This is a genomic window from Spirosoma flavum, assembly GCF_042686045.1.
GTDB lineage: Bacteria > Bacteroidota > Bacteroidia > Cytophagales > Spirosomataceae > Spirosoma > Spirosoma flavum.
The window spans coordinates 1193540-1251210 of record NZ_JBHUOM010000001.1 but is presented as its reverse complement, the minus strand read 5'-3'; the positions used below and the strand labels follow the sequence as shown (position 1 = coordinate 1251210).

The 57671-nt window shown below is 46.4% G+C and carries 50 protein-coding genes (1 of these 50 cut by a window edge); 32 read left to right on the top strand and 18 right to left on the bottom strand.

Annotation, left to right across the window (positions count from 1 at the left end; translation table 11 throughout):
* From ACFS25_RS05100 to ACFS25_RS05090, 3 genes are all read right to left on the bottom strand, one after another.
* Nucleotides 1-904: the 5' portion of a hypothetical protein gene (locus tag ACFS25_RS05100; RefSeq protein WP_381497329.1), read on the bottom strand. 209 nt of this gene lie to the left of the window's left edge; 904 of the gene's 1113 nt are visible here — the first part of the coding sequence; its start codon is at nucleotides 902-904; the stop codon falls past the left edge of the window.
* Between the two features lie 116 nt (nucleotides 905-1020).
* Nucleotides 1021-1314: a Dabb family protein gene (locus tag ACFS25_RS05095; RefSeq protein WP_381497328.1), complete on the bottom strand. Its 294-nt coding sequence runs from the start codon at nucleotides 1312-1314 to the stop codon at nucleotides 1021-1023.
* 197 nt (nucleotides 1315-1511) lie between these two features.
* A complete protein-coding gene (locus ACFS25_RS05090; RefSeq protein ID WP_381497327.1) occupies nucleotides 1512-4142 on the bottom strand; it encodes an outer membrane beta-barrel protein in 2631 nt (876 codons plus the stop codon).
* A gap of 248 nt (nucleotides 4143-4390) precedes the next feature.
* Here ACFS25_RS05090 and ACFS25_RS05085 point away from each other — a divergent pair, with 248 nt between their 5' ends.
* The gene (locus ACFS25_RS05085) at nucleotides 4391-5458 is read left to right on the top strand and encodes a sensor histidine kinase (RefSeq protein WP_381497326.1); all 1068 of its coding nucleotides are present in this window, start codon (nucleotides 4391-4393) and stop codon (nucleotides 5456-5458) included.
* A complete protein-coding gene (locus ACFS25_RS05080) occupies nucleotides 5455-6216 on the top strand; it encodes a LytR/AlgR family response regulator transcription factor (RefSeq protein WP_381497325.1) in 762 nt (253 codons plus the stop codon). The genes ACFS25_RS05085 and ACFS25_RS05080 overlap by 4 nt, the downstream gene beginning before the upstream one ends.
* Before the next feature lie 169 nt (nucleotides 6217-6385).
* Here ACFS25_RS05080 and ACFS25_RS05075 read toward each other — a convergent pair whose 3' ends face one another.
* Complete coding sequence (locus ACFS25_RS05075; RefSeq protein WP_381497324.1) at nucleotides 6386-6748, bottom strand: hypothetical protein; 363 nt, start codon at nucleotides 6746-6748, stop codon at nucleotides 6386-6388.
* Nucleotides 6749-6928: 180 nt separating this feature from the next.
* Here ACFS25_RS05075 and dinB point away from each other — a divergent pair, with 180 nt between their 5' ends.
* The 4 genes from dinB to ACFS25_RS05055 all read left to right on the top strand — a co-directional run bounded on the left by dinB (nucleotide 6929) and on the right by ACFS25_RS05055 (nucleotide 10716).
* Nucleotides 6929-8008 (top strand): DNA polymerase IV, encoded by a 1080-nt coding sequence (gene dinB / locus ACFS25_RS05070; protein ID WP_381497323.1) that lies wholly within the window; start codon nucleotides 6929-6931, stop codon nucleotides 8006-8008.
* A 592-nt stretch (nucleotides 8009-8600) separates the two neighbouring features.
* Nucleotides 8601-8963 carry a hypothetical protein gene (locus ACFS25_RS05065; protein WP_381497322.1) on the top strand — a complete coding sequence of 121 codons (363 nt, stop codon included), beginning with the start codon at nucleotides 8601-8603 and terminating at the stop codon, nucleotides 8961-8963.
* Nucleotides 8964-9105: 142 nt separating this feature from the next.
* Nucleotides 9106-9720: a 2,3-bisphosphoglycerate-dependent phosphoglycerate mutase gene (locus ACFS25_RS05060; protein ID WP_381497321.1), complete on the top strand. Its 615-nt coding sequence runs from the start codon at nucleotides 9106-9108 to the stop codon at nucleotides 9718-9720.
* A gap of 63 nt (nucleotides 9721-9783) precedes the next feature.
* Nucleotides 9784-10716: an NADP-dependent oxidoreductase gene (locus ACFS25_RS05055; protein ID WP_381497320.1), complete on the top strand. Its 933-nt coding sequence runs from the start codon at nucleotides 9784-9786 to the stop codon at nucleotides 10714-10716.
* 89 nt (nucleotides 10717-10805) lie between these two features.
* Here ACFS25_RS05055 and ACFS25_RS05050 read toward each other — a convergent pair whose 3' ends face one another.
* On the bottom strand, nucleotides 10806-12074 hold the full coding sequence (locus ACFS25_RS05050) for an asparagine synthetase B (RefSeq protein ID WP_381497319.1): 1269 nt from the start codon (nucleotides 12072-12074) through the stop codon (nucleotides 10806-10808).
* Between the two features lie 55 nt (nucleotides 12075-12129).
* Here ACFS25_RS05050 and ACFS25_RS05045 point away from each other — a divergent pair, with 55 nt between their 5' ends.
* The 4 genes from ACFS25_RS05045 to ACFS25_RS05030 all read left to right on the top strand — a co-directional run bounded on the left by ACFS25_RS05045 (nucleotide 12130) and on the right by ACFS25_RS05030 (nucleotide 16540).
* Entirely contained in the window at nucleotides 12130-14724 is a 2595-nt protein-coding gene (locus tag ACFS25_RS05045) for a M1 family metallopeptidase (RefSeq protein WP_381497318.1), read from the top strand.
* Nucleotides 14721-15668, top strand: a complete 948-nt coding sequence (locus tag ACFS25_RS05040; RefSeq protein ID WP_381497317.1) for a helix-turn-helix domain-containing protein — start codon at nucleotides 14721-14723, stop codon at nucleotides 15666-15668. The genes ACFS25_RS05045 and ACFS25_RS05040 overlap by 4 nt, the downstream gene beginning before the upstream one ends.
* 68 nt (nucleotides 15669-15736) lie before the next feature.
* Nucleotides 15737-16204 carry a hypothetical protein gene (locus tag ACFS25_RS05035; RefSeq protein ID WP_381497316.1) on the top strand — a complete coding sequence of 156 codons (468 nt, stop codon included), beginning with the start codon at nucleotides 15737-15739 and terminating at the stop codon, nucleotides 16202-16204.
* 18 nt (nucleotides 16205-16222) lie between these two features.
* Nucleotides 16223-16540 carry a DUF3817 domain-containing protein gene (locus ACFS25_RS05030; RefSeq protein WP_381497315.1) on the top strand — a complete coding sequence of 106 codons (318 nt, stop codon included), beginning with the start codon at nucleotides 16223-16225 and terminating at the stop codon, nucleotides 16538-16540.
* Between the two features lie 144 nt (nucleotides 16541-16684).
* Here the strand turns inward: ACFS25_RS05030 and ACFS25_RS05025 are convergent, their stop codons facing one another.
* Nucleotides 16685-16987 (bottom strand): hypothetical protein, encoded by a 303-nt coding sequence (locus ACFS25_RS05025; RefSeq protein WP_381497314.1) that lies wholly within the window; start codon nucleotides 16985-16987, stop codon nucleotides 16685-16687.
* Nucleotides 16988-17781: 794 nt separating this feature from the next.
* Between ACFS25_RS05025 and ACFS25_RS05020 the strand changes: the two genes are divergently transcribed.
* The 3 genes from ACFS25_RS05020 (at nucleotide 17782) to ACFS25_RS05010 (ending at nucleotide 19930) form a co-directional block, all read left to right on the top strand.
* Complete coding sequence (locus ACFS25_RS05020; protein ID WP_381497313.1) at nucleotides 17782-18069, top strand: PqqD family peptide modification chaperone; 288 nt, start codon at nucleotides 17782-17784, stop codon at nucleotides 18067-18069.
* On the top strand, nucleotides 18041-18481 hold the full coding sequence (locus ACFS25_RS05015) for a lasso peptide biosynthesis B2 protein (protein WP_381497312.1): 441 nt from the start codon (nucleotides 18041-18043) through the stop codon (nucleotides 18479-18481). Before ACFS25_RS05020 ends, ACFS25_RS05015 begins: the two co-directional genes overlap by 29 nt.
* Nucleotides 18482-18757: 276 nt before the next feature.
* Nucleotides 18758-19930, top strand: a complete 1173-nt coding sequence (locus tag ACFS25_RS05010; protein WP_381497311.1) for a nucleotidyltransferase family protein — start codon at nucleotides 18758-18760, stop codon at nucleotides 19928-19930.
* Between the two features lie 59 nt (nucleotides 19931-19989).
* Here the strand turns inward: ACFS25_RS05010 and ACFS25_RS05005 are convergent, their stop codons facing one another.
* Complete coding sequence (locus ACFS25_RS05005) at nucleotides 19990-21909, bottom strand: asparagine synthetase B family protein (protein WP_381497310.1); 1920 nt, start codon at nucleotides 21907-21909, stop codon at nucleotides 19990-19992.
* 245 nt (nucleotides 21910-22154) lie between these two features.
* On the opposite strand from ACFS25_RS05005, the gene ACFS25_RS05000 reads away from it, so the two are divergent.
* Nucleotides 22155-22301 carry a hypothetical protein gene (locus tag ACFS25_RS05000; RefSeq protein ID WP_381497309.1) on the top strand — a complete coding sequence of 49 codons (147 nt, stop codon included), beginning with the start codon at nucleotides 22155-22157 and terminating at the stop codon, nucleotides 22299-22301.
* 149 nt (nucleotides 22302-22450) lie between these two features.
* A complete protein-coding gene (locus tag ACFS25_RS04995) occupies nucleotides 22451-23152 on the top strand; it encodes a hypothetical protein (protein WP_381497308.1) in 702 nt (233 codons plus the stop codon).
* On the opposite strand, the gene porU2 is transcribed toward ACFS25_RS04995, so the two are convergent.
* Nucleotides 23149-26409, bottom strand: a complete 3261-nt coding sequence (gene porU2 / locus ACFS25_RS04990) for a putative type IX secretion system sortase PorU2 (RefSeq protein ID WP_381497307.1) — start codon at nucleotides 26407-26409, stop codon at nucleotides 23149-23151. The genes ACFS25_RS04995 and porU2 overlap by 4 nt on opposite strands.
* A gap of 195 nt (nucleotides 26410-26604) precedes the next feature.
* Between porU2 and ACFS25_RS04985 the strand changes: the two genes are divergently transcribed.
* From ACFS25_RS04985 to ACFS25_RS04970, 4 genes are all read left to right on the top strand, one after another.
* Entirely contained in the window at nucleotides 26605-27471 is an 867-nt protein-coding gene (locus tag ACFS25_RS04985) for a methylated-DNA--[protein]-cysteine S-methyltransferase (RefSeq protein ID WP_381497306.1), read from the top strand.
* Nucleotides 27472-27516: 45 nt separating this feature from the next.
* Nucleotides 27517-28209 carry a 2OG-Fe(II) oxygenase gene (locus tag ACFS25_RS04980; protein WP_381497305.1) on the top strand — a complete coding sequence of 231 codons (693 nt, stop codon included), beginning with the start codon at nucleotides 27517-27519 and terminating at the stop codon, nucleotides 28207-28209.
* Nucleotides 28206-28469, top strand: a complete 264-nt coding sequence (locus tag ACFS25_RS04975) for an Ada metal-binding domain-containing protein (RefSeq protein WP_381497304.1) — start codon at nucleotides 28206-28208, stop codon at nucleotides 28467-28469. The genes ACFS25_RS04980 and ACFS25_RS04975 overlap by 4 nt, the downstream gene beginning before the upstream one ends.
* 78 nt (nucleotides 28470-28547) lie before the next feature.
* The gene (locus tag ACFS25_RS04970) at nucleotides 28548-29303 is read left to right on the top strand and encodes a hypothetical protein (protein ID WP_381497303.1); all 756 of its coding nucleotides are present in this window, start codon (nucleotides 28548-28550) and stop codon (nucleotides 29301-29303) included.
* A 5-nt stretch (nucleotides 29304-29308) separates the two neighbouring features.
* On the opposite strand, the gene ACFS25_RS04965 is transcribed toward ACFS25_RS04970, so the two are convergent.
* On the bottom strand, nucleotides 29309-30850 hold the full coding sequence (locus tag ACFS25_RS04965; protein WP_381497302.1) for an aminotransferase-like domain-containing protein: 1542 nt from the start codon (nucleotides 30848-30850) through the stop codon (nucleotides 29309-29311).
* A 31-nt stretch (nucleotides 30851-30881) separates the two neighbouring features.
* Here ACFS25_RS04965 and ACFS25_RS04960 point away from each other — a divergent pair, with 31 nt between their 5' ends.
* The 3 genes from ACFS25_RS04960 (at nucleotide 30882) to ACFS25_RS04950 (ending at nucleotide 32739) form a co-directional block, all read left to right on the top strand.
* The gene (locus ACFS25_RS04960) at nucleotides 30882-31502 is read left to right on the top strand and encodes a pyridoxamine 5'-phosphate oxidase family protein (protein WP_381497301.1); all 621 of its coding nucleotides are present in this window, start codon (nucleotides 30882-30884) and stop codon (nucleotides 31500-31502) included.
* A gap of 68 nt (nucleotides 31503-31570) precedes the next feature.
* Complete coding sequence (locus ACFS25_RS04955) at nucleotides 31571-32203, top strand: FMN-binding negative transcriptional regulator (protein WP_381497300.1); 633 nt, start codon at nucleotides 31571-31573, stop codon at nucleotides 32201-32203.
* Between the two features lie 56 nt (nucleotides 32204-32259).
* Nucleotides 32260-32739 carry an OsmC family protein gene (locus tag ACFS25_RS04950; RefSeq protein ID WP_381497417.1) on the top strand — a complete coding sequence of 160 codons (480 nt, stop codon included), beginning with the start codon at nucleotides 32260-32262 and terminating at the stop codon, nucleotides 32737-32739.
* Nucleotides 32740-32795: 56 nt separating this feature from the next.
* Here the strand turns inward: ACFS25_RS04950 and ACFS25_RS04945 are convergent, their stop codons facing one another.
* The 6 genes from ACFS25_RS04945 to ACFS25_RS04920 all read right to left on the bottom strand — a co-directional run bounded on the left by ACFS25_RS04945 (nucleotide 32796) and on the right by ACFS25_RS04920 (nucleotide 42447).
* Entirely contained in the window at nucleotides 32796-33524 is a 729-nt protein-coding gene (locus ACFS25_RS04945; protein WP_381497299.1) for a universal stress protein, read from the bottom strand.
* A 78-nt stretch (nucleotides 33525-33602) separates the two neighbouring features.
* Entirely contained in the window at nucleotides 33603-34568 is a 966-nt protein-coding gene (locus ACFS25_RS04940; RefSeq protein WP_381497298.1) for an SPFH domain-containing protein, read from the bottom strand.
* Nucleotides 34569-34660: 92 nt separating this feature from the next.
* Complete coding sequence (locus ACFS25_RS04935; RefSeq protein WP_381497297.1) at nucleotides 34661-35872, bottom strand: MFS transporter; 1212 nt, start codon at nucleotides 35870-35872, stop codon at nucleotides 34661-34663.
* A gap of 328 nt (nucleotides 35873-36200) precedes the next feature.
* On the bottom strand, nucleotides 36201-37961 hold the full coding sequence (locus ACFS25_RS04930; protein ID WP_381497296.1) for a serine hydrolase: 1761 nt from the start codon (nucleotides 37959-37961) through the stop codon (nucleotides 36201-36203).
* A gap of 172 nt (nucleotides 37962-38133) precedes the next feature.
* On the bottom strand, nucleotides 38134-41229 hold the full coding sequence (gene polA, locus ACFS25_RS04925; protein WP_381497295.1) for a DNA polymerase I: 3096 nt from the start codon (nucleotides 41227-41229) through the stop codon (nucleotides 38134-38136).
* 225 nt (nucleotides 41230-41454) lie between these two features.
* A complete protein-coding gene (locus tag ACFS25_RS04920) occupies nucleotides 41455-42447 on the bottom strand; it encodes a fasciclin domain-containing protein (RefSeq protein WP_381497294.1) in 993 nt (330 codons plus the stop codon).
* A gap of 172 nt (nucleotides 42448-42619) precedes the next feature.
* Here ACFS25_RS04920 and ACFS25_RS04915 point away from each other — a divergent pair, with 172 nt between their 5' ends.
* Nucleotides 42620-43099 (top strand): hypothetical protein, encoded by a 480-nt coding sequence (locus ACFS25_RS04915; protein WP_381497293.1) that lies wholly within the window; start codon nucleotides 42620-42622, stop codon nucleotides 43097-43099.
* Here ACFS25_RS04915 and ACFS25_RS04910 read toward each other — a convergent pair.
* Nucleotides 43091-43954: a sterol desaturase family protein gene (locus tag ACFS25_RS04910; protein WP_381497292.1), complete on the bottom strand. Its 864-nt coding sequence runs from the start codon at nucleotides 43952-43954 to the stop codon at nucleotides 43091-43093. The genes ACFS25_RS04915 and ACFS25_RS04910 overlap by 9 nt on opposite strands.
* Before the next feature lie 198 nt (nucleotides 43955-44152).
* Between ACFS25_RS04910 and ACFS25_RS04905 the strand changes: the two genes are divergently transcribed.
* A complete protein-coding gene (locus ACFS25_RS04905) occupies nucleotides 44153-44674 on the top strand; it encodes an acyl-CoA thioesterase (protein ID WP_381497291.1) in 522 nt (173 codons plus the stop codon).
* Nucleotides 44675-44870: 196 nt separating this feature from the next.
* On the opposite strand, the gene ACFS25_RS04900 is transcribed toward ACFS25_RS04905, so the two are convergent.
* Entirely contained in the window at nucleotides 44871-46184 is a 1314-nt protein-coding gene (locus tag ACFS25_RS04900; protein ID WP_381497290.1) for a serine hydrolase domain-containing protein, read from the bottom strand.
* A gap of 33 nt (nucleotides 46185-46217) precedes the next feature.
* Nucleotides 46218-46733: a hypothetical protein gene (locus tag ACFS25_RS04895; protein WP_381497289.1), complete on the bottom strand. Its 516-nt coding sequence runs from the start codon at nucleotides 46731-46733 to the stop codon at nucleotides 46218-46220.
* A 110-nt stretch (nucleotides 46734-46843) separates the two neighbouring features.
* Here ACFS25_RS04895 and ACFS25_RS04890 point away from each other — a divergent pair, with 110 nt between their 5' ends.
* The 8 genes from ACFS25_RS04890 (at nucleotide 46844) to trxA (ending at nucleotide 57659) form a co-directional block, all read left to right on the top strand.
* Nucleotides 46844-47368 (top strand): serine/threonine-protein kinase, encoded by a 525-nt coding sequence (locus tag ACFS25_RS04890; protein ID WP_381497288.1) that lies wholly within the window; start codon nucleotides 46844-46846, stop codon nucleotides 47366-47368.
* A gap of 39 nt (nucleotides 47369-47407) precedes the next feature.
* Nucleotides 47408-47554, top strand: coding sequence for a hypothetical protein (locus ACFS25_RS04885; protein WP_381497287.1), 147 nt, complete (start codon nucleotides 47408-47410; stop codon nucleotides 47552-47554).
* A gap of 156 nt (nucleotides 47555-47710) precedes the next feature.
* Nucleotides 47711-49351 carry a TldD/PmbA family protein gene (locus ACFS25_RS04880; protein ID WP_381497416.1) on the top strand — a complete coding sequence of 547 codons (1641 nt, stop codon included), beginning with the start codon at nucleotides 47711-47713 and terminating at the stop codon, nucleotides 49349-49351.
* A gap of 10 nt (nucleotides 49352-49361) precedes the next feature.
* The gene (locus ACFS25_RS04875; RefSeq protein WP_381497286.1) at nucleotides 49362-50702 is read left to right on the top strand and encodes a TldD/PmbA family protein; all 1341 of its coding nucleotides are present in this window, start codon (nucleotides 49362-49364) and stop codon (nucleotides 50700-50702) included.
* Between the two features lie 53 nt (nucleotides 50703-50755).
* Entirely contained in the window at nucleotides 50756-52054 is a 1299-nt protein-coding gene (locus ACFS25_RS04870) for an NAD(P)/FAD-dependent oxidoreductase (protein ID WP_381497285.1), read from the top strand.
* 153 nt (nucleotides 52055-52207) lie between these two features.
* Nucleotides 52208-53443, top strand: a complete 1236-nt coding sequence (locus ACFS25_RS04865; protein ID WP_381497284.1) for a Bcr/CflA family multidrug efflux MFS transporter — start codon at nucleotides 52208-52210, stop codon at nucleotides 53441-53443.
* A gap of 180 nt (nucleotides 53444-53623) precedes the next feature.
* Nucleotides 53624-57241, top strand: a complete 3618-nt coding sequence (gene dnaE, locus ACFS25_RS04860; protein ID WP_381497283.1) for a DNA polymerase III subunit alpha — start codon at nucleotides 53624-53626, stop codon at nucleotides 57239-57241.
* Nucleotides 57242-57314: 73 nt separating this feature from the next.
* Nucleotides 57315-57659: a thioredoxin gene (gene trxA, locus ACFS25_RS04855; RefSeq protein ID WP_381497282.1), complete on the top strand. Its 345-nt coding sequence runs from the start codon at nucleotides 57315-57317 to the stop codon at nucleotides 57657-57659.
* The last annotated feature ends 12 nt before the right edge of the window (nucleotides 57660-57671 follow it).

Genomic DNA, 57671 nt, shown 5'->3' with positions numbered 1-57671 from the left:
TAAAGACAGGACGGCTTGAATTGGCCATGATTAAAAAAGATTCATTGCCTTTTTTCAACGTGATAATATCCAGGGGCGAATTACCACTACCCATTTCAGCAACAGTTCTTCCTTTTACATGGCTTCCGGCCTTTAATTCGTCCAGCGGAAATAAGACTAGCGGAGTGCAGGTATAGCTGGCCAAAAGATATTTTCTACCCTTTATTTCGGTCGTTGTAAAGGTCTTGATGGGAGCCATTGTTTCGTACTTGCCATGCGCAGCGTGGTAAATTTCGAGAGACGCCTGATCCTGAGTGTTTGTAAAAGGAAATGGAATGCTACGGAACGTAGAGCCAAATTCCTGATTCGATAACCCACTGACCAGAACTTTGCCATCGGCATACCCCATGTCAGAAATAGAGGCAATGCGCATAGATTCACCGCGTTTGTCTTTGGCATCTTCGGCGGGGGCATTGGCCAGTGCCAGCGTTGAAAACGGAATTTCTTTCAGCGATACGGCGGAGATTTTATCCCCTTCTATCTTAAGCAAAACAGGCGTACCATCGCTGTTCTGTACAGCGCAATACACATTTTTCGATCTTGGATTGACGGCAATATCCTGAATCGTGATGTTTTTTGCCTCGGTCCCTAGAAGAGTGGCAATCTTCTGATCAATATTTTTAATATCGATTTGGTTGGGCTTTTCAACCAGTCCAGCATCTTTGGTATCAATGGCGAAAACCGTCGCGCTTCGTCCATCACCAATGAACAACACGCCATCCGGACCAAACGTCAGGGAATTGATTGATTTGATATCGGGAGTTCCGGTCACAAGCCCATACTGGTTATGGATTGAGCGAGTGGTTGTGGCCAGCAATAAAAGTCCAGCAAAGCCAACGGCCAGCATGGAGTATGTTTTTTTCATGTTTGTAAAGGTTAGTTGTTTATGAACACGCGGTTAATTGGTTTACTACGTGAATGTAAGGAGATTAGCGGACGTTCCAAATCATCTTATACCGGTTTTCGCAATTTACAAGGCTATCACGTTAGCGGTTCATAGTCTATCTCTAAAAAATCGTCCACTTCCGTTAACCAATACGTTTCTACAAAATAAACGTGCGTTGGATGATTGGTATATTCTTCATAAAGCGTAGCGTTATCGAACTCCATTGATAGGCCAAAATCAAATTTATTCTTTCTGCTGATTTGCTTCAGACATTCAAATTTTTGCACACCGGGTATAGACGCTAATTTCTTTAAGGCAGTGAAAAAATCCAGCCCCTCCATAGACTTTTTTTGATTCTTAAGCGTAAAGGCAACTGTGTGTCGTATCATAAATTCCGTCTCCTATTTAAAAGATTGTGTTTGTACACATCTGTTAAATTCTACAAACTATTTCCAGTGGCGTACACCGTCTAAATTTTAAACTTATGAAACTGAATCAACCTCTACCCCCAGAAGAGGGCAAAGCTCCTTCTGGGGGTAGAGGTTGATTCAACGACGAAAGAGACTAAAGGTTTCTTAAGCCGACGTTATGGTTTTGGTCGATTGGCCGCTGGCGCAGCTTGTGGCTGACCACCTGCATCACCACCTTCACCTTTTACATCATCATTACTCACCGAGCGTGCTTTCCGGCGGGTTTCTTCAAAACTCATTTTGCCAATGCGGTACGTAAACGTCACTTTCACATTTGAGTTGTAAAGATGATTGACGTTGACTTGCGAAAGCAGGGGCGAATTCAGATTGGTACGCATCGTTATTCCGTTACCAAGGAAGTTCTCAGCCGCCAGCCCTATACTACCCCGCTTGCTCGCCAGGTCTTTTCTGACCCCCAGCGAGTACATATAGAAACTACCCATCGTCCCTTGCAACTGGGGATTTGGCCCACGAAAAAAGCTGAACACCTGAGCACTCCAGCCCTTATCCAGTTGCAATTGACTCATCAGACGTCCACCAATGCTTACGCCCGAATTACTGATTGTAACTGATTTACCGTCAGTTCCCTGAGTCAAGCCCTGCATGTACATATAGTAACCGTCCAGCCCGCCATTAACACTCCATTTCGCTGTGATGTTCGTGTTAAAAAATACGTTTGCCCCAACAGTACGTTGCACGCCAATATTCTGATAGGTGGTAATGATACTACCCGCCGGAAACCCGGATGTCAGCGAATCTGATGGTAGCCGGATTTGCGTAATGGCATTGTTGGTAAGCCGTCCGAATATGGCTGCGTTTAAGTAAGTTTTTTTAATTGTTGAACTCATACTTACCTCAACATTATCCGTTAGTTCAGGGCTTAACGTAGGATTTCCTACACTGATATTCTGTGGGTTAGCTGCATTAGGATTCGGATTTAGCTGTTGTAAACCTGGCCGCTGAATCCGGCGATTGTAGGCGGCCTTGAGTGTGCTGCCACCCTTCAGGCTTTTCGATACGTTAATGCTGGGCACCAAGTTTCCGTAATTAGGGATAGCCAATTTTGTCGTTTCGTTGGCCTTCGCCGAGATACCTGTATGCTCGTAGCGGGTACCGACCTTAAAGGTGTACTTATTCGATGTTACGTAGGTGTAAGAAATGTACCCGGCGCCTATATTCTGGTTATACATGAGCGACCCGGATGGATTGGTTGGGTCGAAGACTAGCTCACCCGTACTACCCCCAACCTGATACTGATAATGGCTATCTACCTGTCGCATAATGGCTTTACCACCAAACTCCAGCAATTGCTTGGTACCAATGGGCGTTTGGTAATCGGTCTGTAAAGTCATTTCCTGATTCGTATTATTGTTCAGGTTCCGCTGACGAGCGGTTAATTCTCCCGTTTGACCCAGTATATCCGCATAAAAATTATTCACTAAACCCGTTCGGCTGTACTGCGTTGAGATACTCCATTCCTGCTGCGGTTTGAACGTACGAACGTAATCCAGATTCATATCAACTGAGTTGGAAAGGTCTTTCCGGTTTACGTCGCGGTTGGTCATGCTCAGCAGCGAGTCGTACGAAAAGGTGCTGGTTAACTGGCTCTGCTGCTGAACAAAATTTCGGGTACCGTAGCGGATGTTGGCCGTCAGCGACTGATTTTTGGCAAGATCATAGTCGAAACCCAATGTGTATTGACCAAACAAAGGCTTATCGAAGGCAGTAGCTTGCTGGCTGGTTCGAATCGGCTGACCGCCTACCAGCGTGGTTTGCTCTAATGTAGACGATGCCCGGTTGTACATGGCCCGCCCAAAACCACCCAGGCTGATCCCTAGTTTACCCTGCCGATAGGAACCATTGAGCCCCAGGTTCGACGCGCGCAGACCTACGCCAGCATCTACGTTCAGGGTCAGGCCATGCAGGGTGTTCTTTTTAGTCACGATGTTGATAATCCCGGCGGCACCTTCGGCGTCGTACTTGGCCGAGGGACTGGTGATAACCTCAACAGATTTAATCATGTCGGCGGGAATCTGCTTGAGCGCGTCAGCTACACTGGCAGCCACAATTGTGCTGGGTTTATTATTGATCAATACCCGAATATTCTGGCTGCCCCGCAAGCTAACGTTGCCATCCAGATCAACCGACAGCATCGGCACACGCTTTAGTACGTCGCTCGCATCGCCACCTTTGGACGTCATATCCTTGTCTGCGTTGAAGACAAGCCGGTCCACTTTTTCTTCAATCAGAGCGGCCTGACCCGTTACGGTCACTTCGCCCAATGTACGAACATCGGCTGGGAGTTTCACCGATCCCATAGCCAGAACGGTACCTTTCTCGATTATGAATGCTTTGGAATCTTTGTTTTTGTAGCCGATAAACGAGTATTGAAGCCGATACTCACCCGGCGCTAGTTTGGCCAGCGAAAAATTACCTTTGGCATCCGACGTGGTGCCGTCAATGGGCTTGTTGGTTTTGACATTCATCAGAGCAATGGTCGCGAACTCAACGGGTTTGCCGGAGGTCGAATCCACCAGAAGTCCCGTTACCTTGCCATTTCCTTTTGGTGTTTCTTCAGCCGTACCCGTAAATTCTGTTTTTTTACGACGATCATCCTGCCCGCCCATACCCGGAGGCCCGCCCGGTCCACCACCTGGAGGACCAAATTGAGCATAGGTTGTACGAATTTGAGTCAGACCGCTCCAGAGTCCAAGTGTTAGTAGCAGAAATAGAAATTTTTTAATCATGACCAGTGCTGATTGATAGGTCAAAACAACACCGATTCGGGCAATCGTAAAAACGCAATAGACCACGGGGTTACAAACATCGACAGATACCCGATTTTAGCCGATAGAATGAATTTTTGGGACTGGGTAGCTTACCTTGACCCGTCTGTCGAGTAGAATGCCCTAACTATCGGCAAATTCGGGGTAACCAGCGATTGACTACATAGTAAATTAGAATTTGACGTAAACTTGTAGTGATTCAACTTGTTATGGCTGCTACCCTGTTTTCCCGCCGATACGTTTCACTCCTAAGTCATTTACTTGGCTGGGGCTTACTGGGCTACCTGCTTTTTTTCGCCCAGTCCTTTAGTATGGAAATCCACCTACCCGATGTATTTTGGATCAGGCAGGGCATTTTTTTCTGTTTGATGGTGGGCACCTTCTATCTAAATTCACAACTGCTAGTAACGCGGCTATTATTACTTGACCAGACGGGCCGCTATCTGCTGGCTCTGACGGGCATCATCATTTTTATTATTCTTACCCTTTGGGGCATTGAAAACTGGTTTAACCTACCGATACTAATGCATCGGGCCTTTCACCCCGATGGGGGTGGTCAACCTAAACTTTACGGGTGGATTCAGCCAGCCTTATTTACGATTTTACTTGTGTTAGGTATCAGCACCAGCCTTGCATTACTACAAAAGTGGCAGAATGATGCTAACCTGCGACTGGCTTTAGAACAGGCTAAAACAACCTCAGAACTCTCGTTTCTTAAAGCTCAGATTAACCCCCACTTTTTCTTTAATACGCTCAACAACATCTATGCGCTGACGTTGCTTGATGTAGAGACGGCGCGCGAAGCCCTGCACCGGCTCTCGCGGATGATGCGTTACGTGCTGTACGAAACCCAGACGGGCACGACGCTACTCAGCAAAGAATTAGCGTTTGTAAGCGACTATATCCAGCTTATGCAACTCCGGCTAACCGATAAAGTAACCGTTACGCTCGATTCACCAGACCCCCTGCATGACCGGCCCATTGCGCCAATGTTGCTTCTACCCTTCGTGGAGAATGCATTCAAACACGGCGTCAGCGCGTTGCAGCCGAGTCAGATTCGCATTACTATTCAGCAGCAACAGAATCAGTTATTGCTGGATGTCCGGAATACATTATTTATGGATAAAACGCCCTCCCTCGAAGTGGGCAACGGCATTGGCCTGACCAATACCCGTCGACGGCTCGATCTACTTTATCCGGATCGGTATGTACTACAAATTAATGAGCACACGCCAGCGGGTGAGTATCAGGTTCATTTAACTCTTGACCTAACATGATACTTACCTGCATCGCCGTGGACGATGAACCACTGGCTCTGGGCTTGGTTGGTGCTTTCATCGAAAAAACGCCTTTCCTGCAATTGGTGGGTCGATACAGCAGTGCCGTGGAAGCCTTGCAGGGTTTAATGGCGGGTCCGGTAGATATTATTTTTTTAGATATCCAGATGCCGGATCTGACCGGTCTGGAACTGGCCCGTGTTCTGGAACGGAGTAATAGAGGTGCACACACCACCCGAATTATTTTCACGACGGCTTTCGATCAGTTTGCCCTCGATGGCTTTCGGGTAGATGCGCTGGATTATTTGCTAAAACCGTTCAACTACGAAGAGTTTTTGCGGGCGGCTAGTAAGGCTCGTCAGTATTTCGAGTTGGTGCAACGGGTTGAATCCACACCGGTTGCCATCTCTCAAGCCGCTCCTGTCGAGGCAACTGAAGACTACTTATTTCTGAAAATAGAGTATCAATTAGTCCGTGTTGCGTTCAATGATATTTTATACATTGAGGGGCTGAAGGATTATGTGAAAGTCTACCGCCAGAGTGACCCGACTAAGCCTTTGTTGTCATTAACGAGCTTGAAAGCACTGGAAGAGAAGTTACCTTCCCGACAATTTATGCGGGTCCACCGGTCGTATATCGTTTCCCTGAAGAATATTAATGCCGTCACGCGCAATTCGGTACAGATCGGCGTTACAACCATTCCCGTTAGCGATCAATACAAAGATGTGTTTGGTGAGTTTATTAGCCGATGGCTGTAGAAGTAGTCATCTCGTCTATTACTATCCGGTATTTGGTCAAAGGCAAACTGCTGATGCCGGCAACCTATCAATACCCCGATGTACAGTAGGTTAATTCATAAAAAAGGCCCTGACGTTTGCCAGGACCTTTCTGTCTCCAGACTAAGAATCTAAATGGGGATACTCTTTTTTAGCTAACCAGAAAGTTGATCGCCTGCTTGAGAGTTCGCTCGTTGTGGCTTTCCGGATCCGTATACGACCGTTCACCAACCTCAATCGTAAGTTCCTTGCCTATAAGTTGTTTGGTATCAAGGTCTTTTCCTTCCTGAGCCGTCACACCCGCCATCTCAAACAAACTTACAATAGCAGGCATGCCCGCCGGTGATTGGTAAAACCGGTGCGACACATAACCTTCTTCATTCTCAAAGCGGACCGCAAAAAACGGAATCCCTTTGTATTCACTCGACCCTTCATCAATATGAGTGATCGTAACATTTTGCTGGCCATCGGCCAATAACGTCTTATCCTGCCCTTTTTCTACTGCGATTTTCATAACGACAAGCTTATGTTTTATATATATTATAAACAGCGCACGACTTCATTTGTTTGACAAAAACGGTAGATAATTTAAGGTAAAATGGATAAATATGACCTATTTAGTAGTAACTAAGTGATTTATTGTATTTTATTTGTATTATACAAATGCGTATTTTAACGATCTAATTAGAAGGCGGTGGAGCAAGTAAATAATCGCAAAATTATTCACGTTGATATGGATGCCTTCTATGCATCAGTCGAGCAGCGCGACACGCCTGACCTTCATGGTAAGCCCGTGGCGGTGGGTGGTTCCCGGCAGCGTGGTGTAGTAGCAGCCGCCAGCTACGAAGCCCGGCAGTTTGGCGTACGCTCAGCTATGGCCTCTTCCATCGCTATCCGCAAATGTCCAGACCTGATTTTTGTTAAACCTCGATTTGACGTTTACAAAGCCGTTTCTCAGCAGATACGAACCATTTTTGCTCAGTATACTCCCCTGTTTGAGCCGCTCTCTTTAGATGAAGCCTACCTGGATGTAACAGATAATCTGGCCGAACACGACTCGGCCACTCAGACAGCGCAGGCGATTAAAGATCAGATTCGGCAAGAAACAGCCCTGACCGCTTCGGCAGGCGTATCCTATAACAAATTTCTGGCTAAACTAGCCTCGGATTACCTGAAGCCCGATGGTTTATTTGTTATCAAACCGCATCAGGGCTCGTTTTTTGTAGAAGGCTTGGCGGTAGGTCAATTTCACGGTGTTGGTCGGGTGACCGCTTTGAAAATGAATCAGTTAGGCATCTTCACGGGATTAGATCTACGGCAACAGGATGAAGCGTTTTTAACCCGGCATTTCGGTAAAGTGGGGCATCACTATTACTCCATTGCCCGCGCTATTGATCACCGACCGGTAACACCCAATCGAGAACGTAAATCGGTTGGTTCAGAAACAACGTTTGAACAGGACTTACTCGATCCTGCAGACTTAACCGAGGCATTGCATCCGTTATTGGCTAGTGTGTGGTCCTATTGTGAGCGAACGGGGGTGCTTGGCCGAACGGTCACGTTGAAGGTAAAATATTCAGACTTTCAACAGATCACCCGCAGTCGTACTGTGCTTAGTTCCATAAGCGGTCTATCGCTGTTTACCCAAGTAAGTCTCGATTTACTGGCTTCCCTATTACCCCTACCGAAAGGAGTTCGTTTGCTGGGCGTTTCTTTATCAAGCCTTCAGAGCGTGTCGGCGGTGCCAGAAGGACAATTAAAATTGGGATTCTAATTTCTAAAGTGAGGTAGGCTGTAATTCCGTTCGCACATAGCGGTCGTAAAGTATTTTTCCCAACAGGTTGGGCGCAAAATCATAAGAAATTGTCGAAAAACTAGCTCGCAACCCGTCTGAACATACTACCAGGATAGTGGTAAAGGGGACTTTATTGACTAAAAGCAGTTCAAAAATTAATATGTCGGAGACTCCAACCCATAGCACAAACCTGTAATCTACAGCTTAAATTGAGCAATCGACCACATGGTCTATCATTCAACTGGCAGGCTGTCTCAGGATACTTTCGTACCTTGCCGTCTGTTTGGACTATGAAGTGGTCCATCACATACCCTTTTTTACTTACTGAACCCCCGTTCCTGCCACTGGGATAGGATTACTGCTGATGGGCTTGCCCTCTGATAGTGAGACTACTTATCTGTGACGTAGCGGTTTCGACCCAAAACTAATTCCTACTTTGGGAATTATTGAAAGTGAAAAATTCCTGACAAGTTCATACTCATTAAATTTATCCAGCGACAAGCTTTTATTACCGTGTTGACGAACCCCGGTGAATTGCCGCTAATTATCTGACAATTAAATTACCTTATTCATGAGCAAAGAAGCGTATATCACGAAAGTAGTTGAGTGGGTGCGAGTACGTGGTTATAACGACATCAGGGCCAATACCGAAGGCTATCAAACGCCCATTTCTTATGGTCGTCAGCAAGATAGCGAACAGTTCATTCCTGACGTAACGGGAAAGCAATTTGATCAGGAATCGTATTTCGAGGTGATCTTAAAAACCAACGCTGCCGATGCAAGTCATCTACTGTCCAAGCTAAAGTTACTGAGCCAGCTAGCAGCCGTTAAGGGTGGCAAACTTTTTCTGATGTCGCCCAGAGGTCACCGGTCCTTTGCGAAAGAAGTACTTGTTGAGACTAACATTGTCGCCGAAGTGATCAATTTGCCTTAAACAAGCGATCTCGTTTGTTATAATCGTAACTGAGCCGTGTAGCCATGTACGTACCCGTATTGGCAAGCACAGAAACGCCTTTAATTCTGAACACTTTCTATGACTTGTGGGTAGTAAACCATATAGTCAGTTTCGCCAGTTTATGTCTCTTTTCGTTATCGTCCGACATGGGCAATCGCAGTGGAATTCCGAAAATCGTTTTACGGGTTCGACCAACACTCCTTTAACTGATCTTGGCCGACACGAAGCCCGTGAAGCCGGGGTTCTGCTAAAGGCAAACCACCCACCCAACTTTAGCATTGGCTTTACGTCTGTTCTACAGCGGGCTATCGAAACGATGGCTATTATTCTGGACGAAATCGGCCAGGCAGATTTACCCGTTGAGCAGAATGCGGCCCTCAACGAACGTATGTACGGCGATTTGCAGGGCATGAATAAGCATGAAGCAGAAGATCGCTTTGGCGCTGATCAGGTTTTCCGGTGGCGACGCAGCTATACTGACCAACCCCCTAATGGCGAGAGTTTAGCCGATACGCGGGCTCGGGTAATCCCATATTTCAAAACCGCTATTTTACCACATCTGCAAGCCGGGGAAGCAACGCTGGTAGTCGCCCACGGCAATAGTCTGCGGGCGTTACTGATGGAGTTGGAACATATCAGCCCAGAGGACATTGAAAAAATCGAATTAGCCACTGGTATTCCACGTCAGTACGACTATGATTCCACGACGGGCACCTTTCGATTACTACCGACGTAACCTGTAAATTCGTGCCGTTGCAAACTACTTATAATCAGATAAAAAACAACAAACAGTAAGCGAATGAAAGCCGTTGTGTTAAGCGATTGGGGTGGCGCAGAAAATTTTGCCATTCAGGATATACCCCAACCAGCCATCAAGCCCGATGAAGTACTGGTGAAGGTTAAGGCGTTTGGTGTAAACCCCGCCGACTATAAGGCACGCACTGGCACTGCCCCTTATTCTCAAAATTATTCTCACCCTATTGTTCTTGGCTGGGACATGGCTGGTGAAGTGGTTGAGGTAGGTCGCGATATAACAGATTTTAAATTAGGCGATGCTGTTTACGGCATGGTCAACTTTCCCAATCCCGGCAATGCCTATGCGGAGTATGTAGCTGCACCAGCCGCAAATCTGGCTCTAAAACCAGCCACCCTATCGTTTGAAGAAGCCGCAGCCGCTCCGCTGGCCGTGTTGACGGCTTGGCAGTCGCTGACTGAGCATGGTCACCTGGAAGCGGGCCAAAAGGTGCTTGTTCAGGCGGCATCAGGCGGGGTAGGTCACCTTGGAGTTCAATTAGCGAAGGCGCTTGGTGCCTATGTGATTGGTACTGCTTCGGGCAAAAATGAAGCCTTTGTCCGGTCGCTGGGAGCCGACGAATTTGTTGATTACACCCAAAACAGTGTCGAGGAGTTGGTGAGTGATATTGACCTTGTTTTTGACACGGCGGGAATCGATACAATTTTTTCGTCAGCTAAAGTTCTCAAACCAAATGGACGGTTGATCTCCATTGCCTATGGGGCAATGGATAAAGTGCTGGCCGTTCGACCCGACATTCACGCCGAGCGAATTCTGGTACACACCAGTGGCGACGACCTGCGAACCATCAATAAGTTTATCGATGAGGGCAAACTAAAAATTACGGTGAGTGAGGTACTGCCCGCCGATCAGATTGCCGATGCACATCTAAAATTAGAAAGTCGCCGGACTACGGGGAAGATTGTCCTGACATTCTAATCAATAGATTTTACATCAAAAAGTGGTCTATCATCGTCATATCCTGGAGATATGACGATGATAGACCACTTTTTGTAAATACACCTAGCTCACGTCTTACGTTTCTTCTTCCGGGCCGACGGGAACAAAACATTGTTTAGAATCAGCCTGTAACCCGGTGAATGTGGGTGCAGATTCAGGTCGGTAGGGTTGCGAAAACCGCCACCACCCCGTATGCCTTCTGGGTCATGACCGCCGTAGAATGTCCATTGGCCTTTGCCCGATTCACCGTAGATGTAACGGTCGGAGGTTTTGCTTTCCCCCATAACTAAGGTACTCGGTTTGACGGCTGTTTTTCGAAAGGCAGTTGTCTGGCCGAAGAACTCTTTGATAATGGATTCATGATTCTGGGTGAGCATGGACGGAATCAGGTCCCACTTAGCCGAGAAATTGAACAACTCAAAAAATCCTCCCGGCTGGTCAAACCCGCGCCCCCCGGCCGAATTAATATCAGAAAACGTAGAGAAGCCCCGGTATCCATTATCGCCTTCGAGCGTAAAGTTGGTAAACGCAAACGTTTTGGTGAAATCAAGTTTCGCCTGAGCATTGGGGTCCATATCGTCGCCGTCATAACTACTGCCCACAATATCAACGCCTTCTGCGGCCAGGGCAATATCAAGCGTTTCGGCTGCCGAACACATGGCGAACAAGTACCCACCACCCGCGCAGAATGCCTTGATTGACTTGGCAACGGCGAGTTTCATCTGCGACACTTTTGAATAGCCGTACTTGCGTGCGATATCTTCCTGCGCTTTAATATCGGTGAGGGACTGCCGGTGGATATTGCGCCCGAACTGCCCGGTAAAATCTTCATGGTGCAGGTGCAGCCAGTCGTATTTAGGCAGGTCGCCTTTTAGTACTTCCTCATCATAGACAACCTCGTAGGGAATTTCTGCGTATGTCAGCACCAGCAGCACAGCGTCGGTATTTTCGAACTCGGCCGGACTAACCTTAATAGGCGAGTACACAATAATTTTGGCCGCTTTCTGAAGCGTCACCACGTTCATGTTCAGGTCAGGATCGGCTAGTTGCTGCCGGATGGATGCGGCTTTGGCATCGGAAATGGTCTCAAAGGAGACGCCCCGCACGCGACATTCCGTTTCGATGGCAACTGTCTGTTTGACCATAAAGCTGCCTCCCCGATAGTTCAGTAACCAATCAACGTCCTGATCTTCTTTGAGCACTTTATAGGCGATACCATAAGCCTTGAGGTGATTCGCCTGCTTGTCGTCCATCGGAATCAGGATCGAATTAGCCCAACCTGGAACGGCCTGACTGATAATTGCCAACAATAACAGAAAAGATAGGTGCTGTTTCATAGAGTACCTTATTTTTGACCCAACGTTACTAACCCATTACCGAACCAATCATCTTATGGTCTGGAATTTTCCAAAAATTATTCGTTACGGTATCACGCCACTCGTTTGTCTTTCATTGGCTATAGCCTGTAGCCGCCATTCCTTACCAGCCAATCTACTCATGGTCGAAACCGGCGTATCGCAGACATTGGCCAAAGCCAGAAAGCAGATAATTAGCCAACTGGCCTATTCTCTAAAGTTCGACATTCCAGCGCAGAAAAACCAACCTATTCCAGCCACTGAGACAATTACCTTTACCTGGCAGAAAATTAACGATTCTCTCCAACTCGACTTTAAGGAAGAACGCGCTCATATCCAGAATGTTTCAGTCAACGAAACTACTATTCCAGTAGTGTTCAAGCAGGAACATTTGCTGATTCCTGCTGCGTTTTTGAAGCCGGGTACCAACACTGTTTCCATCCAGTTTATAGCGGGAAATTTGTCTCTTAATCGTAACGATGAATACCTGTACACATTGCTCGTTCCCGACCGCGCCCGCACGGTTTTTCCCTGCTTCGATCAACCCGATCTGAAAGCCACATTTCAAGTCTCACTGACAATTCCGGCTGGTTGGCAGGCAATGACTAATGCACCCATGAAAGACTCATCCGTTACAGGTGGTCGCAAAACGGTGAATTTCCTAGCATCAGATCGCATTCCTACTTATTTGTTCTCCTTCGTAGCCGGAAAATTCACGCCCGTAACACGCACACCGAATGGCCGACCGATGACGTTGCTCCACCGCGAAACCGACTCGACCAAGCTGCGACTAAGCACTGATTTACTCTTTTCACTTCATGCCGATGCGCTGCGTTTTCTGGAAGATTTCACCCAGATTCCGTACCCATTTCAAAAGTTCGATTTCGTGGCCGTACCCGATTTCCAATACGGTGGCATGGAACATACGGGCGCTATTGATTACCGCTCATCGGCTTTGTTCCTGGATAATGGGGCCACGCGCGATCAGCGGCTATCCCGCGCCCACGTAATTGCCCACGAAACGGCGCACATGTGGTTTGGCGATTTAGTGACCATGCGCTGGTTCGATGATGTCTGGCTAAAGGAAGTGTTTGCCAATTTCATGGCTGACAAGATTATGGAAGTCTCCTCACCCGACGCCAATTATAACCTTCAATTTGTGGTCGATCATTTCCCAGCAGCTTATGGCGTTGATCGCACGGAGGGAGCCAACCCAATTGGGCAACCGCTGGTCAATTTGCAGGAAGCCGGTTCGCTCTACGGAGGCATTATTTATCACAAGGCTCCCATCATGATGCGACAACTGGAGCAACTGATGGGCAAAACTGCCCTCCGCGATGGGTTGCGGGAATATCTCAAAAAATATGCATCTGACAATGCTAGCTGGACCGATTTGATTAGCATTTTAGACACGCACACCCCTGCTGATCTGCAAACCTGGAATCGCGTTTGGGTCAACGAAACGGGCCGACCTAAATTCACGTATCAGCTCGACAAACAGGCGGGGAAAATCAGCCGCTTCGTTATTTCGCAAACGGCTGAAGACGGCTCTAGCCGGTTGTGGCCGCAGAGTTTTGAACTAGCTCTGGTCTACCCCGATCATGTTGATGAGGTGATGGTAAACATGAACCAGCCACAGATTATGCTGACCGAAGCTGTTGGCAAACCTGCGCCATCGTTTGTCGTGTTCAACGCATCGGGCCAGGGGTACGGTATTTTCCCGGTTGATACCGCTATGATTTCAGCTTTGGCTACCTTGAAAAATCCGGTGACGCGGGCCTCAGCGTATATCAATCTATACGAAAACATGCTCTCAGGACAAGCAGTAACTCCTGCTCAATTAGCGACGACTTACCAGAATTTATTGAGCCATGAGCCCGAAGAACTGAACCTTCGTTTGCTAACAAGCCAGTTGTCAGACATTATCTGGACGCTAACCAAGCCCGAAGCTCGAACAGTGCTTGTCGCTTCAGTAGAGCAAGAGACTTGGCGGGCAATGGAGCAGGAAACGGCCGCCGGTAAGAAGAAACTGTTGTTCAGATTATACCAGAACATAGCCCTCAGCACCGAGGCCCGCGACCGGCTTTATGCAATCTGGAATGACCAGAAAGCGCCAGCAGGTGTTACGCTCACCGAAGACGATTACACTTCACTAGCCCTCGCTTTGGCCATTCGAGACTATCCAGTCGAAGGAATCTTGACTAAACAATTAACTCGAATTAAAAACCCGGACCGACGAAAGCGCCTAGAATTTATGATGCCCGCCCTTTCGTCAAACGGAGCGGAGCGTGATGCGTTTTTTGCATCAATGGCCAGCGAAACCAATCGTGAACATGAAGCCTGGGTAACAGCCGCGCTGGGTTATCTACACCATCCGCTCAGAATGGAGACTTCAGCAAAGTACTTACCCAAGAGCTTAGATTTGTTGGAAGAGATTCAGCGGACGGGCGATATTTTCTTTCCTGAATCGTGGCTTCGTTCGATATTATCGAGTTACCAGACGCCCGAAACGGCTCAGTTAGTACGCAAATTCCTGGCCGACCGACCTGACTATAATGCCCGTTTACGAGCCAAACTTTTGCAAGCCGCCGATGGGACTTTCCGGGCTAGTAAATTGGTATATCGGCCATGATGAACGGCAATTCATTTCCCGCTACTACCCCTGAGATGGCCACCGAGCGGTTTATCGTAAAAAACGAGTCGTGGGCAGAACGGTTTAAGGCTAACTTTAACCAGTTTATTGTCGCCCCTCTTGAATATAGTTGGCCCGTTATCAAGCTTCCACTCCCACCTTCCCGAACAAGCAATCATGTCCTTATTCTTGTTACGGCAGGGCAAGTTGACATAACGATTGGTCATCAGGCGTATACAGTAGAAACTCAGAAACTGGTCATTGTTCCGGCCTTGCAAATCTTCGCGATACAAGCGATTCGGGAAGATTCAGTAGGATTTATGTGTTTTTTCAGTCAGGAGTTACTACTTAATTCGGTCAGCGATACTGACTTTGATTTCCTGAAACTGACAGGCAACCCACTTGTTTCGCTGTCAACATCGCAAACGACCTATATAACGAATATTTTCGACCGGCTGACAGGCGAATACAACGAAAACGGCTCAGCAAAAACTGATCTTATCCGTCCTTACTTAGTGGCCTTACTAGTCGAAATCAGTCGGGCTTATATCGGGACAATGGCTACAAAAACAAACGCTGGTGACCGGCTCGTGCAACGATTTATGGACCTACTCCCGACCCAGGTTCGGATTAACCGATTGGTTAGCCATTATGCTGACCAACTAAATGTTAGTCCAAACCATCTCAATAAAATAATCAAATTCCGAACGGGGAAATCACCTTCTGTGTGGATTGACGAACGAGCTGTTCTGGAAGCCAAAGTCCTGCTATTTCAATCCAGTCTGACAATTGCACAAGTTGCCCACGAAATGGGGTTCGACGATCAGTCAAATTTTGGTAAACTATTTCGAAAATACGCTCAGGTAAGTCCGACTGATTTTCGTAGCCGGTGCGCCGAACCGTTCGTAGTTACAAACGGAATGATTGATTCCGACCTATCTTAGCCGGTTTAAGTCTATTCTGCAATGACATTATTAACTGACCTTTGCGGCAGTCTTTTGTTAATTGTCTAATGGTTTATCCGATTCTCTTAGTAATTCATAACGCATTTCGTTGGCTCGTGCTGGGTAGTTTGCTGGCTACGCTCGGAAGCAGCTATTCGGGTTGGTTATGGCCTCGCTCCTATCGCTCTGTTGATCAGACACTACGCATTGCCGCAACATCAATTGTGCACACCCAGTTGTTGCTCGGCTTCTATCTTTATTTTTTAAGTCCAATTGTCAGTTACTACTGGCATTTCTCGCCAGATTCCAGCCAATCGCCAGAATTTCGCTTTTTCAGCCTGATTCACATTGGCCTCATGTTCACGTCAGTTATTATACTAACAGTCGGCTCCAGCCTTGCCAAACGCCAGACCAATGCACAACAAAAATTTAAAACGACGGCTATTTATTTCACGGTTGGACTTATATTAATTTTGATAGCCATACCGTGGCCATTCTCACCTTTAGCTTCACGACCCTGGTCCCGTACATTTTAACTACTTACCTAACTGACAATGAATTTCTTCAATTCACCCAAAATTCGACTGCGCGTTATAGGTTTTGCCGAGGGTGTTTCCTATCTGGCTCTTCTATTCATTGCAGTACCGTTAAAACGGCTGGGCGGGCACCCGGAAGCCGTGCAAATTATTGGTCCAATTCACGGATTGCTTTTTATACTCTATGTATTGACGGTCATTCAGGGAAAAACCGAATATGGCTGGCCATTGGGTAAAACTGCACTGGCATTACTAGCGTCAATTGTTCCGGGAGGCACGTTTTACGCCGATCATAAATTCTTTCGTCACTTACCAGCTAATCCCGAACAGATATGAACGAACTGGTTTTCAAAACGAACATAGTTTATTATGAAAGCCGCTAGGTTTAGCTATAAGGAGTTGCTCTAAACGGGTAGTTTATAACGTAAAAAGCCGGACGACTCGTCCGGCTTTTGCATTACAAGGAATAATTTTATTTGTTTAGTTAGCAGCCTCGGCAGCAGCAGCAGCTTCGGCAGCAGCGATAGCCGCGCTATTCTTTTCAGCGTAATCATCACGCTGCGTTTCGAAGTGAGCAAAGATTTCAGTAACTGCATCGACGTTCTCGGCAATTTTCCCGTGCATCGTACCCAGATTCTTCTCCAGATATGAGTCGTTCAATCCATTCATGTTGTCTACTTCGATCTTACCTATTTTTTCGATCAGCGCAGTCTGGCTATTTTGTAAATCTTCCAATTCGCGAACGATCTTATTCATCAATTCAAACTTCTGTAACTTATCCATACCGTTTATTTTTTTGTAGCTATTATATAAACTCGTTAGTGGGCAGATAGTTTAATCAAGTCGGTGTTGTGTATCGTTCATATAGGGTTTCGATACGAACTGTTTTCCATCCCGAAGTAGTATAAAGTCGCTTGTTGTTTACAACTCGGATACGATTTTGACCATCTACCATTACTATTCTTGCGGTGCGAAACGGGTAGAGTCAGAGATGAGCGTTTTATCAGGCAAAATCTTGTTTTCCGTAATTCCCCGATTAAAATCAACTAGTTGAGTTGCGCCCTGCATGGCAAAATTGACACCCACACTTGACTCAGATAGTATTGGTTCCGGCTTTCCATACAGCGTATTTATGTATTACTCTGCCCAGAACTGAGTAAAAAGGAAGGTGCGATCAGACAAGTGCTTACTTTTATCGTAGATGTCTATCCGTAGATTATAATCAGACAAATTCGGTAGTTCAGTCAGCCTATTTTGCGAAGTCCTGCCATCAATATTGACATCAATTGCTTCACCAGCGACTGGTTGGATAGCCGACACACGTTGTGGCCGGGATCAGCTACCCGCAAACTCACCAGAACGCAGCGAAATTCAACTCAACAAAATCCAAGAAATAAATTTGGTGTACCGTCAGCTAATTAAGTAAGTAGCGATCTTACCAGTATCAGATTACAGCAATGGATTTGGCACGTTTGGCTAAGCCCTTCTGAGTAAGCACCATAAAGAGCTTGATTCGCTGTAACCTTGGCGAATTAAGCTCTTTTCATTATCTTCCATCCGATTTAGTTATCATTCTCATGGAAATTACGCTCAACACACAGATTCAGTTAGTTCCCAATCAATCCTCTTCTGTTCTTGGCAATGAAACAATATTACTCAATTATGAAGCAGGAAACTATTATGAATTGAATGAGGTAGGCGGATTTATCTGGGCGCTGTTACAAAATAAAAAAGTCATTCAGGTTCACGAAATCCAACTATGCCTGCTTGATGAATTCGATGTAGAACCCGCCGTTTGTCAGGAAGAGTTAACGCTATTTTTAGATAATCTTTTACGTGAAAAACTTATCGAAACTAGCGCATAATACAGCGAAATTTGCCGTCGTAAGTCGTAACAAAAAATGGCTGTTGGTTAAGGTATTTTTTGTACTTACCATTTACAAATTCCTGCTATTTGTCTTTCCCTTCAATCAGTTTTTTAAGGAGGCAAAAAATTTATCTTACACTAAAAAATCTCCTTCTGTAAATACCCTTAACACCATTGTTTGGGCTATCAATAGTGTGAGTAACAATGTTCCGTTGGGATTTACATGCTTGGTGCAGGCACTTAGTGCAAAATGGCTGCTAAAAAATCACCCGGATGTTCGGGTATGTATTGGGGTTAATAAAAGCACGACGCAGGACTTTTCGGCACATGCCTGGGTCATTTATAAAAACAGAATCATTTTGGGCGAACAGACAACCCAACGATTCGAGCCTATTTTAGAATGGAATTGATTACGAATTTCCGTACTGCCTAACGGCTAACAAGTAGCTCTAATTCTCTTCTCCCCAATTACCAAAAACAACGTCTATCCCACTTATCCGACGCCGGTAGCGGGAAATAGTACCATTGTTACAGACCACAAATGCTCATCTTGCTTTATAATTTCCAGTCATTCCCACTAAATTATTGTCCCGGTTTTCCTTTAATGCCCATTTGTTAAGGTGTAAATTGACCGTATAACAACCACTAGTATTACGTTTGCAAACGGTTTAAACAGTGTATTATAAATGAAGGTTGGTCTGTCACCTGAAATAACATTGCTATTGATGGCCTGTTCGACAAATCTGTCAACCGAAAAAAAAACGCAGCTAACTCATTTCTTAAGCCAGCATCCCCTAAACTGGGAACGACTTTATGCGTTAGCCGGTCGACATCGGCTCAAACCTTTTTTGTACCAAACGTTTCTGCAAATACCAACTATTCCAGAATCATTTCTAGCTGCCCTGCAACAGGACTGCCGAATATCATCGACCGATAATTTATTGAAGTTGCACCAGTACCACGTTGTATCAGCTATTTTAACGGAAAATAATATTGACCATATGCCGCTCAAAGGCATCTTTTTGGCTGAACATTGCTATCCAGATAGTGGCCTGCGGATTAGTGGCGATATTGATGTATTAGTTAGAAAAGAAGATGTTTTTAAGACTGTCCATCTGTTGCAAACAAAAGAGTATCATTTAAATCAGCAACAGCGTCTGCATTGGCAACAGGGAGAGCAAGTTATCCTTACCGATTTATTTGAAGTCAGCTTATTCAAGCCCTTTTTCAACGACAGTTATTTCGACATAGATCTACATTGGCAAATTTTAGGTTTCAATAGACATTATGCTTTATTCGATCTAGCTTATGTCCGTTCAGAACCCACTTTTTCAACTGAGCGGGAGGTTGTTTTATTAGTAATACATCATGGCGTTAATAACGTCTGGCAGCAAATTTACTATGTGAACGATTTGTATTTTTTCTTGAACAGCCGCGGCATCAATTGGGACCGGCTAATGCAGGAATTACGTCTATACGGCCTTGAGCACGTCTTCTTGGCAGGTTTATATTGGTGTTATCAGGTATGGAATATACAACTACCAGAGTTCATTCATGAATTAGTGTTGTCGCCCAGAATTTATTCATTAGCGGAAGCCTATTCTAAAAACTGGGAAGCCGATAATTCGAGTGAATTCAGTACTCTTATTTTAAAACAATTAAGCTTTTTTATAAAGGCTCAAACGAAGTTTAATAAGCAGCTAAAAATCTGTAGTACATTTATTAGTAGCCGCGTGTTTCGATACAGTCTGTTCAGAGTTGGCAAGCGCCTGATCTACCTGCCAAAAGAATTAGGGTTTATAACCATATTGATACGTACCATTCAATCCTTGTTTCGCTTTCTGCCGACTCATCGATAGTATGTTTCCTAAATTTGGTAGATAAAGAAACACGCGTAATTTTTCATCTAAAAACGTTTTCAAACCTCTTTGGGCAAAGAACCCAACCAGAGGGCAAGATAAATAATCCGGCTCAGCAACCAGTTGTAGCGGGTTTTTCTCCTGACCGGTATGCGTTGATCAAATACAATGTGTACAATTCGGAGAAATAGTGTCCGGTCAATGACGGCCCAAATGGGATGACTGGGAGCAGCGAATTGCTCGTGAGTAGCCTCATAGAGTTGCTTCGCTGAGAGCGTTCCATATTCCACAAAATTGGCTTTTGTGAGTCGTGAAACAATAGTCGGTGGCAGTATATCGCGCAATCCATTACGAATCAGTCCCCGCCCCCGCCCCTTGTCAAAATGAACAGCCAAAGGGGTTGCCAAACCCAATTCAACAACATTTTTATCAAAAAAAGGAAATGAATACTGATGCCCATAATAGGCTCCGATATGGTTCATTTGTTCGTTACAAAGCACATTGGTCGAGTTGAGAATCTCGTTCAGTGGCTTGTGCTGTCCTTCAGCCCACGTAGCCGCGAGTGCTTTTGTCGTTCGCTGCGCCCTTTCTGGTACACGCTGCTTAAAATCTTCACTCAGTGCATTGTTAATGAATCTATTAGGCGATAATCTATCCCTGATTCGCTTGAAGAAATAAGCGAAGATAGCCGATGAAGAAAGACCAAAAATTCGTTTTTGCTTAAGAAGCATCGCGCTAAAATTGGGTATGGATTGCTCTCTAAATCGTTTTTTCATATTAGTACCGATGATATATAAAGCATACTTCTCAAATTTGGCATCTTTACTCAACTCAGACCAGTTCTCACTTACGTAAAGCAAATTGCGACCAGGCAAGTCAATAAATTGCTGGCAGGCTATTTTCAAACCCTCCCAATCAGTTGCATCCACCAGTTCATCAATAAAATCAAAACCCGTCGGGATAACGCTATCGCCATCATGGCCGGTCAGAAGAATATCGCAACCAGCTTGTTGGGCTTCCAGTGAAACGCTCAGATGAAAACTGGATGGAATAATAAAATGCTCGGGCCTATCGAATAAGTGATTGATTTTCAGTACAGAATCTACTATATCAGCCAGTGGCCGAACCGTGTGATGATGGGGATGCCACTGCTCGACCACAGCCCGTACATATTCTTTTTCGTCGGCCGAAGGTTGTTCAGTGTCAATATTAAAAGTATGTATCGTAGGGCGCTGCTGGTGGCTCAGTAGCGCTTGAGCCACACAACTAACCGATGAAGAATCCAAACCGCCACTTAAATGCGATCCAACATTTTTTTTCTCACCGATCCGGCGGTCAACAGCTTCAGTAAACAAATCATGGAATAAAGTTGAATAATCTTCAGACCTGCTCAGACCACTATATTTTTTAAGATCTATATGCCAATAGGCATGTACCTGCACAGCCTGAGAACTGACTTGAATATAATGGCCGGGCAATACACTATATATGTTTTCATAGAATGTTTCTGCACCATATGGCACATAATCCGTAGCCCAGGTTAGATACTCCCGAAATTTATGCTCGTTTGGTCTGGTAATAACTTCCCTGAGCGCCAATAATGCCTTAATCTCGGAAGCAAACGCAACAAAACGTTCTGGTTGATACACGTAATATAATGGCTTTACACCTAAAATATCCCGTGCGCAGAAAAGGGTTTTCTGATTTAAATCCCACAACGCTACGGCAAAATCCGCGTTCAGCTCATTAAATGAAATGGGTCCATTTCGGATAAAGTTTGTTGTAAAAGACTGGTTACTAGAATAAACATCCGCATCAACAGTAGCATAAGTGGTGGTGTTTAGATCCATTTCACCACCAAACACCATTAATATCCCCCGGTCAACCAACCGACTTGTTACTTCGCCCCGGTGCTTTAGTAAATCAATAATTCTAGCTTTATCGGTCTCTGTTACATCCTGTCCATCGAATCTGATCATTCCCGCGATACCGCCCATAGTATTAAAACGAACTTGATCAATTGGTTTCCTGTCTACTGCCAAAACTACCCAATTTATTGTCAGGGGTACTTCCAGGCACTTACGGAATTTTTACCGTTCAGGATAAATTCTTGCTTTTTAGTAACCAAATAATGTTATTTGACACAATTAATGTGCCGCGTAAATTCGTAACATTGTAGAATGCTCATTAGTATTTACTTTTATATCATTAAACATCTTACTGCATGAAATCAAAGGATACTCAACATATACTGTCTCCAATGCCTAAGAAGGCCTATAAAACGCCTAAACTCAAAGTGTTGGGTAGTGTTAAAAAACTTACGCTCAAGATAGGCTCTGTAAGTGATGGTATGTCGCCAGGTTTTGGTTGATTTTAATAGCAATATGAATGAGCCTCTTCGCTGACTCTTATTAAATTCGTAAATAACTATCTTTCGTAACATCGTGTCTGTGTTGTAAGGTGCCAAATTTTGGACAGCTTACAACACAGACACGATGTGCTTTTTACGTGAGCCTGAAAATGCCAAGAAATAGTGGTTTGTATAATGCGGTTCTTTTCTTGATTCTATGCAGCATTATCGGCGGTTGTCAGAAAACTATAGACCCCACCCCCGATGATTTGGCTTACTTTCCCCTGCAAACCGGCGATTACTGGATTTATCAAGTTACGCAGGAAAATTACTCGCTTACTACTGCTGCGACTACACGCGTCTTTCAACTTCAGGAAAAAATTGGTAGTTCATTCACCCGAAACGGGCAGCTATTTTTTCAGATTGAAGAATCCACTAGGAAATCAGAGAAATCCGATTGGCAAATTAGCGCCATTCGAACAGTTTACAAAAACCCATCAGAAGTGGTAATTCAGGATAATAATGTTCCTACGGTGAGCCTGATTTTTCCAATTTTAGCTACCACGTCCTGGAATGTCAATACCTATAATGCCCGACCTGATACGCTACTTCAGTATAAGGATATCGGACGTTCGTTTACCGTTAATAAGCTGAAATTCGACCAGACCGTTTCAGTAATCGGCCCTTCTGATTCGACCTTAATTGGCTTGGATAAATACCGTCGGGTGTATGCGTCAAATGTTGGCCTGATTTACCGCGAAAACGCTTCACTGGCCTACTGTCAATCGTCGCCCGACTGTATCGGCAAAGGCATTATTGCATCCGGCACGACACAAAAATGGGAATTAGTGGCTAGCAATCGACTGCCTTAATGCTGCCAGACAACTTTGCCCGTATGCATTTCGGCGCGGCCATCTTTATATGTTAACCGCAGCGAATACGGATAAAGTCCGGGTGTTGTGCCCTGCCACAGAAACGAATTTTTTCCGGTCGATACCGAAAAACTATCCTCAAAGACCTGTATACCAGACTGATTATAAACCGTCAGATGTGATTCTGTCGGTAATTCTTTTACGTTCAATGTCAGTTCAAACTTTACATAAGTCGCAGCCGGATTCGGATAGGCCCGAAGCGTAACGGGTTCATCATTCGCCACTACGCCAATATCCAGTATATAAGGGGGCTGAGTTCGATTGCCAGCGGCATCCTTCCCGAAAACAACAAGTTGATAGTTACTCCCCTCAGTAAGCGACAAATTCGTGGTTACCTGAAGTTGATTCGCCGAGACTGCCGAGACCGAAAACAACGCGGCTGAAATCTTTTGTGGCGAACACGTTTCGCAGCTTTTTAGATAAATATCAACAGCATTCGTGTCCTTTGACGAAAGTGGATTTTCGTCCAGAATATAAATTTCCAGCTGTGGATTTAGTCCAACCACTGCCTGATTTTCTCTGATTTTCCCATCTATAAACACATTAATTTCAGGACTAACCCGATCCGGCAGCACGTTTGCGGGATAGCTGCTGCTACTCTGCGCCTGTGTCCAGTCAATATCTAAGGTTGCTTTATTATTTGCTTTACTTAATTCAATAACCTGATTATCAGGATCAATTATCACCTCTATTCGTTGAAGCCGCTCATCTTTAGCCATCGTGTAGGCCAATGTGTCGCGATACCGAAACGCAGCAAAAGGAAAAGTACTACTCGTTATAACCCCGTTTATCGTCTTTTTTAGCGACAACACAACTAACTGCCCCGCCACAAATTTACCAAGGTTCGCCAAGGGAATAATAACCCGAAGCGAATCACTGTTTTTGAGTGAACTACCAATTACTTTAGACTGAATGTATAGTCCTTTTTGTTCAACCGAAAAGTCGGGGTTAGGCAATGGATAAAAACTCACAGCCGGATCGCCCTGCAACAGCATCTGCAACATAACGGAGACATCATAGGGGTTAACTCCCTCACCTTCAAGGGCCATGTTAAGCTGCTGCTGCACTTTCCCGAAGGGTTGCCCAAGGGTGGTAGCATCAGCATATAGATCCGTGTAAAGCTTTGTCAGATAGCGGGTTGTGGGTTGCTGGAAACTCCAGTAAGTATGTGCCAGCACCAGGGCGGCTCCTTTTTGGGGGGCGAGCAACCAGTCGGTTGACAGAGTCTTGAAATTAGAAAAAATCTCACCAACTCCGCACCCGTTAAAAATCATAAGCGGGTAATATTGATTGCGAAATCCATTCTCGGGGGGAGAGGCAAACCCAAAATTCATGTCGGTAACCGATGGTCCGGCATGGCCGAAAAACGTAATCAGGCTAACGCCGTCATTGACTAATGGAGAGATATTTATCTGCTCCACTTCATCCGTTGTACTTTTACTGAACGAGCTAATTTGACCGCCCAAAAGCCCATTGGTATAAATAGCACCAATACCGCTCAGTGCTTCGCGCAGCCCCGATGCTTCGGGTCCGGTTTTACCTCCGCTAATGTGAACAATATGCTTTCGCCACAGGCCGTTTGGGGTCGCTCCTTCGAGTTGTTTTACTTTTTCCAGATACGTAAGTACCTGCTCATTAGTTTCTGTATTAATGCGTCCCGTCGGAATGGCGGGTGTATTGATAGGGTAACTACCTAAACCAGCCGTTAACAAAATATCGGAGCCGGGATAGCCAACCGTTGGCACCAAATCATTAACACTAGTTTTGACAGTGTACGGATAACTATTTGCCCGACCAATGAGCAACAAGTTTTTCACCGACGAATTAGCCAGGGCAAAATCAGCAAAACGCCGAAGTCCCAGTGGACTTTTCTCCCCATAATTAAACTGATCGTACAACGAATCCGATTCAACGATAAAGGGTTTGTAGCTACCACCCTCAACGGACGCCCGATAATTGGCATATGTAACCGCTGACGGCCTGAGCGATGAGTGGGTAATGATCAGATAATCCGTCGTTTTTGGCAAGACAATCTGCAACTTGACCGATTGAGTAGCCAGTGGTTTATTGATATGATTCGTGAGTAAAATATCCCGACTTCGGGTTGTTTCAGTCACGACTATCAGCGTTTGGCCGTCAATGATCTGCGTAGCTAAATAACGACAGTTTGCCTTGTCGGTAATATCGTAGGCAACTGTTGCCGCAGGCACGTTTTTTATTGCCATCAATGCTGTTAAACGTGGGTTCGGCGGCAAGTGAAACACCTTGTTCGGCTGGCCGGTCATATCCAGTAGTTGCGGATACAACACTTTTACGTAGGTTATCGAAAAATTGTTGGTGTAGCCATTCTTTTCAGATTTAAATTTTATCGTAAGCTGCTCATTCTGAATCGTTAATGGATTGACTATTGACTGAAACGTCTGACTCGCGAAGCCCGCACAAGACAAGGGAGCAATGGGTAAAATGGTAGTCGCATCTACCTGCACCTGTATTTGGTGGAACGAATTGTCCCGGCCATTTACCATACCTTCCAGCATGATGGGCCAGTTTACCGATGCGCGACCCGGTAATTTCATCTGAACAACACCAACCGAATCAGCCGTGAGTAATGGTCCTGACCAACCTTCACCTGGCTCAAAATAACTTTGTTGCAAGGCCGGCTCCAGGCCCTTTAAATTATTAAATGTATAATCGCTGGTAAAGGCATGAACGGTTTCTTCGATGTGGAATTTTTCGGGCGATAACCCCTGCGCCGATGTATTCAGCTCTGGCATTCGTTTACCAACCAGCGTAAGACTACTGGTCAGAAAAAATGCGGCCTTGTCAGAAAATAATGTCTGGTATGGATGTAATCGTTGCTGTGGCCGATAGAGCAATGAATCCTGACTCCCATCATTACCTTCACCGTAAAACTCAATATAATCCTGCTTATCAAATACACCATCTTGTTGGCCTACCACCCGAACCGCTACTTCGTGTCCCCTAAAAAACAGTTGCCAGGTAGCCGGATTTGTCTGTAAGAACGATGCATCAGCCGTTTTAATATCGTCGTAGCCAACACGATAAATACCAGCCTGATTTACTGAAAACTTCAGGTATTTCTGGCCCGACTGTATCCATTCGTTGCCGAACCGATTCTGAGCGTTTACGACCAGCGCATTTACCACAATCCACACGAAAAGTAACCCTTTTTTCATACAGAAAAGAGTGTCATTTTGCACTGCATTATTACACAAAACATTATCAAGTTTCACCAAAGATAACCGAATGGTCTGAATTAAAGGGTAATGTCTTGAAGCCTCGTAAACTCCGCAAGAAACGGGTTTATCTACATAGTTAGCGGAGCGACCTTTGTATAGGTCAACAATCGTATCGACCAGTACACAACTACTATGACAACCGACAGCACCTACACCTATCAGCAAATTGCCAGTGCCATCGAACACCTGACATCCCACTATCGGGAGCAACCGTCGCTGGGTGAACTGGCCGAAAAAGTCAATCTAAGCGAATTCCATTTTCAGCGGCTTTTTACCGAATGGGCGGGCGTAAGTCCCAAAAAATTCGGTCAGTATCTGACGCTCGAATATGCCAAATCCAGGCTTCGTGATGGGTATCCACTGGCCGATGCAGCTCACGACTCGGGCCTTTCTGGTACAGGCCGATTGCATGATTTATTCGTGACTATTGAAGGCATCACACCTGGGCAGTTTAAGCAGGCGGGTTCAGGCTTACTTCTTTCGTATGGCATATTCAATAGTCCGTTCGGTCCCTACGTGTTGGGAACCCTTAACAATAAAATTGCCCTCCTGCACTTCCTGAATGACGGCGACGAACCCGAAACTATTCTGACAACCGCCTGGCCCGAAGTTTCCCTTAAGAATGACTCGCCAGCCGTCCAATTTCTAGCCGACCAGATTTTCCCGACAACTGCTATTGACATTTCTGGAGACCTTGGCAACAAGCTGCTCAAACCATTGCCGATTCTATTGCGAGGCTCCGCATTTCAACTCAAAGTGTGGGAGGCTTTGCTGAACATACCCGAAGGTCGGTTAGCTAGCTACGACCAGATTGCCAGCGCCATTGGGCAACCTACGGCCTCGCGGGCAGTCGGGACGGCTATCGGTTCTAATCCCATTGGTTATCTGATTCCATGCCACCGGGTTATCAAAAAAACCGGGTTATTCGGTGGGTACCGTTGGGGGGCTGAACGTAAACAGGCTATGCTGGGTTGGGAAGCCGCACGAGTTGAAAAGTAGTGCAAACCGATTACCCTGATGGTTTATAACGAAATCCTATAGAAAATGAACCCCCATATAAACTGGCCTATTTATCAAACCAAGCTCTCCGAAACGGGCTTTGTGCTCCTACCAACGCTTCTATCTGCCGACGAATGCCGTGAAGTGGCTTCCCTATATGATACGTCAACATTGTTTCGGAAAACGATTGTTATGCAGCAACATGGGTATGGAAGTGGCGAGTACAAGTATTTCAACTATCCACTGCCGCCCACTATTGACCTTCTTCGGCATGAGTTATTTGACAATATGGTCTCTATAGCCAACGATTGGAATGAGAAACTCGGAATCAATCTACGCTACCCAACTAACTTTGACGAATGGCTTGCTATCTGTCACAAAGCGGGACAAACCCGTCCAACACCCCTGATTCTGAAGTACGGCACGGGCGGTTGGAACGCGTTACATCAGGATATGTACGGCGAATTGTATTTCCCGTTTCAGGCGGTTCTATTTTTAAATCAACCGGGGAAGGACTATACCGGAGGTGAGTTCATCATGCTCGAACAACGCCCTAGAATGCAATCGAAAGCAACGGTTTTACAACCGGAACAAGGGCAAATTTTACTTTTTACGACTAAATTTCGACCCGCTAAAAGTATACGGGGTTACTACCGTGTGGCAATGCGGCACGGTGTCAGCGAAGTCAGAAGCGGCAACCGTGTCAATCTGGGTCTGATTTTTCATGATGCGGCATGATTCGTCACACAGACTTGGGAACAACGCCATTTGCTCAGCTACGAGCGTTGGGCAAGTTGGTAAAAAGTAAAGCCATCACTATAGGCGGACACCGACCCGGCAAAATTTATGGCCTGCTTACCTGCCGGTCGGGCAAACGTATAAAGTCCGCAAACCGAGTCTTTTTTCGAGACGAAACTGAAGCTATTAGTCAGGGTTTTCGACCTTGCGCAGTGTGTTTACCAATAGCGTACAAGGCTTGGAAGCAGACACAGCGATAGTCCTTGTTACTATCATTTTTTTAGGTAAACTTGGCAGAATAAATCGATGGTTATCCGTATCAACCTACTGAGATAGTCATGAAAAACCTCTCCCGCTGGGCCAGCCAACACGGTCGAACTGCTATTGCATTACTTATTTTATGTGAAGTCTGTAACGCAATCAATGGTCTGCTACTGGGCATGAATCTGTTGGAGAACTGGCCAGCAGGCTGTTTGCTGCTTCTTATTTTGGGATTTGCAGTCGGCGCGTTTTTCATACAAACGCAATCGGCTCGTGTAGCCAATCAGTCCTATTGGGTAGGCAGAAAATGGCTTTTTGGAGCGTTTATCATCAACTTCTTTCTGTTCATCCTGCTGGGCGGCTTTTGGGCCACCAGCATACAAAAGCCAACATTCAGCCAAACAGCCTGGGGTAGTCGAAAAATAGAGGTTCAGTCTGATACAATTACGCCACCATCAACTCTAAAATCACCTAACCCAGCTTATTATGAGGACCGAAGTGCGGTGCAGGAGCAACCAATTAGAAACCAGGCCGGCAAACGGATTGGGTTTGTGCTCCTGTTTCTGTTGGGTATAGTGCTAAGCGGTTATGCGGTTGGGCTGGCCTGTAGTTTGGCCTGCGCCGGTAATGGCCTACTTGCTTTTATGGTCGGACTCCTGGGAAGTGGTATCTTCGTCAGCAGTTTTTTCCTGCTGAGTCGCGCTTTCGATAAAATCATTAAACCCTGGAAACTAATGAATCGACCTGAACGAAAACGGGTCTATTTGCGTGCTCTGCTTTTGTTACTTGGTTTCTGGATAGTTTCAACGTTGCTGGGCCGATTAGCTAATTGAGCTTATTAAAGTATCTTTTTTAACACTGCCACACTCTGTTCTAACTCATCTTCTGAACTCGATGCAAAGCCCAGTCGAGTTCCGTTAAGTTGCTGACCGGGTGGATTGTGGAAGAGACCATTCGAAAGAATTAGCCCCTCTTGAGCAGCACGTTTGACCAATAATTCCATATCAATAGCCGGATCGAACAAGGCCCACACAGCAAGCCCGCCATCAGGTTTATTGAACTGTATAACATTCGGCAACTCAGTTGTTAGCAGGTCGCAGAAGTGGTCGCGCCGGGTGTGGTATGTGCGTAAAGCTTTCCGAAAATGACGTCTTAGATCGCCGGATTTGAGTAACTGCCCAACAGCAAATTCGAGCATTGGGTCACCCTGCCGGTCGATGATGCGCCGAAGCCGGGCCAGTTCATTAGTCAGAGTCGTTGGCGCCACCACGTAGCCAATCCGAAAAGCGGGTGCCACCGATTTAGTCAGTGACCCGACATAAACGACCATTCCTCGCCGGTCGGCACTGGCCAGCGGCAAGATTGGCCGACTGAGGTAATGAAAATCATAATCATAGTCATCTTCCAGAATAGCAAATCCGTATTGTTCAGCCAATTGTAGGAGTTTGATACGGCGATCAGCCCGGAGCGTTACCGTTGTTGGATAATGATGATGAGGTGTTACAAACACCATCCGAATCGATTGCTTTTCACAGTGGATCGCTAACATATCCACATCAATACCGTGTTCATCAACGGGAACGGTAAGTACCGTCGCCCCCGCTTTTTGAAAATTCATTGTCGCTCCTATCCAGGTTGTTTCGCCCACTACGACGGTATCACCTGGCCGTAAAAGCACTTGGCTCGTAAGGTGTAGTCCCATAATACTGCCACGCGTAATAAGCAAATTATCAGCTGTCGTTCGCAGTCCGCGCGTTTCGTTCAGATAAATCGAAAGCTGTTCACGCAACAGAAGATGTCCTTTTGTGTCACCATAACCAAAATGTTGCTGCGGATTACCCCACCGAAAATATGAGCGATATGCCCGACTTAGCTCGTCCATTGGGGCCAGTTGAATATCAGGAAAACCATCGTCTAAATGTAAGCCAGCCTGATTTGTTAGTACTGGCCGAATCAGAAAATCGAGTGTTTCAACTGCGTATCCCGGCACTTCATTCAGTACGTTATATCTCGAAGAAATAGCCTGCTTTTCGTCAGGCACCAAGGGCTGTGGGTTAACTTCCGGGAAATGGGCCGCTACATATGTACCACTACCAACCCGGCTTTCGAGCCAACCCTGTGCTGTACTTTCGTCGTAAGCGGCTACAATAGTTTGTCGATTCAATCCAAGTAAATCAGCCAGTTGGCGCGTACCCGGCAACCGTTGTCCCGGTGCCAGTGTGCCCCGGCGAATGAGATCGCCAAGTTGATTACTCAACTGAACAAAAACAGGTGTGGTTAACGATTTATCAAGCTGAATCAATGACTTAAAAGGAATCATAACCGGACTAGTCAATTTATCAGAACTGGACGATTTTAATAGTCCGGTAAAGATCGACATTTGTTTTGTGATTTAGACAAATAGATGCCTTATGCAAACTGCCCGCACAACACCCAGCCGCTTGGCCAAACGCGCTCACTACGATGCTAACACTATCCACCCGATTCTAGACGAAGCTCTTTTTTGTACTGTCAGCTATGTTACTGACGGACAGCCAATGGCCATTCCAACCGCTTTTGCCCGATTAGGTGACAAGATATATATTCATGGATCGGTTGGTAGTCATTTTATCCGCGAAATCGAAAAAGGTGGTCCAGTCTGTATTTCGGTGATGCTGACTGATGGACTAGTTTTAGCAAAATCGGCCTTTCATCACTCCGCCAATTACCGCTCGGTAGTGATCTTCGCCAATGCTCAAAAAGTAACCGATGAAGCGGAACGAATGAACGCGCTGGCCCTAATTACAGACCACCTTATACCTGGCCGCTGGGATGACCTGCGTCCAACCACCGACAGCGAAATGCGAAAAACCACCGTATTGGCGTTTTCACTGGCTGAAGCTTCGGCTAAAGTTCGCACCGGTGGTCCAAGTGATGACCCTGAAGATGAGAATTTGCCAACCTGGTCTGGCATAATTCCAATGCAAACAGTGCGACTCACACCGGTTTCAGCGGAGAACAGTCAGGATACACCTCTACCGAATTATTTATAAAAATGCCACGTACATAGCTGATAGTCAGATCAACCTTTATTCCCCAACACAACGGCCCATATACAATTATGTATGTCCCCAAAAACTTTCAGGAACCAGACCGTGACACACTGTTTCAGTTCGTCCGGGATAATTCATTTGCGTTACTTGTGACAACGGGCGACGATGGTATTCCGGTAGCGACACACCTTCCAATCGAACTCTTGCCCGGTCCCGATGGGAAATTTCAGTTGGTTGGTCACTTGGCCAAAGCCAACCCGCAATGGAAGTTACTAGGTCGCGATACGCCCGCACTGGCTGTATTTTCAGGGGCGCATAGTTACATTTCTTCTTCGTGGTACGATCACGTTAACGTACCCACCTGGAACTATCTCTCGGTGCATGTTACTGGCCGAACGAACCTACTAACCGCGGATGAAACACTAGCTTTTTTGCGCCAACAGGTCGATAAATACGAGGTTCACTCAAAACATCCCGTCTCCGTTGAAAGCATGACGGAGGACTATGTGCGGAAAGAAATGCGTGGTATTGTCGCCTTTACAATGGAAATTGACAGCATGCAGGGCGCAGCTAAACTAAGTCAAAATCGAGACGACAAAAATTATCAGAATATCATCGCCGAACTGCGTCAGAAAGACGATACGGATGCCAATGAGATAGCTACAGAAATGGCCGCCCGACGGGTTGACAATGGCCAATAACTGGTCGAGATCAGATTAAAGAAGGTATACACATGCCTAATAAACCAGAACAAATTATGGCCAAAGAGCACCATTACGCCCTGACAATCAAATGGAACGGAAATTTAGGAGAGGGCACTAATTCGTATAGATCGTATGAGCGAAGTCATGTCATCTCGGCCGAGAATAAGCCGGAAATTATAGCTTCGTCTGATCCAGCTTTTCGTGGCGACAAGACGAAATATAACCCCGAAGAGTTGCTGGTAGCATCGTTATCCAGTTGTCATATGCTGTCTTATTTGCATCTATGTGCCGAAGCAGGCGTTACCGTTATTGAGTACACCGATAAGGCAACAGGAACAATGGTACAAACACCGGATGGCGGTGGGCATTTCAGCGAAGTAACTCTTTACCCTGTTGTTATTGTTACAGAACCGGCCATGGTGAACAAGGCAAATGGCTTACATCATCAGGCAAACAAGTTATGCTTCATTGCTAATTCCTGCAATTTCCCTGTCCATCATCAACCAACTTGCCTAGTGGAAAATAACGAGTAAATTCCTTCAGACCTTATAGATTTCAGAAACTTATAAGGTCTGAAGGGCTAACCACCCTATTTCTGTTCGTGATAGACTAATACCGGCACGTCCGATTTCCCAATTAATGCCGATGTATGATTTGGGTGAAACAGACTATCTAAAAAGCCCGATTGTGGGTACAACTGCATCACAATTAGGTCAGCATGAGCATTCTTGAGTTGATCTTCGGTCAAAACTACAAGTTGGGCATCAAACGCTTCCACGAGCGATTCGGTCTGAAACGTTACCTGAGCTTGTGTCGTTTGGGCTTGCATGGCATAGGCAATCGTGTGCACTTGCGCCGGGCGTACCGATTGCCCTTCAGAGGAGATCGGCACAATCAATACGGGGCATTTAGCTTCGTCGGCCACATCGGTAACGGCACTACCCGCTAACCGGTCAAAGAAGGTAGTCAGCTCACTTCGCCCCATCACGATCAGGTCAGCCGAAAGCTCATGAGCAGCCTCTAGAATACCATCATCAACGGTGCCAATGCGCCAATCAACGTTTACCGACAAACTCTCAGCTTGTAGTTTAGTAGCCAATGCAGCCAACTGCTGACGACTAATATCTTCTATTTCCTGCGAAGCAATCATACCCATTCCCGGATCGCCAATTGTGGGTAGCGTCGAGTCGGGAATCATGGGTTGATAAATATGCAGCAACGTAATAGTTGCACCGGTTTTATGGGCGAAAAGCCGTACCCAGTCTAGAGCGGCTGTTGAATTGGTCGAAAAATCTGTGGGAAAGAGTAGGTTTGTCATCTGTGCGTGAATCGGGGTTTGTTAGAATGAACAAACGAAACGGCCAACGTTCCCAACATTTTTTCGGATTTTGTTGGTTTATCGCCCGCCTAATGTCGGTGGGGGCGTGATAAGACCGCTCGATTCGGCGGTGCTGTTCATTTTTTCAACAGCCAGCAATTGACGCATGGTTTTGTCCATTCCTTCGGTTGAGCCGTCCAGGAAAATCACGTTTCCTCTGCTATTTTCGGCAAAATGCTTGATCGCTTCCGTCCAGATCGAGAACAGAATAAGTGATGCATCCAGTTTGGCTTCATTCATCACTTTAGCGGACTCAGCCATACCTTTAGCCACTTCTTCACGGAATAAAGCAACCCCCTGACCACGTAACTGTGAGGCTTTTTTCTCAGCTTCAGCCGAAATTTGAATAGCATTACCCTCAGCTTCAGCAGCTTTAGTTTTCGTAATGAGCAGCGCTTGCCCTTCGTTTTCGGCAGCGGCTTTCAGGTTTGACGAAGCGACAACCTGCGCCATCGACCGCATAATTACTTCGTCGAATGCAATATCATTCAGTTGCAGGTCGGTAAGGTGATAGCCCCAGCTTTCGAGCAATACATCGAGTTGGGATTTTACGTGTTCGATGATTTCGGAACGCAGAGCCAAAATTTCCGACTGCCGTTTGGTGGCCACAAAGCTACGGATTGACCCTTCGATGGTACGAATCAGGGCCTGCATAAAGGAGGCTTCATCAATAAATTTGAACGCCACATTTTTGATTGTTTCCTCGCCCTGATTCAGTACTGAATACACCAGCATGGCCTTAAAATTAACATTGGCCTGATCGGCGGTAATGGCTTGGAATGCCAGTTCGACGGACCGGTTCTGGATTGAAATCCGCCGGTAAATGACTTCAATAAATGGAATTTTAAAGTTTAGCCCTGGCCCTAAGACACGGGCATACTTGCCAAAAATTGTGATGACGGCCACCGTGCCCTGCTGCACGATAACAACGGAAAGATAGACGACAATAATCGCCAGCCCGAGAAGAACAGCAAAAAAGCTCATATGGATGAGGTGGTTAAAACAAAAAACGGATTCCGTGTAAGGTACGAAATCCGTTAATAGACTACTTCAACTATTGTACGATCGGCTTCTGGTCAATTTTCATGAACCAATTCATAACTAAGCACATCCTCGTTAACTACCTCTTTGTTAAGGTTAACTACTTTCTTCTGTCTGAAGTACATCACTACCGCCAGCATGAACCCTATAAACGCCAGTAGAGCGCCTACCCATTCGGGCGAAGCATACCCCAAACCAGCTATAATTGGTAATCCACCCAGGTAAGCACCCAGCGCATTGCCAATATTAAACCCGGCCTGACTAACCGACGAAGCCAGCATTTCTGACCCATTCGCGGCTCGAATCATCAGAATTTGAATGGGTGCGCCCAAGGAAAAGGCAACGGCTCCCGTAATAAATGTCATTATCAGCAGGGGTATTTTAAAGGGAGCAGCAAAATAGACGCCCACTAAGCAAACGACCATCAACAATAAAAATAAAGCCGTAGCCTTAATTGGTGAGATAAAGTCTGCCATCCGTCCGGCAATTAAATTACCTACCGCCATTCCCAAACCAGCCAGTACCAGAATCCAGGTAATTTGGTCACTGCCAAAATGAGCAACTTCTGTTAATAGCGGAGCAATGTAACTGAACCAGGCAAACAGCCCTCCTGTGCCGATAGCTGTAATTCCCAGAATAAGCCAGGGTTCTACCTTCGTAAACAGCTTCATGTCTTTACGAAGATTGGACTCTCCCACTACCGGCATTACGGGCAGTAGCTTTTGAATACAGACCATGGTGATTAGCCCAACACCGGCAATAATCACGAATGTTATGCGCCAGCTCATCGTATGACCAATGTATGTACCTAATGGTACGCCAATAATATTTGCGACAGTAAGTCCGGCAAACATCATTGAAATGGCTTGAGCCTCTTTACCCTTACCCGCTAACCGACTGGCTACTACGGCTCCAACACCAAAAAATGCACCATGCGGCAAGCCTGACAATAGCCGGGTCACCATCATGATTTCGTAATTTGGAGCAAACGATGAAAGAATATTAAAAACGGTAAACATGGCCATCAGGCCCAGTAGAATTTTCTTAGGCGGATAATTTCCGGCAATACCGACCAGTAGCGGAGCCCCCAAGACAACGCCAAGCGCATAGGATGCGATTAGATGGCCAGCTACAGGGATAGAGATTTGTAAGGTGTTCGCAATGTCAGGGAGAACGCCCATCATAACAAACTCAGTCATGCCAATACCAAATCCTCCAATTGCAAGAGGCAACAAACTTTTTTTCATTGCAGCGTATTATTTTCTGACAGCTCGCAAGTCCTTCCAACTTGGAAAACTTACAATAGATCTTCTCAAACGAAGCCTATTTTATCATGAAAATAAAAAAAGTGCAAAATTGTTCCCTCTTCTACAAAAGGTCTAATTTATTAGTTAGTAGATGCAATCGAAGGCTAGAATTAACTGAAAATCGGGCAATCGTAAATCGTAGTGAATTGGTTAGACTAGCATTTTAATACGTTATCTATTTTTAAGAGAATTTTAAGTTATCCACATTAATAGAGTTTGGAACTCTGTCAATGTGGATAACTCATGTCAAGGGCAACATTGACTTTTTTTAATGCACCCGCTTACCCGGCATATCTCTTCCATTTTGGTGCAAAATGAGTTGTTCCACTTCGCCTTTTTCATTTGTGGCAAATGTTATTTGTGCGTCAACAACTTTAAGGAAAAACTTGGTCTTCGACTCGGCAAATAATTCTAATCGGCCCTGTCCCGTAGCTTGTCCATATAACTTATCGCCCTCTCGCGTAATCGCAATAGAAAATGACGGGGCCAATTGGTAAGTGCCAACATAAGATGCCAATGTAGCCGTATCGACTGTAGCTATAACCTGTTTTGGGGCTTCAACCGACTCCCCTAATTCTTTCAGCATAGCAAACCCATCAGCATTTTTGGGGTTGATTTCCACCGATTTTTTATAGTCCTGAATAGCCGCTACTTTATTACCTGCTTTCATTTGAGCCTCGCCCCGGCTGTCATACACATTATAAGACGTTGGAAACGCTTCTGCATTAAGCGTAAACACAGCGATTGACTCCGGTAGCTTTCCGTCACGCATGAATTCATACCCTAGGTTATTTAGTTCGCCTTCATTTACACTATACCCCTTGTCAGCCTTCCAGACACCAAATTTTTGCCGTGTAGTAGCGACTGACTCCGTCATAACGGACTGCCGAAGTAGGTCAGTAACAGGCTTTTTAGGCGTCTGAACAGGTTGATCGTATAGGATGCGGAGAACATTCTTGCACATAGCATCAAGCGGGGCACGGCCTGCATTGCTGAGCAACACCACCAGTTGTTTATCCTGTGGCGCGCGACTAATTAGGGTATTAAATCCGTTAATACCTCCGCCATGTGCGATCAATAGTAAGCTATCTTTGCGTTCACCCACCTTCGCTTTACCAACTATCCACCCATAGGCATAGCCAAAGCCTTCTTCATAGCTTCCCAGAAATGGCGTGAACATCGTCGCTTTCGAGGCAGCCGACAAAAGCTTATCCGTGTACAAAGCCTGATCCCATCGATATAAATCTTCCACCGTTGAATACAACGATCCAGCCGCATACGGAATCGACATGTCCAGATAAGGAGCATTTACGTAATTCCCCCGCTCTTTTTCGTAGCCTGATGCCCGTTTGGGTAATATCGGACTGAATAAGTCATAACCCGTATCCGCTAATTGCGCAGGTGTAAGAATATTGGCTTTCAGCAACTCGGCGTACGATTTGCCAGTTACCTTTTCGATGATAACACCCAACAGAAAATAGCCGGAATTGCTATACGAAAACTTGGCCCCCGGTTCGAAATCCAACGGTAGATCGGCAAACTTTTTTGTAAAGGCTTCGGGTGTGTAGGGGTCACGACTCATGGTCTCAAAAAATTTCGGCACATTGGTATAATTGGGAATACCTGATGTATGCGTCAGTAGATGATGAATCGTGATCTTGTCGCCTGTTACTCTCGGATAGTCAGGTAAATAGTCAGTGATTTTCCCCGCCAGCTTCAGCTTACCTTTTTCAACCAGCTGCATAATAAGCATGGCCGTAAATTGCTTGGTAATTGAGCCAAGCCGAAATTTGGTATCAGGTGCATTCGGAATGTTCCATTCTATATTGGCCATACCGTAGCCTTTTTTGAAAATCACTTGTCCTTTTTCGGCCACTAACACCGCGCCGTTAAACTGACGATTGGCGACATATTGCTGAATGAGCGCGTCTATTTTAGCCGATTTGCTTTGGGCAAAAATCGCCGAAGTAGCCAGCAGAATAGCTATTAAAGTTAGGGGTATGAGTTTGTGTATAGGTGCGTTTTTCATAGGAAACGGTAGAAATAAGATGGTTAGCCAAGTTTACTATTTTCCGCCTTTTACCCGCTCACAAAATTATCGGTCGGTTGTTTAAAATGATAAATGGTAAGCACAAAAAGCCCCCTCTTGCCTGAATTGGTCAAGACGGGGCCAGTATTAACCAGCAAGTTGACGTATATTATTAGTGGGCCAGCAACCAGTTTGCGCCCACACCGATACCAGTTTCCATCTTAACACCCATTGGAATGGCGTTTTTCATGATGTCGTCAACGCGCTCTCGAAGTAGTTCGATTTCGTCGCGATGAGCGTCGAAAACCAGTTCATCGTGTACAGTCAGAATCATCTTTGATTTTAGTCTTTCGGCCTGCATGAACTCGTGAATGCGAATCATGGCGATTTTGAGCATGTCGGCGGCACTTCCCTGAATGGGAGCGTTCACCGCGTTACGCTCGGCAAACATCCGGTCGGTTTGGTTACGCGAATTGATGTCACGCAAATATCGACGCCGACCGAGGATTGTTTCGGCATAGCCAAAGCCCCGCGCTTTCTCGATACATTGATCGATGTATTCTTTTACTGCCGGGAAACCCGCGAAATATTCCTCGATAATCTGACCCGCTTCTTTGCGCGAAATCTTTAACCGCGCGCCCAAACCGAAGGACGAAATACCGTAAATAATACCAAAATTGATGGTTTTAGCTTTCCGGCGCATCTCGCCTGTCACTTCGTCTAACCCAACGTGAAATACTTTACTAGCCGTTTGCGTGTGAATATCAACGCCGTTATTAAAGGCTTCCAGCATCGTCTGATCACCGCTGAAGGCTGCCATAATTCGCAACTCAATTTGCGAATAGTCAGCCGACATAATCAGAAAATCCGGCCCACGGGGTACAAACGCCTTGCGAATTTCCTGTCCGCGTGGAGTACGAATCGGAATATTTTGAAGGTTTGGATTCGTTGACGAGAGACGCCCGGTTGAGGCTACAGCCTGATTGAATGAGGTGTGAATCCGACCGGTTCGTTTGCTGATAAGCAGTGGCAGTGCATCAACATAGGTGTTTTTAAGCTTGATTAACTCACGGTAATCCAGAATTTTTCGGGCAATTTCATACTCGGCTTCCAGTTTCGACAAAATTTCTTCGCCCGTTGCATATTGGCCGGTTTTGGTCTTTTTGGCGTTCTTATCAAGCTTGAGTTTATCGAAAAGGACTTCGCCCAACTGCTTCGGAGACCCGATGTTGAATGACTCGCCTGCAATGTCGAAAATCTCCTGTTGTACTAGCTTCATATCGATATCGAGCGTGGCCGAGAGTTCAGCCAGTGCATTCGTATCAATTGTAATGCCCTCCAATTCCAGGTCGGTAAGCACCTGAACGAGCGGCATCTCCACCTGGTCGAACAGTTTATGCAAACTATCTTTTTCAAGACGCGGAGCAAAAGCCTCCTTAAGCTGGAGGGTGATATCAGCATCCTCACCCGCGTATTCGACTACTTTCTGCACATCTACGTCGCGCATTGTCAACTGGCCTTTTCCTTTCTTACCAATCAGCGACTCGATTTCGACGGGCTGGTAATTCAGGTACGTCATAGCCATCATATCCATGTTATGACGCATTTCCGGCTCAATCAGGTAATGGGCAATCATGGTATCGAACAGCTTCCCCTGCACTTCTACGCCATACTTTTTTAGCATTAGCAAGTCGTACTTCAAATTCTGGCCGATTTTACTAATGGCTGAGTTTTCAAAAACAGGCTTAAACTCGTCTACGACCGCTTGGGCTTCGGCGCGGTCGGCAGGCACGGGAACATAAAACGCTTCGCTCGTTCGGTAAGCAAAGGATAACCCAACCAAGTCGGCTTCAACGGGATTAATTGCCGTGGTTTCAGAGTCGAAGCAAAGGCTCTCCTGAAGGCTCAGGTAATGTACCAGACTCGTTCTCAATTCGGGCGTATCGACCAGCCGGTAGTCATGTTTCACCGATAGAATGGTCTTGCGTCGTTCAGGTTGGTTTTCGTCTATTTCGTAGTCGGGATAAACGTCGAGATAAGCAGGGGTTTGGCCTTCTGGAGTCTCCGTTACCTCGGCACCTACGCTGTCGTCCGTTGTGATGGTATCTGTCACGTTACCCGGTGTCACTTCCGTAGCTGACGCAACAGGGACTTTTACGGGTGTACGTTTCGCTTTGGGTTTACTGGTCGGGGTCACCGCTGGCGTATCAACTGGCGTATTAATCGAGCCAAAATCAAACGGCAAATCATCAGCACCTGACGGATTGATGGCTCCCATATTCGGGAAAGGCAAGAATGCCGGACTGTCTCCCCCCGGCGAATCGAACAGATTCATCTGTGCCGAACCAGGCGTTTTAAACTCAGGCGGTAAGGGTTTCTCGTCGTACGTGCCGCCTAACAAGCGGGTTTTCATTTGTCGAAACTCCAACTCGTCCAACAGCGCGGCCAACCGGGGTTTGTCATATTCGGTATGGCGCAGGTGATTTTCATCAAACGGCACCGGCACATCCAAATGAATAGTTGCTAACTCCTTAGACAGTAAACCCTGTTGCGCAAAATTGACAACGTTTTCTTTGAGTTTCCCTTTCAACTCGTCGGCGCGGACAATGAGATTTTCTACCGACCCAAAATCAGCAATAAGCTTCTGGGCCGTCTTTTCGCCAATACCCGGAATACCCGGAATATTATCGACCGAATCGCCCATTAAACCGAGCATGTCCGTCACCTGATCGATGCGCTCAATTTGCCAGCGTTCCAATATTTCATTTACACCCAGTTTTTCGGCGGGTTTACCCATGAATGCGGGCTTGTAAATGTGGATGTGCTCTTCCACCAACTGCCCATAGTCTTTATCGGGCGTCATCATATACACCTCAAAATCAGCGAGAGCCGCTTTTTTGGCAATTGTTCCAATGATATCGTCGGCTTCATACCCATCCAGAATCAGCATTGGAATATGCATAGCTTCTATAATCTGCTTGATGTAGGGCATGGCTACGCTAATATCTTCAGGCTGCGATTGCCGGGTGGCCTTATACATCGGAAATTTCTCATGCCTGAACGTCTTTTTGGACGAGTCGAAGGCGACACCAATGTGGGTTGGTTTTTCCTTCGTCAACACCTCAATCATAGCATTCATGAAGCCAAAAACGGCTGAGGTATTAATGCCACGCGACGAAATGCGGGGTGCTTTGCTGAAGGCAAAATGAGCGCGATAGATAAGAGCAAGCGCGTCTAATAAAAACAGTTTTTTGTTCGGTTTAGCCATTCGATAAAGGTAACGAGTCAACAGCCCAAAGGTCGAAAGTCTTGCGGACAATCACGCGCTTTTGACTCGACAAATTGATACGCAGAAAAGGGAATATTCTCTATAAATACAACAGTTGCACCAGCCATTTGATTCCTACTAAAGGATTCTACGGGCTCCCAAAAGACAAACGAGCCACCTTGTTTAGAGGCAGCCCGTTCACAATAAATAAAAAACAAAAAACTGTTACTGCGGCAACAATAATCGGTCAATGATCTGAATAACACCATTAGTTGCCGTAATGTCGGGACCGGTAATGTTAGACGCAGTACCACCATTTCCCTTGCCCGTTATGGTCAGGGCAGTTGTGCTAATACCTGCCGTAATGGTTCCTCCTTGCAAGGTTGTAAGACTGGCTCCATTCATAATAAGTGGCGTATAGGTGCGGCTGTTGAGCACATGATAACTCAAAATATTAGTTAGCATAGGGACTGTCGCTTTAGCAATGGCCGCAGAATCGTAGCCTACCGCTTTGAAAGCTGCATCGGTTGGCGCAAACACCGTCAGAGGACCAGCCGCCGTTAACTGTGTAACGATACCGGCTTTCGTAACAGCCGCCTGAAGAAGTTTAAATGATGCACCCGGCAACAGCAGGGGAATGTTCTGGATAGTGGCTGCTATGTTGCCAAAAACCGGTGGTAACAACACCCGATCAATGGCGTAAATAACCCCATTACTAGCCGGTCCATCAGCTTGCAGAACATGAGCTCCGTTTATAGACAGTGTGGTCGATGTTGTAGATGTCGATGTAGCTTTCGAGAGGTATAAAGGCAGGCCAGCCATTGTTTGCTGGCTTGTGTTAATAGCCGCTGGTATATCCGACGAGCCAACCCGGGTAGTCAGTACATGGTATTGCAGAACCGTTTTCAATAAATCGGCGGGAATCGCCTTGATGGCTGTTGCATCAGCGTAACCAAAGGCTTTAAATGCCGCATCGGTTGGTGCAAATACAGTGTATGTACCCGGTTGGGCTAACGCTCCATCTAAACCAGCCTGAACGAGAGCAACTTTTAGCAGCGTGAAATTGCTTCCAGTATTGATAATGTCGCCAATTGTCGAGAGTGTAGGGGTAGAATTATCTGCTTTTTTACAGGCCGAAAAGGAGAACGTCAGTGTAATTAATAAGGCCGCAAGCAAGGCCCACTTTCGCCTTGCGAACGCGCTTTGATTCGTTAACATGAGTGACTGGAAATTGGTGAAAAGAATAGTACGGCTTATCCGTTCTGCAAAAAACGACAATCTATTCGTTTTGTTCGGCAATATTTACCTATCAGTTATGACACCCAATCAATTTAATCTGCCAAACTATTGACCATATTAACAGTTATCCCAAAAAATCCTTCCGGCACCTATGCGTAACAACTTGACCATCTGCTTATTAATATTAGTGATCGGTTGCAAAAGCCGCTCGTCTGAGCAAGCAACGAACGGATCGGCGGAGACGCAGACATCCGAAAAAACAACAGCATCGACAACTCCTGACACGCTCTGTTTCCAGAAAATCATGAGTCGTGACACAACGACCCTACAACTGGTTATCAATGGCGAGCAAGCTACGGGTTATTTAGATAGCAAGCCGTATGAAAAAGATCGGGCGCGGGGACCGTTTCAGGGAACAATTAATGGGTCTAAAATTGGGGGCGACTGGCAGCGTTCGGGTGAAGGTACGACACAGCCCTACACCCTCGATTTCACACTACAAGGCGATACGATTTCCTGGCATGAGGGCGAACGCATTGAGCGACAAGGCAAATGGGTTTTGAAATCACTCAACACTGGCTACCAAAATGTGCTCGCTAAAATCAACTGTTCTAAATCACCGCTACGGTAGTTTCTCGGCAGGCAACTTCTCTCCTACCGGGGGTCGGTATTTTGAAAATGGAATTTTCAGCAGATTGCCAATGTGCGAATGTTCGCTCGGCTCCGTGTGTGTGTCAATACCATAATGCAATTCGTTGCCCGCCATTTCATAATAGGTCCCAAAGAGACGATCCCAAAAAGGAAATATATTACCATAATTTGTGTTGGTGACGGGCAAAACATAGTGATGGTGTACATGGTGCATGTTGGGTGTCACGATAACCAAACTCAGCAATCGGTCGGCCCAGCGGGGCAGTTCTATGTTGGCGTGATTAAATTGCGAAAGCAGCACCGACAAGGCTTGATACAGAAAAACGAGCCACATTGGTGATCCAACAATCAGAACCGCGAGCGTTGTAAAAGCAAAACGGATTACACTTTCGCCGGGGTGATGACGATTGGCCGTTGTCGTATCAACGTATGCATCGGTATGATGAATCAAGTGAAACCGCCACATGAATTTCACCTTGTGCTCGGTCCAGTGAGCCAACCACGCGCCAATTAAATCCAGAATCATCAACCCAACGATAACTTCCGCCCAAAGCGGTAGTGTAATCCATTGCAATAGCCCAACATGATGGCGAACGGTCCAATCGCTGGTCTGTAACAGGATAAAAGCCAGTATAAAATTGACAAGGATGGTGGTCAGCGTAAAGAAAATATTGATGCCTGCATGGTGAAGTTTCCGGTAGCCAATCGTGTCCCGTTTAAACCGAAATAAGGGCACTGCACTTTCAATCAGCCAGAATAGCGTAATACCGCCTACCAGAATCAAGCTCCGGTGCGATGATGGAATATGCTCGAAGTAGTGAACTAACCTCTCCATTAACGTTATCTTATTTTTTGTAGCTATTATACAAATTTATAAAGAAATAGTGGAGTATGTCTATTCGGTTTAGCCCTTAAAAACCATCAAACTTGGCACTTCGTTTGTCCGTCTGGTTTTTCGGTAGTTGGTTTGTAGACAGTAACCGCTTGCTACTTGCTTACAGATGCCGTTTCATTGACACTTGATAACTAACTAATGCCCCAGCCCAAATACGCCCGCGAGTCCATGACGATTATGACCGAAATGGTACTGCCTAATGATACCAATACGTTAAACAATCTAATGGGTGGGCGACTCCTTCACTTCATGGATATTGCGGCTGCCATTGCCGCCCAGAAACACTCAAACCGCATTGTTGTAACGGCCTCAGTTGATAACGTATCCTTTTCTGAACCTATCCGTTTGGGCAACATTGTTACCATGAAAGCCCAGGTAACACGGGCGTTCAGCTCCTCAATGGAAGTATTTATTGATGTCTGGGCAGAGGATATTCCAGCTGGTATCCGAGTCAGTACCAATAATGCGTACTATACGTTTGTGGCCGTTGACCAAAGTGGCAGGCCCATCGAAGTACCCGCCGTATTGCCCGAAACGGACGATGAGAAAGAGCGGTATGTGAGCGCCCTCCGTCGGAGGCAGTTGCGTTTGGTACTAGCCGGACGTATGAAGCCCGAGGATGCGAAAGAGTTACGGGAGTTTTTGCAGATTAATGATTAAAAAGGGTGTCGGGTTCTCAAACCCGACACCTCATTTAGCTTGCTTGAGCGACTGCCACAAAATTATTTATAACTGATGCCGGTAAAGATATAAACACATATCTAACCTAGGCAAAGTCATTCGGTAGCTATTCATTATCACCACGTTGTGGCTGAATAGCTAGTGAATAAAAAGGATGGAATCAGCTTTGTTCATTCTACCGCATCGGCTCGTTCATTTGCGTGATGGCCTGATAAACAAGCACTTTGAATTTATCGGTCAGGTCGCCGTAACTGTTGGGGACTTTCTGCGTATAAATCAGTGCTACGATACCTTCTTTAGGATCGACCCAGTAGGTTGTCCCGAAGAATCCACCCCAGTCGAACGACCCCTGCGATACGGACAGTCGGGCAGCACTTTTCTCCGAAGTCAGCGAGAAGCCCAATCCAAACTTATTAATTCCCTGATTTAAATCGCCAATCTGATTTGTCGTAATTAGGCGGACTGTAGTCGGGCTGAGAAAGCGTTTCCCCCCATACTCTCCGCCATTGAGCATCATTTGCAGAAAAATGGCGTAATCATACATGGTAGATGACAAACCAGCCCCGCCCGAATAGTACGTTCCAGCCTGTTTAGGATAATCAGCCGACAGCCCATTAAGTGACGGCAATGGGCGAACTACTTTTGCTGAATCTTCGGTATAAACCATTGTCAACCGATTCTGCTTGGCCGCAGGCAGATAAAAATAGGTGTCGTTCATGCCCAATGGGTCAAATAACCGAGTTCGCAGATATTGGTCAAGTGATTGTCCGGAGAGTACTTCGATAAGATAGCCAACTAGGTCAACACTAAGGCCATACGTCCAGCGATCGCCGGGCTGGTGCATAAGCGGCAAGGCTCCCAGCCGGTTCATAGCATCGGAGAGAGTGCCAGCGGGCGTACCGATGCCACTTGGAATTTTATTTTTGGCGTAAATGGCAACGGCTTCTTTCGTCCCGATACTGGGATAACTAATGCCCGATGTATGCGTCAATAAGTGCCGAATTGTAATTTCGCGCTTCGCCGGAACGGTCGTATAAGACGAATCTTTCTCATTGAGTTTGTCCAGTACCTTCGGGTTTTTAAAAGCCGGAATATATTTTGAAATAGGGTCATCGAGAAGGAATTTTCCTTCCTCAAATAGCATCATCAGGCCAATACTCGTAAGCGCTTTTGTTTGTGAAGCAATCCGAAAAATAGCGTCGCGCTTCAGGGGTGTTTTGGCCTGAATGTCGTCTTGTCCATAAGCTTTATGATAAACGATCCGGCCATTTCGCGCGATCAACACCCCAACGCCCGCCTGACGGCCTTTGGCAATATAATCGTTGATAACAGCATCCATCCGCTGAAGCCGGGTGGTACTCATACCGACGGTTTCGGCTGCAGCCTCTTTTAAAACGGGGCCTGATAAGGCCGTTTGATTAACAGACGGTTGCGCTATGGCAGAAATAAAAAAACCGGCCATCAGGCCGGTAAGAACAACTATTTTCATGAAAACCGGAAGTTAGGGACCCCGCGAAGATAGTTATTTCTTCGCACTGGTAATCTCGTCAGTCCGGGAATACTGAGCACCATTACGCAAGGCCCGCGCTGTAGCCGAATAAACAAGTTGCTTTGTGCTAGCATCAAACACGCCGGTAGCGGTGTAATCTGAATCAACTTTACCGCTTGGCAACTCAATTTGATCACTTGCTTTATCAATAACGGTGAAGTTTACCCCCGTTAATGTAGCGGTTACGCGCTCCGTGTATCCGCCCGTAAAACCGTTGTTGTACACGACGGTATTTTCAATATATAGTTCGTGCGCATTGGATGCTTTTGTAACCGTCGTCGTCGATACACCGGGGATTGGCCCCTGAAAAATATCAGCACTAACATACAACGTCCGACGCGAGGTGCCAGCATACGTGCCAACGTACTGATCACGAGGGTCAACATCGCTGGCACTTCCCGATTTTTTGCACGCTGTGGTAAGCGAACCAATGACGAACAAAGCAAGGAACGTAGTACGGAAAGATCGAACGGCGTAATGAGTAACCATGAATTTTGGATATGTAATGGGTTATAGTCAGAAGTTGTTTATACAAACGTCGTGCCGGGTTTGTCAAGTATAAATCGACTCGAAAAGACAAATTTATGTAGGTTTACAATATGGCAGAACGATATGATAACCAACTCTCCTATGGAGCCAATAACTTAGTAGTAGCGTTGTCCGACACGGAGGTAGCTAAGGTTTTTCGGGGCGATACTCGCTCAGATATTGGCTCGGAGGCCGAGAAACTTAAAGTAGCTAACGGTATCAACGACCTGCTGGTACGCTTTATTCGACTTGACTACGACGACGAACACGACTGGGACATGCTGATTATGGAACGGTTGTACCCGCTGGATTTTCGTAGTCTTGAAATTAGCAAGCGAGAATTGTTGCTCGATGTATTCGATGATGAACTACGTGAGTTACATGCTTCGGGCTTTGTCCATCGCGACATTAAGCGTCCCTCCAATCAATCTGGCGAACGGTACGACAACGTGTTTATGACCGACAGAGGTCTTCGGCTGATTGACGTGGGCATCTCGGCACTTCGTACGCAGGTGGGCGATAAGTTGTTCGGAAAATACATAGAGATAGAAGAGCGGGAAATGGCGGAGTTTCGGGCGTACTTTTTGAGTCGGTGAAGATGGTATATACTTGCGTTTAAACTCAATTTAATAACAATGGAAAATCCAACTCGCCCCAACCTTTTCACCTACGCAACCAGTGAATTGTCGCAGGATGCATTCATTTGTTGGCTGGCCGCTTGGGTTAACAGCAAGTCCCCAACTATTATTTTACCATATAAAGAAACAATAGAATTCTACTAACAATTATTACAGCTTTAGCGAATTATATTCTGAATAAGTAGAGGTTTACCTATCTTTATAACCTACTAAATCTTCTCTGTTTGGCACCGTAGCTTGTTCGGAACAGCCGATGCCAAATAGACCAATTCGTTATAAATTCGACCGTAGCAAATGCCCCTGAATCGACGAGATTTTATGCAAGTGGCGGGTAAGGGTGCCAGTGCGCTCATGCTGGCACAGATTCCCATTTTCGGACGGTCGGTCTCGGCTGAAGCCTTACTAATTCCGGGCCTGGATGTAGCCGTCAAGAAACGGTTGGCCGATGCCGCCTTAAATGCCGCTAAGTCTAAAGGAGCGTCTTACGCCGACGTGCGCATTGGCCGCTACCTGAATCAATTCATTATCACCCGCGAAAACAAGGTTCAGAACATCATCAATACGGAATCGTATGGCGTGGGTGTCCGCGTTATTGTAGATGGCTGCTGGGGATTTGCGGCTGTTGGTGATGCCAAAACAGAAGCGGATTTGGCCAAAGCAGCCGAAAAAGCGGTGGCAATGGCCAAAGCGAATGTATTGCTATCAGACGAACCCGTTCAACTGGCTCCCCAAAAAGGTTTCGGGGAGATAAGCTGGAAAACACCGATTCAGAAAAACGCGTTTGAAATTCCCATTAAAGAGAAGGTAGATCTCCTGATGGACGTCAATGGAGCCGCCATGACCAACGGCGCTAACTTCGTAAACTCGCAATTCTTTTTTGTTAATGAGCAGAAGTATTTCGCGTCTACAGATGGTTCGTATATCGACCAGGATATTCATCGACAATGGCCCGGCTTTACGGTAACCGTCATCGATCCTAAGAGCGGTAAATTCGAGACGAGAGACGCGTTAAGTGCCCCGGTGGGCATGGGCTACGAATATCTGCAAGTAAATCCATCCGATAAAATAACGGGCATTACGAACCGATATAACAAAGGGTACGATATGCTGGAAGATGTTGTCGCAGCGGCCAAACAGGCCAAACAAAAGCTTACGGCTAAGTCTGTCGAAGCGGGTAAATACGATCTAATTCTCGACCCGTCGCACACCTGGCTAACCATTCACGAATCGGTAGGTCACCCGCTGGAACTGGATCGCGTATTGGGCTATGAGGCCAACTTCGCCGGAACGTCGTTTGCTACGCTGGACAAATGGAAGAGCAAAAGCTTCAATTATGGCAGCACACAAGTCGATCTCTTTGCCGACAAAACGCAGGTTGGTTCGCTGGGAGCCGTTGGTTACGACGATGAAGGCGTTCAGACAAAGCGTTGGGATCTGGTTAAGGATGGCACTTTAGTCAATTATATGGCCATTCGCGATCAGGTGCACATATTGGGCGAGAAAGAGTCGCAGGGCTGCGCATATGCTGATAGTTGGGGAACCGTTCAGTTTCAGCGAATGGCTAACGTATCGCTGGCAGCTGGTAAAGAACCGTTATCCGTTGATGAAATGATAAAAGACGTAAAGAAAGGCATTTACATCATCGGCGATAGTTCCTATTCGATTGACCAACAGCGGTATAACTTTCAGTTTAGCGGTCAATTGGCGTATGAAATCAAAGACGGACAGATCGTAGGTATGCTCAAAGACGTAGCCTATCAGTCCAATACGCAGGAATTCTGGAACTCCTGCGTGAAGGTATGCGACGAGCGCGATTTCCGGTTGGGCGGATCATTTTTCGACGGAAAAGGCCAACCGATTCAGAGTAACGCGGTGTCGCACGGCAGCGCAACGGCTCGTTTCAACGGCGTCAATGTGATTAATACCGGTCGTAAAATCTAAGCTCCCCAATATGGCTACCTTATTATCAGAAATAGAAGCAAAAGCTTTGTTACAGAAGGCATTAACGTATTCCAAGGCCAACGAGTGTGAAGTAAATTTGCAGGGTGAAGAGTGGAGCAACATCCGATACGCCCTCAACAAAGTCTCAACCTGCGGGTCAAAGGCGTATAAAACACTGTCGGTTCAGTCGGCTTATGGCAAAAAAGTTGGCGTTGCCACCATCGATGAATTCGACGAAGCTTCGCTCGAAAAGGTCGTCCGTCGTGCGGAAGAACTGGCTCAGTTAGCCCCGGAAAATCCTGAGTATATTGGTCTCCTTGGGCCACAGAAATATTTACCGTCAACCGGCTTTTTCGACTCGACAGCCAGCCTGTTGGCCGTTGACCGCGCCAAAGCGGTAAGTCAAAGTATTCAGATAGCCCGTTCGCAAAAGCAGACCGTAGCCGGATATCTGGAGGACCGCACCGGCTTTTCGGCGATGATGAACAGCAAGGGATTATTTGCCTATTATCCAAGTACAAAAATCAATTTTAGCGCAACCATCCGCACCGATAACGGAACGGGTTCTGGTTTTGCCGCTCAGGGCGTAAGTGATTTCTCAAAACTGAATACGGCATCGGCCACACAGGTTGCCCTTCAAAAAGCCCTTGGCTCGGTGAGTGCACGCGCCATTGAACCGGGCAAATACACTGTTATTCTGGAACCACTGGCTGCTGCGGTGCTGCTGGAACATTTATTCCGTGGTCTGGATGCGCGCAGTGCCGACGAAGGGCGCTCATTCCTGAGCAAACCCGGTGGCAAAACGAAACTTGGTGAGCGACTTACAGACGAACGGGTGACAATTTATTCGGATCCAACAAACCCTGAATTGCCCGCTTCTCCCTGGGGATCAGATGGTCGGGCGCAGGAAAAAATAAACTGGATTGAAAAGGGCGTTGTCAAAAACCTGTCATATTCCCGCTACTGGGCGCAGAAAAAGGGCGTAAAAGCCGTGCCAGTACCAAACAATTTTATGATGGTAGGTGGTAACGCAACCTTGGATGAGCTAATAAAAACCACACAACGCGGTATTCTGGTAACCCGATTCTGGTATATCCGCTCCGTTGATCCTCAGTCTTTATTGGTCACCGGCCTGACTCGTGATGGTACCTTTTACATCGAAAACGGCAAAATAAAGCATCCAGTTAAGAATTTCCGGTTTAATGAAAGTCCGGTCATTATGCTCAATAATCTGGAAACATTAGGCAAAGTAGAACGGGTCGTGAGTAGCGAAGGCTCCTTTACAAACTACCTTGTTCCGTCGATGAAAATTCGGGAATTTACGTTCACCTCACTTTCTGACGCCGTGTAAGATTACATAGTAAATCTCCTTTCTCTTTTTATAATCAATTAATTAACAGCACTATGCCAACCGATGCCCAGAATGAACGAAAGCCAGGGGGGCATATTAACCGACGCCAGTTACTAAAGTACAGCGTTCAGGGTACTGCATTAACTGCTTTGGGTGGGGCCTTGCCTCATCCTACGCAAGCCGGTGTTGCCAGTTTTATTAAAGAGCCAGCAAAGAATGGTAAAATTGTCGTTGTCGGAGCTGGTGCGTTTGGCGGGTGGACGGCGCTGCATCTGTTGCGAAAAGGCTATAACGTAACGCTCGTTGACCAGTTCGGTCCTGGTAATAATCAGTCAAGTTCAGGTGGAGAAACACGACTGATTCGGGCCTATTATGCCGACCCTATTTACACGGATATGGCGATGCGTGCCCTGACTCTCTGGAAAGAGAATGAGTCCAAAATGGGTCAGAAAGTGCTGCATCAGAATGGATTATTACTCTTTAATTATCCTTCCAGTAAGGCAGAATCGGAAGCAGCCGTTTCGATCTATAAAAAGGCGGGATTGCCTCTCGAAAAAGTAAGTCTGGACGATGCCGTCAAACGGTGGCCTCAAATCGGGATAGAGGGGCTGGATCACGTCATGTATGATCCGACAGCCGGGTATCTGGATGCCCGCAAAGGCTGTCAGGCCGTTTGCGATTTGTTTGTTAAAGAAGGTGGCACGTTTCTGCAACAGCAGGTAAAACAAGAAAGCATTAAAGGTGGGAAAGCAACGGCTATTACCCTTGCCAATGGCAATGTCTTGGAAGCCGATCAGTTCATATTTGCCTGTGGCCCGTGGCTGACGCGTCTTTTTCCGGAACTCACAAAGAAACTCATCGTGACCCGAGCGTTGGTTTTCTTCTTTGCAAGTCCAGCGGGCCAATCCGATTTTATGGAGAATAAACTGCCTACCTGGATGGATCGGGACATGGCTGGGCCGTTCCGCTCATTCGGCGTACCGGGAAGAGATTTTCGAGGGTTCAAACTGGGGTTAACTCCCCCAGACAATAACGTAACGGATCGATTTGATACGTATAACCGTTTTGTAAAGCCAGAAGAATTTGAGTTGGCACTGGGCGTAATCAAAAGACGATTCCCCAAAATGGTAGGCCAGCCGCTGATTGAGCAACGGGTTTGTCAAGTCACAATGACACCCGATTCGGATTTCATTTTGGACACGCACCCTGAGGCCGACAACCTTTGGGTAATGGGTGGCGATTCGGGCCACGGCTATAAGCAAGGCGCGTCCTTCGGCGAACTGGCTGCCAATACCGTAGCTGGCGAAAAGGATAAGATGAAGAAATTTGCCCTCAAACGGTTAATCGGCTAAAATGTCATGCGTACTTTTTTGTTATGCCGGTTTCTGTCCAGCTAACATCGAAATGACGTAAATACTGCACCGAGCAGGAACTCCCCCAGATTAATTAAGGAACAATCGTTCACCGTTGAGCGTCTATGAAGGCAAGCACCTCTTCTGTTGTTTATGACGCGCCGACAGCATTTTGTTATTATCCTGATTTTAGGGACACTCTCTACGATCAGTCCGTTCTCCATTGACATGTATTTGCCGAGTTTTCCGGCTATCGCGAAAGACCTTCGTACGTCAATTTCTCAAGTTCAATTATCCCTAACGGCTTATTTGGTTGGCATTTCGGTTGGGCAGATTTTATACGGGCCATTGCTGGATCGCTATGGCAGAAAGTTACCATTATATGCAGGTCTAGTCATCTATATACTGGCGTCGGTGGGCTGCGCGGTAAGCACATCGATAGAAACCCTGATTTTAATGCGGCTCCTGCAAGCGTTGGGCGGATGCGTTGGTTTGGTAGCTGCTCAAGCATTGGTACGCGACATTTTTCCCGTCACCGAGATTGCCCAGGTTTTTTCGTTACTAATACTGGTAGTGGCGGTTTCGCCCATGATTGCGCCCACGGTTGGCGGCTATGCTACGGTTGCCTTTGGCTGGCACTCCATTTTTCTTATTCTAGCGGCAATAACGGTCTTGATTCTGGTTAGTATCTATTACGTTTTACCAGATGGCAAACAGCCCGATGCCTCGTTATCGCTTCGGCCAAAGGCGGTATTGAGCAGTTTTCTTACCGTATTAAAGCAACCTCAGTTTTTGACGTATGCAGTGGCGAGCGGAGTCGCAACGTCGGCACCCTTCGCCTATATTTCCGGCTCTCCCGACGTGTTCATGAACATTTATAAAGTCAGCGAGCGGCAATACGGCTGGATTTTCGCCTTCCTGGCTATTGCCTTGATCGCTCCTACCCAATTGAATCGGATTTTCCTGAAACGGTTTAATAGTGAACAGATCATTTATACAACGCTGATTTATCAGTCGGTTGTGGGTTTGCTATTGGTTTTGGGAACGTGGGCTGGCTGGTACGGACAATACGGCCTGATTATAATGCTGTTCCTATTTTTGTGTGGTCAGGGCTTGACCGGCCCCAATGCATCGGCACTTTCGCTGGCTCCGTTTGTCAGACATACGGGCAGTGCTGCGGCTCTAATGGGCAGTTTTCGCATGGGTTTCGGGGCTGTCGTTTCCGGAGCTGTCAGTGTGCTCCATAATCATACCGCCATTCCAATGGTTGGGATGATGACGTTTTGCGTAGTTAGTGGATTACTAATTCTGCTTTTCGGGCAACGGGCCATCCGGTATAGACGTGAACAGGCCGGTATTGACGAGCCGTTTACGGAGGCTATACTTTAACGACGCTTGGTCTCTACGTTTGCGTTTCACCATCAGGCTGTTACTAAATTTCGTCTAAAATTTACGGCTTACCACACGCCTTACCCGCTCGTTTTCTCTATTTTTACTCAACAAATAAAATCCTGATAACGTAAAAAAATCAGGAAAATCCCGACGGGTGGCCGGTGCCATTCTGACAATATGCAATTCTCTCACCTCCACTGCCACACCCAATACTCGCTGCTCGACGGGCAAGCCGATATTAAGAAGCTGATCAAGAAGGCCAAATCCGATAATATGCCTGCTGTTGCCATCACCGACCACGGCAATATGTTTGGTGTATTTGAGTTTGTGGCCGAAGCCAGCAAGCAGGGGATTAAGCCTATTGTCGGTTGTGAGTTCTACGTCGTGGAGGACCACACCATCAAGCAGTTTACGAAAGAGAAAAAAGATGTTCGCTACCACCAGCTCCTGCTTGCTAAGAACGCACAGGGTTACAAAAACCTGGCGAAACTCTGCTCGCTGGGTTATATGGAGGGTTTATACGGCAAGTATCCCCGCGTTACCAAAGAGCTAATTGACAAATACAAAGAAGGGCTGATTGCGTCAACCTGCTGCATTGGCGCATCGGTTCCGAAGACTATCCTGAAAAAAGGCGAAGAAGCGGGCGAAATTGAATTCAAATGGTGGCTCGACCGCTTCGGTGAGGATTATTACGTCGAACTACAACGTCACGAGATTCCAGACCAGATCAAAGCCAACGAGGTGTTGATCAAGTTTGCCCGGAAGTACAACGTCAAGATTATTGCGTCTAACGATTCGCATTATGTCGATCAGGACGACTGGGTAGCGCATGATATTTTACTGTGCGTCAACACCAACGAAAAGCAAAGTACGCCATCGATGAAGGATTTCAGCGACGACGATGTGATGCCTAAAAACACGCGCTTTGCCTTCTTCAGCGACCAGTTCTATTTCAAGAACACGCAGGAGATGACGACGCTCTTTAAAGACCTTCCCGAAGCCATTGACAATACGAACGAGATTGTTGGCAAGGTAGAGACGCTGAAGCTGAAGCGTGATATTATGTTGCCCAACTTCCCGATTCCGAAGGAGTTTCAGCAACATACCGACGACGTTCTGAACCAGTGGGAATACCTGCGCCACCTCACGTATGAAGGAGCCAAAGAACGGTATGTAGACATCCTGCCGAATATTCAGGAGCGCCTTGATTTTGAGTTATTTACAATCAGGACAATGGGATTTGCCGGGTACTTCCTCATTGTGGCTGACTTCATTAAGGCGGGACGCGATTTAGGCGTTATGATTGGTCCGGGGCGCGGCTCGGCAGCAGGTAGTGCGGTGGCCTATTGCACCGGCATTACCAACATTGACCCTATCAAATATGACTTACTGTTCGAGCGATTCCTGAATCCCGACCGGAAGTCGATGCCCGATATTGACACTGACTTTGACGATGAGGGTCGGCAGAAAGTGATTGATTACGTAGTTCAGAAATACGGTAAGCAGCAGGTAGCGCAGATTGTTACGTATGGCACAATGGCGTCTAAGTCGTCGATCAAAGACGTAGCGAGAGTCATGGACTTGCCCTTACAAGATGCCAACGCTATTGTGAAACTCGTGCCCGACAAGCCGACGTATAACATGACGCTCAAGCGCATTTTTGAGGATCCGCTTGATGGGCCTGGCGGTTTGGCTAGTGTCATTCAACCTGACGAAATGGAGAACGTGAAGCGAATGCGGGCGCTGGAATCGGGTGATCGGAGCGCAGCGCAGGCTATGCGGATCGTGGACTACGAAAAAGTATCAGCGGTGCTCAAACAAGCCCGCAAACTCGAAGGAACGGTACGAAATACCGGCCTCCATGCGGCTGGTATCATCATCGCGCCCAGCGATTTATCGGACATTGTTCCGGTGTCAACATCGAAAGATACGAACCTGATTATTACTCAATATGAGGGGAAAGTTATTGAAGATGCGGGTGTTATCAAAATGGACTTTTTGGGGTTACGCAACCTTACTATTATTAAGGAATGTCTGCGGCTTATCAAGCAGAACCACGATCTAACAATTATCATTGACGACATTCCGCTGGACGACGAGGAAACGTATAAACTCTTCCAGCGGGGAGAAACCAACGCCGTATTTCAGTTTGAATCCGATGGCATGAAAAAGCACATGAAAGACCTTAAGCCTGACCGCTTTGGGGACCTCATTGCTATGAATGCCCTTTACAGACCGGGGCCAATTGCTTATATTCCAAACTACATCAACCGTAAGCATGGCCGTGAAGAAGTCAAATACGACCTCCCCGAAATGGAGGAGTATTTGGGTGATACATACGGCATTACGGTTTATCAGGAGCAGTTGATGCTCTTGTCGCAGAAGCTAGGAAACTTCACCAAAGGTGATGCCGACGTACTTCGGAAGGCGATGGGCAAGAAGGATAAAGCCACGCTCGACAAAATGAAGGGCAAGTTTATGGATGGCTGTACGGCCAATAAACTCCCGCTGAAAATTTGCGAAAAAGTCTGGTCTGACTGGGAAGCTTTTGCCTCCTACGCCTTCAACAAATCACATTCGACCTGCTACGCCTTTGTCGCTTATCAGACCGCTTACCTCAAAGCACACTACCGGCCTGAATATATGGCCGCCGTTTTGACAAGCTGTCTCGGTACGATTGACAAGATTACGTTCTTCATGGAGGAGTGTAAGAATATAAATATTCCGGTACTGGGTCCAGATGTAAACGAATCGGAACGGTTCTTCGGCGTCAATAAAAAGGGTGAAATTCGCTTTGGGATGGGCGGAGTCAAAGGGGCGGGTGATGCGGCTGTTGAAGCCATCATTGAAGAACGAAATGCGGGCGGACCGTTCAAAGATATTTTCGACTTTGCCATTCGGGTCAACCTGCGGACGGTAAATAAGAAAACCTTTGAATCGCTGGCTTACGCCGGTGCTTTCGACTCCATAGATGAGTACCACCGGGCGCAGTATTTCGAGATGTCGGATACCGATACGTCGCCGTTTTTGGATAAAATTATCCGGTACGCCAACAACTACCACGCTGAAAAAGCAGCCGCTCAACAGTCTCTATTTGGTGCTATGATGAACGGGGAGCCGATGATTGCCCGGCCCAAAGCGCCTATCGTAACGGAATGGAACCAGATTGAAAAGTTGAAATTTGAGAAAGATGTCGTTGGTTTTTACATCACTGGTCACCCACTCGATGAGTTCAAACTCGAACTTGAGGGTTTCTGTAACTGCACCTTAGATAAGATTCTCGAAACGCGCCAGCCTGAAATTAAGGTGGCGGGTATCGTGTCTTCTATGCAGAGTAAGATTGGCAAAAACGGCAACCCATTTTGCATCTTTAAGATTGAAGATTACGGCAGTTCTATAGAAATGGCACTTTTCGGCGACGACTATGTGCGAATGGGGCAATACATTGAAGTTGGTCGATTCCTGCACATTACGGGCAAAACTCAGAACCGCTGGAACTCCGATAATTTGGAATTTAAGCCGACGACCATCCGGTTGCTAACTGAAATGCGCGAGAAATTCTGCAAGGAATTGCGGGTATCGTTAACGATCGACTCGCTGAACGCCCAACTTGTGGCCCAAATCAACGACCTCGTCAATGCCCACCCAGGCACGTGTACACTTTCCCTGAATGTGGTCGATTATAACGAACGCATCGAAGTGAGCTTACAGTCTCGAACGCTAAAGGTTTCACCTGCCAACTCGTTCCTGCGGGCATTGGAAGCAATGGAGGGCGTGACGTGTAAGGTAGCGTAGAATTCGGAACTAATCGCTTTGAAAACGGTTTATATGACTGAAACAAGTTCAACATAATAAACTCATTTCAGTCATGGCAGCAGGAACATTTGCCGTAGAAGCAACCGATGCGAACTTCAACGATCTCATAAATTCTGATAAACCCGTTTTAGTAGATTTTTGGGCTGAGTGGTGCGGTCCTTGTAAAATGATCGGCCCCGTTGTTGAGCAACTTGCCGGTGAATACGAAGGAAAAGCCATTGTAGCAAAAATGGACGTTGATCAAAACGCCCAAATTCCCGCTAAATTTGGTATCCGCAGCATTCCAACGCTGATGATTTTCAAAAACGGACAGTTGGTTGATAAAGTAATTGGTGCCGTTCCCAAGAATGTACTGGAGCAGAAACTTCTAGGTGCTCTGGAACCCGCAACGATCTAATAGTTAGTTTCC

Coding starts and splice junctions, on each gene's coding strand:
- ACFS25_RS05095 (WP_381497328.1), bottom strand. CDS start 1,314: ATGATACGACACACAGTTGCCTTTACGCTTAAGAATCAAAAAAAGTCT.
- ACFS25_RS05090 (WP_381497327.1), bottom strand. CDS start 4,142: ATGATTAAAAAATTTCTATTTCTGCTACTAACACTTGGACTCTGGAGC.
- ACFS25_RS05085 (WP_381497326.1), top strand. CDS start 4,391: ATGGCTGCTACCCTGTTTTCCCGCCGATACGTTTCACTCCTAAGTCAT.
- ACFS25_RS05080 (WP_381497325.1), top strand. CDS start 5,455: ATGATACTTACCTGCATCGCCGTGGACGATGAACCACTGGCTCTGGGC.
- ACFS25_RS05075 (WP_381497324.1), bottom strand. CDS start 6,748: ATGAAAATCGCAGTAGAAAAAGGGCAGGATAAGACGTTATTGGCCGAT.
- ACFS25_RS05065 (WP_381497322.1), top strand. CDS start 8,601: ATGAGCAAAGAAGCGTATATCACGAAAGTAGTTGAGTGGGTGCGAGTA.
- ACFS25_RS05060 (WP_381497321.1), top strand. CDS start 9,106: ATGTCTCTTTTCGTTATCGTCCGACATGGGCAATCGCAGTGGAATTCC.
- ACFS25_RS05055 (WP_381497320.1), top strand. CDS start 9,784: ATGAAAGCCGTTGTGTTAAGCGATTGGGGTGGCGCAGAAAATTTTGCC.
- ACFS25_RS05050 (WP_381497319.1), bottom strand. CDS start 12,074: ATGAAACAGCACCTATCTTTTCTGTTATTGTTGGCAATTATCAGTCAG.
- ACFS25_RS05045 (WP_381497318.1), top strand. CDS start 12,130: ATGGTCTGGAATTTTCCAAAAATTATTCGTTACGGTATCACGCCACTC.
- ACFS25_RS05040 (WP_381497317.1), top strand. CDS start 14,721: ATGATGAACGGCAATTCATTTCCCGCTACTACCCCTGAGATGGCCACC.
- ACFS25_RS05035 (WP_381497316.1), top strand. CDS start 15,737: ATGGTTTATCCGATTCTCTTAGTAATTCATAACGCATTTCGTTGGCTC.
- ACFS25_RS05030 (WP_381497315.1), top strand. CDS start 16,223: ATGAATTTCTTCAATTCACCCAAAATTCGACTGCGCGTTATAGGTTTT.
- ACFS25_RS05025 (WP_381497314.1), bottom strand. CDS start 16,987: ATGGATAAGTTACAGAAGTTTGAATTGATGAATAAGATCGTTCGCGAA.
- ACFS25_RS05020 (WP_381497313.1), top strand. CDS start 17,782: ATGGAAATTACGCTCAACACACAGATTCAGTTAGTTCCCAATCAATCC.
- ACFS25_RS05010 (WP_381497311.1), top strand. CDS start 18,758: ATGAAGGTTGGTCTGTCACCTGAAATAACATTGCTATTGATGGCCTGT.
- ACFS25_RS05005 (WP_381497310.1), bottom strand. CDS start 21,909: ATGATCAGATTCGATGGACAGGATGTAACAGAGACCGATAAAGCTAGA.
- ACFS25_RS05000 (WP_381497309.1), top strand. CDS start 22,155: ATGAAATCAAAGGATACTCAACATATACTGTCTCCAATGCCTAAGAAG.
- ACFS25_RS04995 (WP_381497308.1), top strand. CDS start 22,451: ATGCCAAGAAATAGTGGTTTGTATAATGCGGTTCTTTTCTTGATTCTA.
- porU2 (WP_381497307.1), bottom strand. CDS start 26,409: ATGAAAAAAGGGTTACTTTTCGTGTGGATTGTGGTAAATGCGCTGGTC.
- ACFS25_RS04985 (WP_381497306.1), top strand. CDS start 26,605: ATGACAACCGACAGCACCTACACCTATCAGCAAATTGCCAGTGCCATC.
- ACFS25_RS04980 (WP_381497305.1), top strand. CDS start 27,517: ATGAACCCCCATATAAACTGGCCTATTTATCAAACCAAGCTCTCCGAA.
- ACFS25_RS04975 (WP_381497304.1), top strand. CDS start 28,206: ATGATTCGTCACACAGACTTGGGAACAACGCCATTTGCTCAGCTACGA.
- ACFS25_RS04970 (WP_381497303.1), top strand. CDS start 28,548: ATGAAAAACCTCTCCCGCTGGGCCAGCCAACACGGTCGAACTGCTATT.
- ACFS25_RS04965 (WP_381497302.1), bottom strand. CDS start 30,850: ATGTCGATCTTTACCGGACTATTAAAATCGTCCAGTTCTGATAAATTG.
- ACFS25_RS04960 (WP_381497301.1), top strand. CDS start 30,882: ATGCAAACTGCCCGCACAACACCCAGCCGCTTGGCCAAACGCGCTCAC.
- ACFS25_RS04955 (WP_381497300.1), top strand. CDS start 31,571: ATGTATGTCCCCAAAAACTTTCAGGAACCAGACCGTGACACACTGTTT.
- ACFS25_RS04950 (WP_381497417.1), top strand. CDS start 32,260: ATGGCCAAAGAGCACCATTACGCCCTGACAATCAAATGGAACGGAAAT.
- ACFS25_RS04945 (WP_381497299.1), bottom strand. CDS start 33,524: ATGACAAACCTACTCTTTCCCACAGATTTTTCGACCAATTCAACAGCC.
- ACFS25_RS04940 (WP_381497298.1), bottom strand. CDS start 34,568: ATGAGCTTTTTTGCTGTTCTTCTCGGGCTGGCGATTATTGTCGTCTAT.
- ACFS25_RS04935 (WP_381497297.1), bottom strand. CDS start 35,872: ATGAAAAAAAGTTTGTTGCCTCTTGCAATTGGAGGATTTGGTATTGGC.
- ACFS25_RS04930 (WP_381497296.1), bottom strand. CDS start 37,961: ATGAAAAACGCACCTATACACAAACTCATACCCCTAACTTTAATAGCT.
- polA (WP_381497295.1), bottom strand. CDS start 41,229: ATGGCTAAACCGAACAAAAAACTGTTTTTATTAGACGCGCTTGCTCTT.
- ACFS25_RS04920 (WP_381497294.1), bottom strand. CDS start 42,447: ATGTTAACGAATCAAAGCGCGTTCGCAAGGCGAAAGTGGGCCTTGCTT.
- ACFS25_RS04915 (WP_381497293.1), top strand. CDS start 42,620: ATGCGTAACAACTTGACCATCTGCTTATTAATATTAGTGATCGGTTGC.
- ACFS25_RS04910 (WP_381497292.1), bottom strand. CDS start 43,954: ATGGAGAGGTTAGTTCACTACTTCGAGCATATTCCATCATCGCACCGG.
- ACFS25_RS04905 (WP_381497291.1), top strand. CDS start 44,153: ATGCCCCAGCCCAAATACGCCCGCGAGTCCATGACGATTATGACCGAA.
- ACFS25_RS04900 (WP_381497290.1), bottom strand. CDS start 46,184: ATGAAAATAGTTGTTCTTACCGGCCTGATGGCCGGTTTTTTTATTTCT.
- ACFS25_RS04895 (WP_381497289.1), bottom strand. CDS start 46,733: ATGGTTACTCATTACGCCGTTCGATCTTTCCGTACTACGTTCCTTGCT.
- ACFS25_RS04890 (WP_381497288.1), top strand. CDS start 46,844: ATGGCAGAACGATATGATAACCAACTCTCCTATGGAGCCAATAACTTA.
- ACFS25_RS04885 (WP_381497287.1), top strand. CDS start 47,408: ATGGAAAATCCAACTCGCCCCAACCTTTTCACCTACGCAACCAGTGAA.
- ACFS25_RS04875 (WP_381497286.1), top strand. CDS start 49,362: ATGGCTACCTTATTATCAGAAATAGAAGCAAAAGCTTTGTTACAGAAG.
- ACFS25_RS04870 (WP_381497285.1), top strand. CDS start 50,756: ATGCCAACCGATGCCCAGAATGAACGAAAGCCAGGGGGGCATATTAAC.
- ACFS25_RS04865 (WP_381497284.1), top strand. CDS start 52,208: ATGACGCGCCGACAGCATTTTGTTATTATCCTGATTTTAGGGACACTC.
- dnaE (WP_381497283.1), top strand. CDS start 53,624: ATGCAATTCTCTCACCTCCACTGCCACACCCAATACTCGCTGCTCGAC.
- trxA (WP_381497282.1), top strand. CDS start 57,315: ATGGCAGCAGGAACATTTGCCGTAGAAGCAACCGATGCGAACTTCAAC.